This is a genomic window from Nitrosovibrio sp. Nv6, assembly GCF_900110495.1.
In the GTDB taxonomy this organism is placed as follows: Bacteria; Pseudomonadota; Gammaproteobacteria; order Burkholderiales; family Nitrosomonadaceae; genus Nitrosospira.
Genome location: NZ_FODX01000004.1, coordinates 57,672 through 114,806, shown reverse-complemented (window position 1 = coordinate 114,806; position 57,135 = coordinate 57,672). Strand labels below are relative to the sequence as shown.

General features: G+C 52.6%; 57 protein-coding genes, 2 tRNA genes and 1 pseudogene (2 of these 60 running past the window's edge). 27 read left to right on the top strand and 33 right to left on the bottom strand.

Features of this window, described 5'->3' with window-relative positions; all coding sequences use genetic code 11:
* The 9 genes from BMX66_RS10430 to BMX66_RS10390 form a co-directional block, all read right to left on the bottom strand.
* A protein-coding gene (locus BMX66_RS10430; RefSeq protein ID WP_255398905.1) for a pilin crosses the window boundary here: on the bottom strand, positions 1–304 show its 5' portion. Its footprint begins 215 nt before the window's first position; only the first 304 of its 519 coding nucleotides appear in the window; it begins with the start codon at positions 302–304; the stop codon falls past the left edge of the window.
* A 26-nt stretch (positions 305–330) separates the two neighbouring features.
* Positions 331–756 (bottom strand): universal stress protein, encoded by a 426-nt coding sequence (locus BMX66_RS10425; RefSeq protein ID WP_090881892.1) that lies wholly within the window; start codon positions 754–756, stop codon positions 331–333.
* A gap of 37 nt (positions 757–793) precedes the next feature.
* The gene (locus BMX66_RS10420; RefSeq protein WP_090881890.1) at positions 794–1,519 is read right to left on the bottom strand and encodes a TerC family protein; all 726 of its coding nucleotides are present in this window, start codon (positions 1,517–1,519) and stop codon (positions 794–796) included.
* A gap of 219 nt (positions 1,520–1,738) precedes the next feature.
* Positions 1,739–2,983, bottom strand: coding sequence for a patatin-like phospholipase family protein (locus tag BMX66_RS10415; RefSeq protein ID WP_255398904.1), 1,245 nt, complete (start codon positions 2,981–2,983; stop codon positions 1,739–1,741).
* Positions 2,984–3,243: 260 nt separating this feature from the next.
* Positions 3,244–4,632: a class II fumarate hydratase gene (fumC, locus tag BMX66_RS10410; protein ID WP_090881888.1), complete on the bottom strand. Its 1,389-nt coding sequence runs from the start codon at positions 4,630–4,632 to the stop codon at positions 3,244–3,246.
* Between the two features lie 294 nt (positions 4,633–4,926).
* On the bottom strand, positions 4,927–5,205 hold the full coding sequence (locus BMX66_RS10405) for a hypothetical protein (protein WP_090881886.1): 279 nt from the start codon (positions 5,203–5,205) through the stop codon (positions 4,927–4,929).
* Positions 5,206–5,526: 321 nt separating this feature from the next.
* A complete protein-coding gene (locus BMX66_RS10400; RefSeq protein WP_090881884.1) occupies positions 5,527–6,135 on the bottom strand; it encodes a hypothetical protein in 609 nt (202 codons plus the stop codon).
* Between the two features lie 393 nt (positions 6,136–6,528).
* A complete protein-coding gene (locus BMX66_RS10395) occupies positions 6,529–7,695 on the bottom strand; it encodes a ribonucleotide-diphosphate reductase subunit beta (protein ID WP_090881882.1) in 1,167 nt (388 codons plus the stop codon).
* A gap of 34 nt (positions 7,696–7,729) precedes the next feature.
* Positions 7,730–10,591, bottom strand: a complete 2,862-nt coding sequence (locus tag BMX66_RS10390) for a ribonucleoside-diphosphate reductase subunit alpha (RefSeq protein ID WP_090881881.1) — start codon at positions 10,589–10,591, stop codon at positions 7,730–7,732.
* Between the two features lie 479 nt (positions 10,592–11,070).
* Here BMX66_RS10390 and BMX66_RS10385 point away from each other — a divergent pair, with 479 nt between their 5' ends.
* The gene (locus BMX66_RS10385; protein WP_090881878.1) at positions 11,071–11,496 is read left to right on the top strand and encodes a VOC family protein; all 426 of its coding nucleotides are present in this window, start codon (positions 11,071–11,073) and stop codon (positions 11,494–11,496) included.
* A 152-nt stretch (positions 11,497–11,648) separates the two neighbouring features.
* Here the strand turns inward: BMX66_RS10385 and BMX66_RS10380 are convergent, their stop codons facing one another.
* On the bottom strand, positions 11,649–12,803 hold the full coding sequence (locus tag BMX66_RS10380; protein WP_090881876.1) for a rhomboid family protein: 1,155 nt from the start codon (positions 12,801–12,803) through the stop codon (positions 11,649–11,651).
* 145 nt (positions 12,804–12,948) lie between these two features.
* Between BMX66_RS10380 and BMX66_RS10375 the strand changes: the two genes are divergently transcribed.
* Together BMX66_RS10375 and BMX66_RS10370 are read left to right on the top strand one after the other, a co-directional pair.
* Positions 12,949–14,244 carry a TIGR03790 family protein gene (locus BMX66_RS10375; protein WP_090881874.1) on the top strand — a complete coding sequence of 432 codons (1,296 nt, stop codon included), beginning with the start codon at positions 12,949–12,951 and terminating at the stop codon, positions 14,242–14,244.
* A 151-nt stretch (positions 14,245–14,395) separates the two neighbouring features.
* The gene (locus BMX66_RS10370) at positions 14,396–15,433 is read left to right on the top strand and encodes a DUF2278 family protein (protein WP_090881873.1); all 1,038 of its coding nucleotides are present in this window, start codon (positions 14,396–14,398) and stop codon (positions 15,431–15,433) included.
* 164 nt (positions 15,434–15,597) lie between these two features.
* Here the strand turns inward: BMX66_RS10370 and BMX66_RS10365 are convergent, their stop codons facing one another.
* Positions 15,598–15,873, bottom strand: coding sequence for a hypothetical protein (locus tag BMX66_RS10365; RefSeq protein WP_090881871.1), 276 nt, complete (start codon positions 15,871–15,873; stop codon positions 15,598–15,600).
* A gap of 584 nt (positions 15,874–16,457) precedes the next feature.
* Here BMX66_RS10365 and BMX66_RS10360 point away from each other — a divergent pair.
* Positions 16,458–16,913 carry a transporter gene (locus BMX66_RS10360; RefSeq protein ID WP_199679311.1) on the top strand — a complete coding sequence of 152 codons (456 nt, stop codon included), beginning with the start codon at positions 16,458–16,460 and terminating at the stop codon, positions 16,911–16,913.
* 70 nt (positions 16,914–16,983) lie between these two features.
* On the opposite strand, the gene BMX66_RS10355 is transcribed toward BMX66_RS10360, so the two are convergent.
* Positions 16,984–17,871, bottom strand: a complete 888-nt coding sequence (locus BMX66_RS10355) for a LysR family transcriptional regulator (RefSeq protein WP_090881867.1) — start codon at positions 17,869–17,871, stop codon at positions 16,984–16,986.
* A gap of 50 nt (positions 17,872–17,921) precedes the next feature.
* On the bottom strand, positions 17,922–18,158 hold the full coding sequence (locus tag BMX66_RS15680; RefSeq protein ID WP_177168776.1) for a hypothetical protein: 237 nt from the start codon (positions 18,156–18,158) through the stop codon (positions 17,922–17,924).
* Between BMX66_RS15680 and BMX66_RS10350 the strand changes: the two are divergent.
* Positions 18,159–18,643, top strand: a pseudogene (locus BMX66_RS10350) (transposase); the annotation flags it as partial.
* Between the two features lie 210 nt (positions 18,644–18,853).
* Positions 18,854–19,753 (top strand): sulfotransferase domain-containing protein, encoded by a 900-nt coding sequence (locus BMX66_RS10345; RefSeq protein ID WP_090881865.1) that lies wholly within the window; start codon positions 18,854–18,856, stop codon positions 19,751–19,753.
* Positions 19,754–19,764: 11 nt separating this feature from the next.
* On the opposite strand, the gene BMX66_RS16025 is transcribed toward BMX66_RS10345, so the two are convergent.
* From BMX66_RS16025 to BMX66_RS16020, 3 genes are all read right to left on the bottom strand, one after another.
* Complete coding sequence (locus BMX66_RS16025; RefSeq protein WP_255398903.1) at positions 19,765–19,890, bottom strand: hypothetical protein; 126 nt, start codon at positions 19,888–19,890, stop codon at positions 19,765–19,767.
* Positions 19,891–19,993: 103 nt separating this feature from the next.
* Positions 19,994–20,194: a hypothetical protein gene (locus BMX66_RS15820; RefSeq protein WP_199679312.1), complete on the bottom strand. Its 201-nt coding sequence runs from the start codon at positions 20,192–20,194 to the stop codon at positions 19,994–19,996.
* Positions 20,195–20,214: 20 nt separating this feature from the next.
* Entirely contained in the window at positions 20,215–20,439 is a 225-nt protein-coding gene (locus BMX66_RS16020) for a hypothetical protein (RefSeq protein WP_255398902.1), read from the bottom strand.
* 118 nt (positions 20,440–20,557) lie between these two features.
* On the opposite strand from BMX66_RS16020, the gene BMX66_RS10335 reads away from it, so the two are divergent.
* On the top strand, positions 20,558–20,758 hold the full coding sequence (locus BMX66_RS10335; RefSeq protein WP_090881863.1) for a hypothetical protein: 201 nt from the start codon (positions 20,558–20,560) through the stop codon (positions 20,756–20,758).
* Positions 20,759–21,310: 552 nt separating this feature from the next.
* On the opposite strand, the gene BMX66_RS10325 is transcribed toward BMX66_RS10335, so the two are convergent.
* From BMX66_RS10325 to BMX66_RS10300, 5 genes are all read right to left on the bottom strand, one after another.
* Complete coding sequence (locus BMX66_RS10325; RefSeq protein WP_090881859.1) at positions 21,311–21,550, bottom strand: hypothetical protein; 240 nt, start codon at positions 21,548–21,550, stop codon at positions 21,311–21,313.
* A gap of 128 nt (positions 21,551–21,678) precedes the next feature.
* On the bottom strand, positions 21,679–22,092 hold the full coding sequence (locus BMX66_RS10320; protein WP_090881857.1) for a response regulator: 414 nt from the start codon (positions 22,090–22,092) through the stop codon (positions 21,679–21,681).
* A 732-nt stretch (positions 22,093–22,824) separates the two neighbouring features.
* Positions 22,825–23,109 carry a hypothetical protein gene (locus BMX66_RS10315; RefSeq protein ID WP_090881855.1) on the bottom strand — a complete coding sequence of 95 codons (285 nt, stop codon included), beginning with the start codon at positions 23,107–23,109 and terminating at the stop codon, positions 22,825–22,827.
* 139 nt (positions 23,110–23,248) lie between these two features.
* Positions 23,249–23,440 (bottom strand): type II toxin-antitoxin system RelE/ParE family toxin, encoded by a 192-nt coding sequence (locus BMX66_RS16150; RefSeq protein ID WP_369826981.1) that lies wholly within the window; start codon positions 23,438–23,440, stop codon positions 23,249–23,251.
* A gap of 653 nt (positions 23,441–24,093) precedes the next feature.
* Entirely contained in the window at positions 24,094–24,273 is a 180-nt protein-coding gene (locus BMX66_RS10300; RefSeq protein WP_143058223.1) for a hypothetical protein, read from the bottom strand.
* Positions 24,274–24,318: 45 nt separating this feature from the next.
* Between BMX66_RS10300 and argS the strand changes: the two genes are divergently transcribed.
* From argS to msrA, 5 genes are all read left to right on the top strand, one after another.
* Positions 24,319–26,073: an arginine--tRNA ligase gene (gene argS, locus BMX66_RS10295; RefSeq protein WP_090882071.1), complete on the top strand. Its 1,755-nt coding sequence runs from the start codon at positions 24,319–24,321 to the stop codon at positions 26,071–26,073.
* A gap of 22 nt (positions 26,074–26,095) precedes the next feature.
* Positions 26,096–26,698, top strand: a complete 603-nt coding sequence (locus BMX66_RS10290) for an SPOR domain-containing protein (protein ID WP_090881848.1) — start codon at positions 26,096–26,098, stop codon at positions 26,696–26,698.
* 49 nt (positions 26,699–26,747) lie between these two features.
* A complete protein-coding gene (locus BMX66_RS10285; protein WP_090882069.1) occupies positions 26,748–27,398 on the top strand; it encodes a thiol:disulfide interchange protein DsbA/DsbL in 651 nt (216 codons plus the stop codon).
* A 14-nt stretch (positions 27,399–27,412) separates the two neighbouring features.
* On the top strand, positions 27,413–28,168 hold the full coding sequence (locus BMX66_RS10280) for an SDR family oxidoreductase (protein ID WP_090881846.1): 756 nt from the start codon (positions 27,413–27,415) through the stop codon (positions 28,166–28,168).
* Between the two features lie 125 nt (positions 28,169–28,293).
* Entirely contained in the window at positions 28,294–28,770 is a 477-nt protein-coding gene (gene msrA / locus BMX66_RS10275; RefSeq protein WP_090881844.1) for a peptide-methionine (S)-S-oxide reductase MsrA, read from the top strand.
* Positions 28,771–28,784: 14 nt separating this feature from the next.
* On the opposite strand, the gene BMX66_RS10270 is transcribed toward msrA, so the two are convergent.
* Genes BMX66_RS10270 through BMX66_RS10260 form a run of 3 tightly spaced genes read right to left on the bottom strand, consistent with a single transcriptional unit; the run spans position 28,785 to position 32,939 of the window.
* On the bottom strand, positions 28,785–30,017 hold the full coding sequence (locus BMX66_RS10270; protein WP_090881842.1) for a multifunctional CCA addition/repair protein: 1,233 nt from the start codon (positions 30,015–30,017) through the stop codon (positions 28,785–28,787).
* 29 nt (positions 30,018–30,046) lie between these two features.
* Complete coding sequence (locus tag BMX66_RS10265; RefSeq protein ID WP_090881840.1) at positions 30,047–30,988, bottom strand: complex I NDUFA9 subunit family protein; 942 nt, start codon at positions 30,986–30,988, stop codon at positions 30,047–30,049.
* A gap of 4 nt (positions 30,989–30,992) precedes the next feature.
* The gene (locus tag BMX66_RS10260) at positions 30,993–32,939 is read right to left on the bottom strand and encodes a lytic transglycosylase domain-containing protein (protein ID WP_090881838.1); all 1,947 of its coding nucleotides are present in this window, start codon (positions 32,937–32,939) and stop codon (positions 30,993–30,995) included.
* A gap of 114 nt (positions 32,940–33,053) precedes the next feature.
* On the opposite strand from BMX66_RS10260, the gene BMX66_RS10255 reads away from it, so the two are divergent.
* Entirely contained in the window at positions 33,054–34,418 is a 1,365-nt protein-coding gene (locus BMX66_RS10255; protein ID WP_090881836.1) for an NAD-dependent succinate-semialdehyde dehydrogenase, read from the top strand.
* A gap of 34 nt (positions 34,419–34,452) precedes the next feature.
* Here the strand turns inward: BMX66_RS10255 and gdhA are convergent, their stop codons facing one another.
* On the bottom strand, positions 34,453–35,796 hold the full coding sequence (gene gdhA / locus BMX66_RS10250) for an NADP-specific glutamate dehydrogenase (protein WP_090881834.1): 1,344 nt from the start codon (positions 35,794–35,796) through the stop codon (positions 34,453–34,455).
* Positions 35,797–36,020: 224 nt separating this feature from the next.
* Positions 36,021–36,191 (bottom strand): hypothetical protein, encoded by a 171-nt coding sequence (locus BMX66_RS15675; RefSeq protein ID WP_158593411.1) that lies wholly within the window; start codon positions 36,189–36,191, stop codon positions 36,021–36,023.
* A 39-nt stretch (positions 36,192–36,230) separates the two neighbouring features.
* Between BMX66_RS15675 and BMX66_RS10245 the strand changes: the two genes are divergently transcribed.
* Positions 36,231–37,424 carry a murein transglycosylase A gene (locus tag BMX66_RS10245; RefSeq protein WP_090881832.1) on the top strand — a complete coding sequence of 398 codons (1,194 nt, stop codon included), beginning with the start codon at positions 36,231–36,233 and terminating at the stop codon, positions 37,422–37,424.
* A 63-nt stretch (positions 37,425–37,487) separates the two neighbouring features.
* On the opposite strand, the gene BMX66_RS10240 is transcribed toward BMX66_RS10245, so the two are convergent.
* The gene (locus BMX66_RS10240; protein WP_090881830.1) at positions 37,488–38,201 is read right to left on the bottom strand and encodes a DsbC family protein; all 714 of its coding nucleotides are present in this window, start codon (positions 38,199–38,201) and stop codon (positions 37,488–37,490) included.
* A gap of 98 nt (positions 38,202–38,299) precedes the next feature.
* The gene (locus tag BMX66_RS10235; protein WP_090881828.1) at positions 38,300–39,469 is read right to left on the bottom strand and encodes a UbiH/UbiF family hydroxylase; all 1,170 of its coding nucleotides are present in this window, start codon (positions 39,467–39,469) and stop codon (positions 38,300–38,302) included.
* A 198-nt stretch (positions 39,470–39,667) separates the two neighbouring features.
* Between BMX66_RS10235 and BMX66_RS10230 the strand changes: the two genes are divergently transcribed.
* From BMX66_RS10230 to chaB, 3 genes are all read left to right on the top strand, one after another.
* Positions 39,668–39,743 (top strand) — tRNA-Met (locus BMX66_RS10230).
* Positions 39,744–39,926: 183 nt separating this feature from the next.
* Positions 39,927–40,817 carry a hypothetical protein gene (locus tag BMX66_RS10225; protein WP_090881826.1) on the top strand — a complete coding sequence of 297 codons (891 nt, stop codon included), beginning with the start codon at positions 39,927–39,929 and terminating at the stop codon, positions 40,815–40,817.
* 449 nt (positions 40,818–41,266) lie between these two features.
* On the top strand, positions 41,267–41,494 hold the full coding sequence (gene chaB / locus BMX66_RS10220; RefSeq protein ID WP_090881825.1) for a putative cation transport regulator ChaB: 228 nt from the start codon (positions 41,267–41,269) through the stop codon (positions 41,492–41,494).
* A 50-nt stretch (positions 41,495–41,544) separates the two neighbouring features.
* Here chaB and BMX66_RS10215 read toward each other — a convergent pair whose 3' ends face one another.
* Positions 41,545–42,732, bottom strand: a complete 1,188-nt coding sequence (locus BMX66_RS10215) for a geranylgeranyl reductase family protein (protein WP_158593412.1) — start codon at positions 42,730–42,732, stop codon at positions 41,545–41,547.
* 864 nt (positions 42,733–43,596) lie between these two features.
* Entirely contained in the window at positions 43,597–44,367 is a 771-nt protein-coding gene (locus BMX66_RS10205; RefSeq protein WP_090881818.1) for a Kazal-type serine protease inhibitor domain protein, read from the bottom strand.
* 1,269 nt (positions 44,368–45,636) lie between these two features.
* On the opposite strand from BMX66_RS10205, the gene BMX66_RS15815 reads away from it, so the two are divergent.
* Entirely contained in the window at positions 45,637–45,987 is a 351-nt protein-coding gene (locus BMX66_RS15815; protein ID WP_199679313.1) for a winged helix-turn-helix domain-containing protein, read from the top strand.
* Entirely contained in the window at positions 45,944–46,558 is a 615-nt protein-coding gene (locus tag BMX66_RS10200; protein ID WP_199679314.1) for a restriction endonuclease, read from the top strand. Before BMX66_RS15815 ends, BMX66_RS10200 begins: the two co-directional genes overlap by 44 nt.
* A 73-nt stretch (positions 46,559–46,631) precedes the next feature.
* Here the strand turns inward: BMX66_RS10200 and BMX66_RS10195 are convergent.
* Positions 46,632–46,718, bottom strand: a tRNA-Leu gene (locus tag BMX66_RS10195).
* A gap of 100 nt (positions 46,719–46,818) precedes the next feature.
* Here BMX66_RS10195 and queA point away from each other — a divergent pair.
* The 6 genes from queA (at position 46,819) to BMX66_RS10165 (ending at position 53,287) form a co-directional block, all read left to right on the top strand.
* Entirely contained in the window at positions 46,819–47,871 is a 1,053-nt protein-coding gene (gene queA, locus BMX66_RS10190) for a tRNA preQ1(34) S-adenosylmethionine ribosyltransferase-isomerase QueA (protein WP_090881816.1), read from the top strand.
* A 226-nt stretch (positions 47,872–48,097) separates the two neighbouring features.
* Positions 48,098–49,204 carry a tRNA guanosine(34) transglycosylase Tgt gene (tgt, locus tag BMX66_RS10185; RefSeq protein WP_090881814.1) on the top strand — a complete coding sequence of 369 codons (1,107 nt, stop codon included), beginning with the start codon at positions 48,098–48,100 and terminating at the stop codon, positions 49,202–49,204.
* Positions 49,205–49,241: 37 nt separating this feature from the next.
* Positions 49,242–49,577: a preprotein translocase subunit YajC gene (yajC, locus tag BMX66_RS10180; RefSeq protein WP_090881812.1), complete on the top strand. Its 336-nt coding sequence runs from the start codon at positions 49,242–49,244 to the stop codon at positions 49,575–49,577.
* A 106-nt stretch (positions 49,578–49,683) separates the two neighbouring features.
* Positions 49,684–51,528: a protein translocase subunit SecD gene (secD, locus tag BMX66_RS10175; RefSeq protein WP_090881810.1), complete on the top strand. Its 1,845-nt coding sequence runs from the start codon at positions 49,684–49,686 to the stop codon at positions 51,526–51,528.
* A 97-nt stretch (positions 51,529–51,625) separates the two neighbouring features.
* Positions 51,626–52,558 (top strand): protein translocase subunit SecF, encoded by a 933-nt coding sequence (secF, locus tag BMX66_RS10170; protein ID WP_090881808.1) that lies wholly within the window; start codon positions 51,626–51,628, stop codon positions 52,556–52,558.
* A gap of 57 nt (positions 52,559–52,615) precedes the next feature.
* Complete coding sequence (locus BMX66_RS10165) at positions 52,616–53,287, top strand: DedA family protein (protein WP_090881806.1); 672 nt, start codon at positions 52,616–52,618, stop codon at positions 53,285–53,287.
* Positions 53,288–53,350: 63 nt separating this feature from the next.
* Here BMX66_RS10165 and hemH read toward each other — a convergent pair whose 3' ends face one another.
* Both hemH and hrcA read right to left on the bottom strand, forming a co-directional pair.
* On the bottom strand, positions 53,351–54,439 hold the full coding sequence (gene hemH, locus BMX66_RS10160; protein ID WP_090882068.1) for a ferrochelatase: 1,089 nt from the start codon (positions 54,437–54,439) through the stop codon (positions 53,351–53,353).
* Positions 54,440–54,654: 215 nt separating this feature from the next.
* The gene (hrcA, locus tag BMX66_RS10155) at positions 54,655–55,674 is read right to left on the bottom strand and encodes a heat-inducible transcriptional repressor HrcA (RefSeq protein WP_090881804.1); all 1,020 of its coding nucleotides are present in this window, start codon (positions 55,672–55,674) and stop codon (positions 54,655–54,657) included.
* Between the two features lie 314 nt (positions 55,675–55,988).
* On the opposite strand from hrcA, the gene BMX66_RS10150 reads away from it, so the two are divergent.
* Positions 55,989–56,873 (top strand): NAD kinase, encoded by an 885-nt coding sequence (locus BMX66_RS10150; protein WP_090882066.1) that lies wholly within the window; start codon positions 55,989–55,991, stop codon positions 56,871–56,873.
* Between the two features lie 10 nt (positions 56,874–56,883).
* A protein-coding gene (gene recN, locus BMX66_RS10145) for a DNA repair protein RecN (RefSeq protein WP_090881802.1) crosses the window boundary here: on the top strand, positions 56,884–57,135 show its 5' portion. 1,440 nt of this gene lie beyond the right edge of the window; only the first 252 of its 1,692 coding nucleotides appear in the window; it begins with the start codon at positions 56,884–56,886; its stop codon lies off the right edge, out of view.

Here is a 57,135-nt window from a genome sequence, read left to right as displayed (position 1 = left end):
TCGGGGTAAGGCTCGCAACATACTTCCCTGTCTTTGTCGTTACAAGACTGTCGAACTCTGTCTCTGTTGGCCATCTTCCCTTATCCGAATAAAATCCGGCGACGGGCGCCTTGACGCTATCCAGAAGATTCATTGCTTCAGTGACTTGTTCCCGCGCTTGAGAATCCTCGTAAAGCTGATATGCAGGTGGGATAGCGATCGTGACCAGAATGCCGATAATGGCAAATATCATCATCATCTCGATCAAGGTCAAGCCCCATTGATCCCGCACCATTCCGATAAAAGTTTTTTGGTTAAAGCTCATACTGTCCATTATTCTCCGTTAAATTATTATTTGATAAGCAGCACAGGAACTGTCGATAGCTGCATGATCCTGTTGGCTACCGAACCCAGCAAGATGCCCCTGACGGCTCCGAGCCCGCGCGGTCCAATGATTATTTGATCAAAACTCATTTCTTCCGCATACCGTATGATCATATCCGCTGGAGTGCCGGCAACGATGTGAAACCGGTAGGCAATACCTGCATGATCCAGCAATTCGCCCGCTGCTCGAAGTTCCTTCCTGCCTTCTTCCTGGTAATACAGGTCGATACTTTCCTTGTCGATAAACATCGGCACATTTCCACGCAGCGGAAATTGGACGTTCAGCAAGTGAATTTCCGGTGTTTCCTTGTACCAGTTGATGAGGTTGATGAACGCGGCAACCGCTCTGTTGGAAGTATCCGAGCCATCCACGGGCAACAGGAATTTCAGCATGTGTTCTCCGGCATATAACGGTTATTTATGGAAGAGGTTATAACGGTTTGTTTATATCATCTGCCAGGTCGACAATAGCGGCCCTTTTTGCCTGAGCCTTCTGTGCAAGCCACTTGCCGGTGATCACAACCACCAGTGCGCCACAGGCGGGGGCGGCCCAATGGAGATAAGCCGCATTGGCATTTACCCATTCTTTGCTGACTGCGTCGGTAATGCTCATATCACCCGCGATCCAGCCGAGCAAGCCTGCGCCTATGAAGATGGTGACGGGAAAATGATCCATGAGCCTCATTACGAGTTTGCTCCCCAGCACAATGACGGGCACGCTCACCACCAGACCGAAAACAACGAGGCCAAGACTGTCCCTGGCGGCACCGGCAATGGCAATGACATTATCGAGGCTCATCACGGCATCGGCAATAATGATAGTCTTGATTGCGCCAACCAATGTTGTGCTTGCGTCAACATTGTGCCCGTTACTTTCCGGCTCGGGCTGAAGCAGCCTGGTGCCGATCCACAACAGTAACAATGCAGCCAGAATTTTCAGGAATGGAATCGCCAGCAGATTGAGAGCAAAGAAAATCAGCACCACCCTCAGGCCAATCGCGCCCAGTACTCCCCAGAAAATCCCGAGATTTCGTTGCTTCTCGGGTAGCCGCCTGCATGCAAGGGCAATAACAACCGCATTGTCACCGCCCAGAACGATATCGATAGCGATGATCTGGAGTACCGCGACCCAGAATTGCGGACTGGAAATGTCCATAAATAATCTCTGCAAGTGAGGTGGCTACGTGTAACGCAGTCAAGAGGTTCAGCCTTGTGCGGCTTCCCTTGGGTGACTGCCTGGCGCTGGATCGCTCTCGGGATTATACCAGCGTCCGCCTCACTCCCTTGCCTTAGCAGCCTGTCGGACTTAAAGGAAATCGGCTGCAAAAGCGTCTGGCTGGTCCATATTTCGCCGCTTTTTCGTCCAATAGAATAACTATTGGCCTTCAAAATCCTCAAAATCTGTCCTCACCCAGTCACTTTTTCGCTTTGATTCTTCAAGTCCGACAGGCTGCTTAGCGCAAATGAACTGCAGAATCTCGGATCTGCGCGGCATTGTATCCTGATATCCCAGTTCGATTAATGCCCGACAGAAGGGTTCTTCAAACAGAACATAGCTCAAAAGCGCCGAGCCATCCCGCCTCATCGCTCCAATGGCGCGATAAAAGAGCCTGATGGTACGCGGTAGCGTGTGAGCATGCTGTGCAGCGATTTTGTTGATTTCGACGCTGGGAGAAATTACCATCGATTCGATCTGGCGTAGCGTCATGTCATTATTTTTTTTCCTCTCGTCCGGGATCATCTGGATGGTCTTGTTGATGCGTTGCAAACGTTCCAGATCGACGTCAAGACTATCGAGAAAAATACTGCCCATAACATGGCCTCCTATCTGAGCCAGTGTGGGATAACTGTCGACCTTCACGCGGTCGGGCTGCGTTTCGGCGGTCCTGCGTACTCCAATCACCAGTACCCGGTCGGCGCCCAAATGCAGTGCGGGGCTGATAGGTGCAAGCTGGCGCATGGAACCGTCACCAAAATATTCGCGATTGATTCTTACCGCGGGAAAAAGAAGAGGGATAGCGGAGGACGCGAGCAGGTGCTCGATCCCGATCGGCGCCGCGATGCCGATACGGCGCTCCCGTTTCCATGGCGCGATATCGTCCACACCCTGATAGAACGTAACCGACTGCCCGGAGGTGTAGCCCCAGGCGGTGATGCCAAGAGCATGCAAAGCGCCTGCCTCGATACTTCTCTGGACGCCATGAAGCGGCAAACTGTCTTCCAGTAGTTGAGCAAGCGGGGAATTGTCCAGGAGGGAAACGACAGTACGCTTTCCCAGGCCTCCCAACAATAGCGACGCTAACCACCGCGCCGCATTTCCGTACGCGCCAACAGGATCGGAGCGATAGGCCTGATTGACGTGCGCATTTTCCCATACTGCCGACAGCTTCCGAACACCTTCCTGAAAATTACGCGCCGAAAGTGCGAGGCTGACGGCATTAAGTGCTCCGGCAGAGGTGCCGCAAATGACTGGAAAGGGATTACGCGCCCTTCTTGGGAGCATGTCGGCGATAGCCTGCAACACGCCCACCTGATAGGCTGCGCGTGCACCGCCGCCGGTCAATATGAGACCAACCTTGGGCGGGGGGGGTGACTGTTTAAACGCATTCAACAGGGTCAATTCCACTCCCGCTTAACCCACGAAAAGTTGAAGGTCGAGTGGGGCAAGAAGTCATTGTGGATCACGGCCCCTGGTTGACACATGAGCTGACAAAAGGAAAGAGGATCTAAAAATGAGCCGTCGACCGCCGGATCAGCTTCAAGCATTCGATAGCACCAGGGCGCTCCTGCAATTTCCCGGCAACATTTCTTTGCAGATTTGTAGCCGACGCCGACCATGCGAATGAGAGTGAAATCCAGAAAACGATAGTCTGGTTCCGTTTACTGGTTTCCTGTCATATTCTCCGGCCTTACCCACTCTTCGAATTGCTCGGCCGTAACGTAACGCGACGCAACGGCTGCGTCTTTCAGTGTTGCACCTTCGCGGTGCGCTTTCTTGGCAATTTCCGCTGCCTTGTCATAGCCGATATAGGGAGCGAGGGCGGTCACCAGCATCAACGAATTACGCATCAGTTCATCAATGTGTTCGACATTTGCGGTTATCCCGGTGGCGCAATTATCGTTGAAGCTCATTATTCCATCCGAAAGCAGGCGAACGCTTTGCAGAAAATTGTGGATGATAAGCGGCTTCATGACGTTGAGCTCAAAATTGCCCATCGACCCGCCAAAGTTGATAGCGACGTCATTACCCATCACCTGGCAGCACAGCATGGCCATCGCCTCCGATTGGGTCGGATTGACTTTTCCGGGCATAATGGAACTACCCGGTTCATTTTCCGGGATTTTCAATTCACCGATGCCGCAGCGGGGTCCGGAGGCCAGCCAGCGGATATCATTTGTAATTTTTATCAAAGAAGCCGCCAGCGTCTTCAGCGCGCCATGGGCATGAACCAGCGCGTCGTTTGCAGCCAGCGCCTCGAATTTATTTGCTGCCGTGACAAACGGCAGACCTGTCGACCTCGACAATTCCGCTGCTGCACGCGCGCCAAATTCAGGATGGGTATTCAGACCTGTACCAACGGCTGTGCCGCCCAGTGCCAGTTCATACAGATGCGGGAGCGATGCCTTGATATGCTCCAGTCCATGGTCCAGTTGGGAAACATAACCGGAGAATTCCTGCCCCAACGTCAGCGGTGTTGCATCCTGCAAATGGGTACGGCCGATTTTGACGATGCCGGAAAACTCATCTGCTTTGGTGGACAACGTCCCTCGCAGCGTCACAATGGCGGGTATTAATTGATGATGAATGGACCGTACCGCTGCGACATGCATCGCTGAAGGAAAAACGTCGTTGGACGATTGCCCTCGGTTCACGTCGTCGTTGGGATGAATTCTGCATTCCACTCCCCGTTTGCCGCCGAGCAGTTCGGAAGCACGGTTCGCCAGCACCTCATTCATATTCATATTGGTCTGGGTCCCCGAACCTGTCTGCCACACCACCAGGGGAAATTCCCCATCATGAGAGCCGGAGATTACCTCATCGGCAGCCTGAATGATGGCAGTGGCGCTATCGGCATGGAGCAGATCCAGATCGCAATTCACCCTCGCCGCCGCACGCTTCACCAGCGCAAGGGCGTGGAGCAATGCGACTGGCATTCGCTCCCCGGAAATTCTGAAATTCCGCAGGGAACGTTGTGTCTGCGCTCCCCACAGGGCGGTAGCAGGTACCTGCACCATACCCATGGTATCCCGTTCTTCCCGGTAGTTCATAGGGACTTTCGGCTAGAAAGACAGATGAGGCAACGCTGGCAAGAAGCGTCAACGCGGAGGCAAAGTTTTACCAATAGAGCAGTACCGGGAACGGAAGACGATTCCATAAGCCGCTGATTGAAGTCTTGGCCGGCTTGTCTACGGTCCCCCAAGACGGGCTTTCGCCATCGGAGGCAATTCGAGCTTGCAGCAGAACTGAGGTTAGCTGTCGCGAGGATTATTACGGGTCTTCCGTAGCGCACGCCAAATGACCAGCATAGCGCGATCAAGTACGCGAGAGAAAAAGCGCGCTGATCAGTTCTCAAGCCGGAAAGAGTCTTCACCCGGCTGGCCGGTCTCGGGGTCAATCCAGCCGGATATACCGATTTCTTCCTCCGCCTGCTCCAGGGTTTCCCCCGGTTCATAGTCTGATTCAGGGGTGTATTCCATATCCTGGATGGCTTCGAGTAAGGTGGGAAAGGGGCCGAAAACCTTGTCGCTCTCCTTTTCATCATGCCAATAAAAACCATCGGGACGTTCGACAATACGCGTGGTGTCGTAATCGCCTGACGTTGGTGGAATCGTATGAGCCATGACTACCTCCACTAGGATTCACAGATACAGATTGAATTAACGTTAATGTTAATCTCGTCCGTAAAATTTTACCAGCGTAAATAATTCGTGTACAGGTAGGTCGCCGGCTATTCATGGATTGATGGTATAGCTCTACGTGCGCGAAGGACCGCAATCACGCTCTGCCCAAATGGATAAACAATTCGCGGGGACGCCAGAGTACTAATGGGAAAAAAACATCTCCGGTTTCCTGACAGAGACCGATTTTTTATATATGCTACTTGCGGACCAGCTTGTTAGCTTCTCAGGTAATAGGCTGTTCCGCAATGTCAACCGCCAAGCTCAAGAGCCCGATCCTGAAAGCGGAAACGGCCAACTGGCAGCCGGGCTGCTGGCTGAAGCGGGTTTAGCTGCGGTTTTTTTTTCTGCTGCTTTCTTCGTCTTTTTCTCAGCTGTAGTTTTAGGCGCGGCCTTTTTCCCTCCAGACTTTGTGGCGCCCGCTTTTTTGGCCGGAGCGGTTTTCTTGGCTGCCGTATCTTTCTTAGATGCTGATTTTTTATCCGAAGCGGCAGATTTCTTCGCAGCTTTTTTCTCTGTTTTTTTCTCTACCTTTTTATCAGCCTTCTTCCCCGCTTTCTTATCACCTTTTTTCTCGGCAGGCTCCTTGGCTACCTTTTTTTTGACGGGAGCTTCTTCCTTGGCCGAGGTTTTTTTCGAGGTCTTTGCCGAAGTTGTTGCAGAAGTTGCCGCCGAAGTTTTTGCCTTGGTTACCGGTTTTTTAGTTGAAGCCGCGATTTTGCTCGCGGCCTTTTTCTCCGTTTCTTTCTCAGTAGGACCCTTGTCCGCCGCCACTTCTTTCGCTGAAACTTCTTTTCTGGCCGCGGGCTTTTTTACAGCTGCGGATTTCTTCACGTCAGGTTTCGTTGCCGCGGATTTCTTGGTAGTTGCCATTTCAACCTCCAGATTAAAGTTACACGGGATATACAACTGCTACGTTTACTACACTTACCGCTACATAAAAGCAATATGGGCAGTGGATAAATAGCGAGCTGTTAGCCCCTGATCAGGCGGTAGCTCGTTTCATGCAGTACAGCTCTCCAGGGCTGCTGCAATATACTCATGAGGGCATAATAATTCCGTGCCGGGAAATTCATGACACAGTACCGCTTCCTGTTATCCATAAGGCTCTTTATTGCCCGTCAACAGAACTCCCGATCATGCGCCATTTTGGCACGTTCTGCACAGAAACAGCACGCGGCAAAACAATCGGACATACTTTTTTTCAAGGGCCCGCGCCGCTTTCCGCACTATCGACCCCGTTGAAGTTCAGTACACGGATTTGTTTTAATCCCAGCTTAGCACACCGCCAGTCTGATACTCGGTAACCCGGGTTTCAAAAAAGTTTTTTTCTTTTTTCAGGTCAACCATTTCAGACATCCATGGAAAAGGGTTGGTGGCTCCAGGATAGAGGATGTCCAGGCCTATCTGCTGGCAGCGGCGATTTGCGATATAACGCAGGTATTCCTTGAACATCGGTGCATTCAATCCAAGAACACCGCGCGGCAACGTATCCTCCGCATAGCGATATTCCAGTTCCACGGCTTTCTGTATCAGCGCACTGATTTCATCGCGGAACGCCTTGGTCCATAAATGCGGATTTTCCATCTTGATCTGATTAACGACATCTATGCCGAAATTGCAGTGCATGGACTCGTCCCGCAGAATGTACTGATACTGCTCCGCTGCGCCCATCATTTTATTCTGCCTTCCGAGCGCCAGGATTTGTATAAAGCCCACATAAAAGAACATGCCTTCCATGATGCAGGCGAACACGATCAGGCTCTTCAGCAGCTTCTGATCGGCCTCAGGCGTACCTGTCTTGAATGCCGGATCGGTAAGTGTATCAATGAACGGAATCAGGAACTCGTCCTTTTCCCGGATTGACGCCACTTCATGATAGGCGTTGAAAATCTCTCCTTCGTCCAATCCAAGCGACTCGACGATATACTGATAAGCATGCGTATGAATCGCTTCTTCGAATGCCTGGCGCAACAGATACTGCCGGCATTCCGGATTGGTGATATGGCGGTAGGTGCCGAGCACGATATTATTGGCCGCCAGCGAGTCAGCGGTGACAAAAAAGCCCAGATTACGTTTGACCAGGCGGCGCTCATCCTCTGTAAGCCCATTGGGGTCTCTCCACAAGGCGATGTCGCGGCTCATGTTGATTTCCTGCGGCATCCAATGGTTTGCACAGGCAGAGAGATATTTTTCCCATGCCCACTTGTACTTGAATGGCACCAGCTGGTTGACATCGGCCTTGCAATTTATGATGCGCTTGTCTTCCACCGATATGCGCCGATTCCTGTCGGCGGTATCATGCTCGTCGCCGTTCTCCGCTTCAGCTCTAGTCATGGTCGCCGGACCAGCGGCTTCCGGACTCAGCCTGGACGCAGCGCCATTCATCCGTGGCGTTTCCGATTGCACTGTTTCGTCCTCAAATGTCAACATGTCCTTCTCCTTTTACTTTTCGATCTTTTGCAAATTATTGGCACGACTCGCACTCGGGATCATCGATGGAACAATATTTCACGTCGGTTGCTGGCGTCGCCCCGATAGAAACTATGTTGCCCTCTGCGGACACGGCGTTCAATGCGCCAGCTTCGACCGTGGATTTTTCCGCCGAAGTTGCACCCAGCGAGCGCAGGTAATAAGTAGTTTTCAAGCCACGCAGCCAAGCCAGTTTATAGGCCTCATCCAGCTTTTTCCCTGAGACGCCCGACATATAGATGTTCAGTGACTGCGCCTGATCGATCCACTTCTGCCGTCGCGACGCCGCTTCGATCAACCACTGCGGTTCCACCTCGAAGGCGGTGGCGTAAAGTCTGCGAATGTCGACCGGCACCCGATCTATCTTCCCCAGGGCGCCGTCGAAATACTTGAGATCAGAAATCATTACCTCGTCCCAGAGTCCCAGTTTTTTCAGGTCGTTTACCAGGTATTCGCCCGCCATGGTGAACTCTCCGGATAAATTGGATTTGACGTAAAGATTCTGAAAGGTGGGTTCGATGCTGGCCGATACCCCGATAATGTTGGAAATGGTCGCGGTCGGCGCAATCGCCAGACAGTTGGAATTACGCATGCCGTGCGTTCCGATGCGCTCGCGCAAGGCATCCCAATCCAGCGTCGCCGACATATCTACCTCGACGTATCCCCCACGCTCTTCACGCAACAGATCGAGCGTATCCTGAGGCAGAATCCCGCGATCCCACAGGCTGCCGCGATAGGAAGCGTAACGGCCGCGCTCCTCGGCCATTTCGGTGGAAGCCCAATACGCCTGGTATGCGACTGCTTCCATGGAGCGATCGGCAAATTCCACGGCCTCTTTCGAAGCGTAGGGGATACGCAGCATATGCAGACAGTCCTGGAAGCCCATAATGCCGAGCCCCACGGGACGATGCTTGAGGTTGGAATTTCGTGCCTTGGGGACGGCATAGAAATTGATATCGATTACATTATCCAGCATGCGCATGGCGATGCTGACAGTGCGTTTCAGTTTGCCTGCGTCAAGCTCTCCCTCGCGGATGTGGGCTGCAAGATTCACCGAACCCAGATTGCACACGGCGATTTCGTGGTCATTGGTATTCAGGGTTATCTCGGTACAGAGATTGGAGCTATGCACTATGCCAATATGGTTTTGCGGCGAACGGACATTGCAGGCGTCCTTGAAAGTGATCCATGGATGTCCGGTTTCAAAAAGCATGCTGAGCATTTTCCGCCATAACTGTTGCGCCGGAATTTTCTTGTGCAGGCTCAGTTCGCCGCGCCTTGTTTTTTCCTCATAGGCAAGATAGGCCTCCTCAAACTGTTTGCCAAACTTGTCATGCAGGTCAGGCACGTCGGAGGGTGAAAAAAGCGTCCATTCACTCCCGTCCATTACGCGTTTCATGAACAGATCGGGAATCCATGTGGCCGTATTCATGTCATGGGTGCGGCGGCGGTCATCGCCAGTGTTTTTACGCAGTTCCAGAAATTCCTCGATATCCAGATGCCATGATTCCAGGTAGGCGCAAACCGCACCTTTGCGCTTGCCGCCCTGATTGACCGCCACCGCGGTATCGGACACTACCTTGAGAAAGGGAACCACACCTTGCGACTTGCCGTTGGTGCCCTTGATGCGCGAGCCCATCGCTCGAACCGGCGTCCAGTCATTGCCGAGTCCCCCCGCATACTTGGCGAGCAGCGCATTTTCCTTGATGGCCTCGTAAATGCCATCCAGGTTATCCGGAACGGTGGTGAGATAACAGGAAGACAGCTGCGAGCGGCGTGTGCCGGAATTAAACAACGTTGGAGTCGAACTCATGAAATCGAAATTTGACAGTACGTGGTAGAACTCGATGGCGCGCGCTTCCCGGTCAATTTCGTTGAGTGCAAGCCCCATTGCCACGCGCATGAAGAATGCCTGCGGCAACTCGATACGGCGATCCTCCACATGCAGGAAATACCGGTCATACAAGGTTTGCAAACCCAGGTAGCCAAATTTGAGGTCGCGGCTGGCATCCAGTGTTTTGGCCAAACGCGGCAGATCGAACTGTGCCAGGCGTTCATCCAGCAACTCGGCATCGATCCCGCGCTTGATGAAATCGGGAAAATACTCTGCGTAGCGTTCCGCCATTTCCTGTTGCAGGATTTCTTCGCCCAACACCTCGAAACGAATGGTATGCAGCAGCAATCGTGCCGTGACATAGCTGTAGGCGGGCTCTTTTTCAATCAATGCACGCGCCGATAAAATAGCCGATTTTCTTACCTCCTCCATCGGCACCCCATCGTACAGGTCCTTCAGCGTGGCCTTGAGTATCAGCGCAGCGTTCACCGCTTCGCCCAAACCCTCGCAGGAAGATTCGATCAGCGTCAGCAGACGCGCCGTATCCAGCGGGGCCTTCCGGCCATTTTCGAGCACATTCAGAATGCTGGCCGGCGCTTCCACCACCCCCATTTCTTTCTGCTTTGCCCGCTTCCGCGCCCGATCCTCGCGGTAAAGCACGTATGCGCGCGCCACGTCATGCTCTCCGGAACGCATCAATGCGAGTTCCACCTGATCCTGGATATCCTCGATATGAAAAGTCCCGCCGGAAGGCTGGCGCCGGATCAATGCGTTCACCACGTCATCGGTCAGTCGTGCCACCACCTCGCGCACCCTTGCTGAAGCCACGCCCTGGCCGCCATTGACCGCAATGAATGCTTTCGTCATGGCAATGGAAATCTTGGCTGGCTCAAACGCGGCCACGGAACCGTTACGGCGAATGATCTTGTATTGGGAATAGCGCGAATCCGGAGTGGAAGGGGCTGAAGAAAACTCGTGACCGGATACTGCCGAGCGATTAGTCTGATCTGTTGCAAGCTGCATGTCGGATTCTCCTCATCTATATCGGAAATCTGCTTTCCCTAGGGTAGAAGCTGGATGTCGTGGATATCGTGTAGACATTGTAAAACCACTATATATAGTATTAAACTTCGGTCTATTTTACTACTACTAGTGCGCTGAGTCCATAGTGCTATATTTTAAGATATGTGTCAAAATTTTTTCTGTCCGATTATCTTTGAGTCATGGAATCGATGAATAAATCCCGAAGAATGCCGCCACTGGTTGATATTAAATAAGCGCCACGGCTTCCATAATGTATCCATAGGCATCCAAATCCCGTTCATCTGTACTACCATGACGAAATTGACAGGCCTATGTTGACCCATCAATGGGTGAAATACTTGTCGTGGACTGGATCAGGCTGCATTCTTCAATAGTCATAGGCTGGCGGGTTGTTGGATAACTGTCAGCACCGGTTTGCTGACGCTTTGCCGTTCAATCGACTTTCACATGGAGGGAAAATGACTACCAAAATTTTCGTGAATCTCCCCGTTAAAAATCTCAATCAGTCTGTGGAGTTTTTTACTAAACTCGGTTTCACGTTCAATCCCCAATTTACGGACGAGACCGCCGCGTGCATGATTGTTGCCGAAGATATATTTGTCATGCTATTGACCGAGGACAAGTTCAAGACTTTTACTCCCAAGGAAATTTGTGACGCAACAAAAAGCACAGAAGTGCTTGTATGCTTATCTTCCGAGAGCCGGGAGAAAGTTGATGAGATGGTTCGCAAGGCGGTCGCCGCCGGTGGAACAACCTATAACCAGCCACAGGATCACGGTTTCATGTATGGGCATGGATTTCAGGACCTGGATGGTCATATATGGGAAATCCTCTTCATGGAGCCCAACGCAATAGACCAGGTAAACCACGGCAAAAAGCAGTGACGCAACAAAAATGGTCCACTCTTCAAGGTGGAGTCAGCGCCAAGCCATATCCGAAGGGTGGGAAACCGAGGAAAAATGATAATCGTGTCTGACCCCTCATATTTTTCTTGTATTGCGGTTGCCTGATTGCTATGGTGAATGCCCAAGGCCCTTTATCGGGTGGGCTCGCGCCCGTCAGCGGGCGCTTCTTGACTCGGCTTGTCAAGTTCCGTCCTGCCAGGCTGATTCATCTGTCTCGACTGCCGCGCCATTTCGAGCGCGTCACGAATCTGCTCGGGCTTCCGGGCGCGTAGCCCTTCCGCCAAAGCGCGGGAGGCATCCATGCGGCGTTCGGCATAATCACGCAGCATTTCCACAGTGGGAGCGGAAGGCAGGGCCGGATTGGGCGGGAGTTGGGAAAGCTGTTCAAAGCTTTCTTCATAACGATCCACAACGGCTGAATCGATGCGTCCTGCCAGTTCATTGAATGAGATTCCACCTCGCTTGCCTTCGTCAAGTATGTTCTGCCAGGTCCGGGTAATCGCGGCATCGTCGCGCAAGAATTCTCCAATCTCCTTGCGTGCCAACACCTCTTCACTCCACCTGTAAGGGCGGTGGGGAACCTGATTGATCAGGACGACTATCGCGAGCGCAAATATGCCGCCCGCGAACAGGCGGGAACGAAAGAATCGACGGGATAAAGGTTCCGTTACATTGGTAGGCGACGCAAATATTATTCCACCCAGTACTCCGGCCGCAAAACCCCCGATATGTGCGGCGTTGTCGATACCGGTAATCAGAAGCCCGAGGACGAGACTGGCAGCCGCAAAGCCTGCTGCTCCCCAGAAAAACCAGCGGAAATCACGTGGATGAAGATTACCGCGTTCGCGCCACATGAATGCCAGCAGCGCGCCATATATGCCGAAAACGGCGCCTGACGCGCCGCCGGAAATGGCTAATCCTTCATGCGCAACGAGCGATAGCAGATTGCCCGCGAGACCGCTTGCGAAATAGATGCAGCCAAAGCGCGTGTGCCCATACATTCGTTCAACCAGTTGGCCGGCATCCCATAGCGCCCAAAGATTCAACGTCAGATGGACAGCGCCGAAGTGGAGGAACATCGCGCTGCCCAGGCGCCACCATTCTCCGTCTTGCGTGGCCGGTCCGAAATTGGCGCCCCAGGCTAGTTGCACACTATTGGATGAGTGCCACAGGCCGGCGCCGCCGGCGAGCATGGCTGCGAAGACCAGCAGATTGACGGCTACCAGCAGTTTAGTAACCGGCACTCCAGGAATGCGCTGATGAAGAAGATCGTGGAGGGACAGCATGGGATGGTGGACTCGGTCTCCTGGAATCATTATCATGCATGAGGATGAAATCTGCTTATGCGATAAGGGATAAGAAAACCTCTCTAATCCGGATTTACAGGCATCGGTTTCGTGGATGCTTTCAACCTGGCATGGAGTCAAGCGCATGAGGCTTGTAAATGATCAGACGGCGCCATGCGGCGTTGGTTGCAAAAGGCCCTGCCCCCAGATAAAACTTCTCGTCTCGCCAGTCATCGCATTACTGATCATTCTGGTGTTTGTGCCGTTGGAGGCCGATGCTCAAGCGCGCATCCAGTTGCCGCGCACAGGACTGACGCCCGACGATATTGCCGTCATTGTCAACGACAACGATCCGCTGTCGCAGCAAATCGGCAGTTATTACCAGAAGGTGCGTCATATTCCCGCCGGCAATATGATACACCTGCAGTTCCCCCCCTCCCGCAACACGCTGCCCAGGGATAAGTTTAAACAGCTTAAGGCCGAGATTGACCGGAAGACGCCTGCTCATGTTCAAGCGTACGCTGTGGCCTGGACGCTTCCTTACCGGGTGGATTGCATGTCACTAACCTCCGCGTTGGCTTTTGGTTTTGATGAGAACTATTGCTCCGCCAGCTGCGGCCCGACGCAATCCAGCCGATATTTCAACTCTCCCAGCCTTGATCCTGTCAGCGACCATAACCTACGGCCCGCAATGATGCTGGCCGGAACCGACTTCGAACAGGTCAAAGCGCTTATTGATCGAGGTGTCGCTGCTGACCACAGTTTTCCGGACGGACGTGCCTATCTGATGATCACGCCCGATACGGCGCGTAATGTGCGGGCAAACTATTTCGAGCTGACCGCAAAAGAGCTGGCCGGCGTTTTTCCCATCGAAATTCTCGAAACTGAAGCAATTTCGGATCGCGATGATGTCCTTTTTTATTTCACTGGGCTATCGCGCGTTCCGCAGCTCGATACACTGAATTTTCTACCTGGAGCACTGGCTGATCATTTAACCTCGGCGGGCGGCCAGCTCACCGATTCCAGTCAGATGAGCAGTCTTCGCTGGCTGGAGGCAGGCGCTACGGCAAGTTACGGCACGGTAGTGGAGCCTTGCAATCATATGCAGAAGTTCCCGTTTCCCGCAATTGCCATGTTTCACTACGCGCTTGGCGCAAGCGCGATCGAGGCTTACTGGAAGAGCGTAGCATGGCCGGGGGAGGGCGTATTCGTGGGTGAACCACTGGCCCAGCCATTCGCTCCGGAATTGAAGAGAATTCGTGCCGGCCAATTCGAACTGCACGTCTTCTCTCCACGCGACGGACCGCTCCGTTTTGAGCAATCCCCTTCAGCTGCTGGGCCGTACAAGCCTCTTGCTCAGCAATCCCGGCTGCGCCGCGGCCCCAATACTGTGCGTTTCAAGTTCGCAGAAACACAAGGCTACCTCAGATTGCGGTGGTGACAGGCAAAATGGTGCATTACGCGAACGCGCTTTTTGGTGCATCTTTCAGTTGACAGGGTATGCCGCGAAAGAATAATTTCGTGCGAAATATCGTATTCGACGCTATTCTTAATTTGAGCATCGTCGGGAGCAATCGTCTTGGGAGGCCAGCATGGCGCTGAATAGTTATGGTGTTTTGAAAGGCAGGGCCATTGCCCGCCGCCTGGGTTCGGGATCTTCACCCCACTACCAGATCCATATCGTGGATGAGGTTGGCACGCAGTATCGAATAGCGATCAACGTGAAATCTCAGCTAGCGCCATCCGAGTTGATGTACCACATCAAATCCCACTTTATCCATCCGCTTACCGACGTGGTATCCGTTCTGCCCAGCGGTTTTAACCGGCTTGCGCCCAACCCCGTTTCGGGCGCACTCGACCTGATTCGTGGCAATCTGGTGCAGCCCGGACTGATGACTCCTCTTCCGCATGATCTGCCCGGACCTGATAACGACCTGAACGAAAAACTCGATCAGATCGTCCAGCGGGCGATGGCCGATGAAGAGGCGCTGGTGTATGCCTTCGGTGAACGGTGGGGACCGGAGAACAATAAAGCGGATAAGTACTTCGGTTTTTTACCCGGTAACGGCATTCACGACATCCATATGAATCAAGGCAATGTGGGCAGATTTATTGCGGATGATGGAGTATGGCAGGATGGCGGCGTGCTCTTCCATTTTCCCCTTCAGCAACAGTGGACGGCCGTTTTTCTGAAATTCCAGTCACAAAGCTGGCACACCCATGATGCGACCGGTCACACACTGAGCATGGGCGAGGAGCGCGGACCACTGAACCCCGACCCGATTGTGCCGCAGCCGACGGAATCGCTGCCTGATGGACTGGTTCGCATTGTTGCGGCTTTGGTCAATTCGAAGGAATCCCCCGAAAAGGAGTGGGTTCAAATACTGAACGCCAGTGATCGGGTCATTTCGCTGTCGGACTGGCATTTGGCCGACAAGCAGAAAGCGAAAATGCCCTTGAGCGGCACACTCGATCCTGGCGCTACGCTTCGTATTGACGTGCGACCCCCCACCGCGTTATCCAATAAGGGGGGCATCATCACGCTGCTGAATCAGAATGGATTGAAGGTGCATGGGGTGTCTTACACCAAGCAGCAGGCGAACCAGCCCGGCTGGCCCATCGTTTTTTAGCAATTTCTGCCCCCTCGCGCATGGGGGAAAGCGTGGACGCGGCAGCTGAATTTCCTTCCGCCGGGAGCACTGAGGAAGTGGGATTCCGCAGAACATCCCTGATCGACCGTCAGAAAATCTGTAGATTACCTATGCAATAAATATGATCGAGGAAAAGGTAATATTTAATGAATAACTTTCTCCTCCGGCTCGACGCTTAACATCCCTTTTTTCCTTATCCGCACGGAAGTGGATTTGATGGTCCTGGCTTTGGCAGTCTTCTTGTTATGGTCGCTAGCCAGCTTTTTTACAGCAAGATTATAATTCGCCCATAGGGTATCAAGCTCCTGTGCATGGCGTTCAAGCATCAGCGCATAGTCATCCTGATGCTTGTCGCGAAGAGCATTCTTGGTGCGAAGATAAATTTTGTGACGTCGTTGTGCTTCGGTATCTTTTTTCATGGCTCACAATAACCGGCAATTACACATAGAGAGATACGGGCAGACACTTGCATCAAGCACCGTACGCGATTGCTTACCTTTTCCTAATATTACGGCATCTTGGGATGGCGACATATTGGACTGAAGTACACCTGCCGCGGCTTCCTCTGCTACCTGGCTAACCATTCACGTCAGGCCGCCTGCTGCTCGCGCTTCCTCTCTACCAAGTCCATGATGTAACGGTGTGCCTTCTCCTCGCTTCGCCCCAGGACGAAGGGAGTGGGGAATGTCCTTGCCTCACGGGCAAGGGTTGGGAATGGGTGGGTTGGATGACGGGCTAAACGCAGGGCCGATGTACCTGTCCCCGCATGAGATGTTTATCCCCCGACAATATAGTTACTCCGTCTCGTTTTCCTTGATACTGAAATGGCCGACAGGTGGCTCGGTGAAGGCGGGATATGCATTCGAGGATTACGAATACCCCCACTAAACATTCGATGTTTTTGGACTTGGCTTCGAATCTACGGATGCGCTTGCGTTCGTCAACGAATACTCAGGGCATGCCGATCGATCGACTCACTACATTGCCTTCGCAGAACTCAAGCATGCACGTCTCCTCCATTAATTTTTCGCTTCGGGAAAATGGGATGAATTGTTTGGCAAGCACATCATTCACAGCCTTCATCAGCATTGATTGGGCAGACGCCAACCATGATGTCTGCTTGCAGGCTTCGAACAACGACAAAGGGAATTTGCTGTTCCCTCATCAGGTTTTATCGAGCAATGGGCGCACGCGGTGCATGACCGCCTTGGGCCTTTCAGGTTATTACCTGAAGCAGACGACAAACGATAAACTCGATGGGGAAGCAATCTCGCCGACGCTTGGCCCTTGGTCCCCGGGGCGCAAAGGTGAAGTGTTTGCGATTGGGCCTGGCGTGAGTTATAACAGCCCGACCGGAACGATGTTTATTGCACAGTGGCAGCATGAAATGCACGTCGAGAATCGTTTCCTGGGTTATATATCATGCCCTTCTGACGAGCACAAACTATCCTCACCTTGATTACCTACTACAATCCGGGGTGAATGGATACAATCTCTGGGTGACGGCCAGCCGAAAGCATCAGGGAAATTCAGCATCTTTTTAAACCTCGTGGCAGGCGCTCCCGTAAGAACTCGATGAAGTACTGTGTCTTTGCAGGCAGCAATCGGGTCTCAGTGACGGCATAGACGGGTACTGGAGTGCCATGCCATTGAGGCAGTACGCGACGCAACCGCCCGCCGGCAAGATCATCGGTGACAATTTCCTCCAGCATCATAATAACGCCCATATCGAGTATTCCCAAGCGGCGAATCATGGCGACGCTGTTGAGCGTAAACCGGCCACTGATAGAAACTTTGATGGTGTGCGTCCCATCGTGCAGTGTCCACGTACCGGTCTTCAGAATGCCCAGGCATTCATGGCGCTCCAGATCGGCAGGCTCGACAGGTTCTCCCGAGCGGTCGAGATAACGGGGTGAAGCGTAAAGGTACGTAGGGAGCACGGCCAGTGGACGCGCTATCAGCTGCGAATTCTCTAGTTCTCCCAGGCGGATCGCCACATCGAAAGGCTCGCTCACCAGATCGACCCGCCGTGATGTGAGATCGAAATCGAATGTGATACCGGGATAGAGGTTTGCAAATTCAGCGACCAAAGGCGCCAAGTAGGCCACGGCAAAATCCACAGGTAGTGAAGCGCGTAGCACCCCGCTAGGCTGTGCGAGCATTTTGCCGAGTTGTTCATGTGCAAGCCTGGCTTCATCGACGATGCGCTTACAGCGCTCGTAATAAATCTGACCAGCCTCGGTTAGCTCAATCTTGCGTGTTGTGCGATGCAAAAGGCGCAGCCCAATTGCCTTCTCCAACGCGCTGATCCGTCGGGACAGAGTTGAGTTCGGCATTCCGATAGTATCGGCAGCACGGCGGAAGCCCTTAGCCTTGACAACTTCCACGAACAGGGCCATGTCATTCAAAAATTCCATTCTACTTGCTCCACTGATAGAGCAATGTTATCCAAAAAACAGCCTTTATTCTATATAAAAAGCAGTAGATGATTCCACTCTGGAAATTTAGAGGAAATCATTTGACGAAGGACGAGGGCTGGAACGACGAACAGTTGCTGGCCAATATTTGCAAGCTCTGGAAGTGGGCGCTGATCCTGAATCGTCTCGGCCCACGCGACCAGATCCGCCGACATTGGTCCGGGGCTGGCTGTGTAGTAGCCCTCAATTGAACCGACATGAATGCACTGATAATAAGAGATAGGCATATACCTAGTCCTAGTCCTAGTCCTAGTCCTAGTCCTAGTCCTAGTCCTAGTCCTAGTCCTAGGCATAGTGCCTCTGGTTTTGATCGCATTGAAGCGATTCCAAGGGTTGAGCGCCGCAGGCGCTGGAGCCTGGGTGAGAAATTGAAAGTTGTTGAAGAATCCCGGCTGCCGGGAATGAGTGTCTCGTATGTAGCGCGAAAATATGGTGTTGCTCCCAATTTATTATCTCGCTGGAGAAAGCTCATGGCTGAAGAGGGACAGGAAGCAGCGCGCAGCGATGATGCCGTAGTGTCCGTGGCCGAGGTCCCGGATCTGAAGAAGCGCATCCGCGAATTGGAGCGGGTGCTGGGCTACCCAGTAGAATGAGATTCTTACCGAAGCGATGAAGCCTGCTCATGAAAAAAACTGATCTCGTGCATGCCCTTGCAGCCACAGGACGATATCCCATGAAAGCTATTGGCGAAACGCTGGGCGTGGCAATTTCTGTTGGTGGTGATCGCTCTTGCAGGACTCGTTGGCGGCGTCATTTATAGCTGGAACCCAAAGAAACCGACAGATAGGACAGGGTAGCCGCGTAATCACCCCTTGGTAAAAGGGTTGAAAGTCTTGATCGATCATCAAAAATACGCCACCTCTTCAGGTTATGTCATACACAACTTTCAGTATGACTCCTCATTACATAAAGGAATATTAATATGCCTACTCTGATCACATGGCCGGTAAAATCCAGGGAGCTGCATAGCAATCATTTTGATTCAACGATTTGGAATGAATTTCAGTTTCGATCCGACGATATCATTATTGCAACGTATGCCAAATCAGGCACCACTTGGACGCAGCAAATCGTAGCGCAGATGTTATTCAATGGCGATCCCGATCTGGCGGTGGCGGAAATGTCGCCGTGGCTTGATCTGCGCGTACCGCCCAAGGCAGTGAAATTACCGCTGGTGGAAGCGCAGACACATCGTAGATTTTTGAAAACGCACTTGCCGGTCGATGCGCTGGTGTATTCGCCGAAAGCAAAATACATCTACATCGGCCGCGATGGTAGGGATGTTCTGTGGAGCCTGTATAACCATTACGCCAACGGTAATCAAGCGATGTATGCGGCATTAAACGATACGCCAGGGCGGGTGGGTCCGCCTTTCACGCCGTTGCCAGTAGATATTCGGACGTGCTGGCGTGATTGGATGGAGAAGGACGGCTATCCTTTCTGGCCATTCTGGGAAAATATTCGCTCCTGGTGGCGGATCCGTGAATTGCCCAATCTTCTGCTCATTCACTTCAACGATCTCAAGCGCGACATGTCGGGTGAAATGCGCCGGATTGCACGCTTTCTTGATATTCCCATTAATGAGGCCAGGTTGCCTGATATCATCAAATACTGTTCATTCGATTGGATGAAAAATAATGCCACGAAAAGCGTGCCGATGGGTGGCGCGTTCTGGGATGAGGGTGCTAAGGTATTTATCAACAAGGGCGTGAACGGCCGCTGGATGGACACGCTGACTGCCGACGACTCAGCTCAATATGAAGCACGCGCAGTCAATGAATTGGGACTCGAGTGCGCACGCTGGCTTGCTGACAAAGCCTGAAAACATACATGTCAAGTTGTAGCGATTGCGACACTCATGCCGCGTTCGTACATGCTGATCACATGATCGTCGAAGCCGGGCAAACGTCGCTGGTATTTTAGCCACCAGTTGCGGCTCGAATGTGTCCAGCCGGCCACGTGGAATATCCCACCGCAATTCGCCGCCGGGGGTGATGACCTTCTTGGGACTGGTGCCATTGTGACGGCTGCTGCCTGCACAGCCTCGGCGGTGAGTGATGGTTCAGTTCCGCGCCCAGCATGCGCTCGGCCAATTGTTTTTTGAGCTGACCGCCAGCCCGGATTCCCCCAGAATCGATTCGGCATCCTTGCCCTGGACCTGCGCCAGCAATTGGTCAATCAGTTCATCTGGAAATAGCCTGTGGGACTTCGCCTTAGTCTTTCTGCCCTTGGCGGTCATCGCATCGGTCATGGTGTATCCCATTTCAATATCATCTCATGACCTTATACACAAAATAACTGACAAGCTCCCGAGATCTGTCCCCCCAATACTGTTCCGGTTAGCTCAACCTTGCGTGTGTGCAATGCAGACGCAGCCCAATTGTCTTCTCCACGCACTGATCCGTCGAGACAGGGTTGAGTTCGGCATTCCGATAGTATCGGCAGCACGCGAAAGCCCTTGGCCTTGACAACCTCCACGAACAAGGCCATGTCATTCAAAAATTCCATGTTAATTGCTCTAATAATGGAGCAATGTTATCCAAAAAATAGCCTTTATTCTATATAAAAAGCAGTGGAAAATCATACCCACGGTAAGGTTATTATAAAGTTTGTAGGGAGTTATTTTATGAAGCGTATTATTAATGCAGTTACTATTGCTCTGTCAGTTATGCTGATAGTCGCGTGTGGTCGTCCTTCGGTGCCGATTAATGAAAGAGAAAGGGAAAATTATGAAAGAATTATTGCTGGTGAAATAATAGACTGTGCATACGGACTGGATGCTAATGGATCATGCCTGAAAGAAGGTGAAGATGGCATCTGGAGATAGCGGCCAGTTCTGGCTCCGGACGTGGTGTAGCTTTGCGCACATGCAAAGATGATATGGGATCGGGCTATTTCGCGAAATGCATTTGGCCGCGTAATCACATTGAACTGGATTAAATCCTTCAGGGCGTTTTCATAAGCGTGCCGGGTCTGCGGATTGTCAATGTTGGCGAACCGCTCAGCTTCGGCCGGGACTTCGGCCAAGCGGGCGGAAGTCGGCAGCGCTCAGGTGCCGGGAGGAGGGGGCAGGGGGGCCGGAAGATCGGAAGTGTTCATGGCCTGATTTTCTTGTCCGTATTGCTTAAGCAGGGTCTGGGCTTTTGGCTGGGCCTCAGCCTATCCGCTGCAGTTACCAAAGCGTGTTATCTTATTTTCTTTTTTATACTGCGGCGGATTGAGGTAGGACTATAAGCGCCGCCTTGGCCAAGAAAGAAGTGTTCAGGTGCTAGCCTTTATTTCCCGGAAAATTTGCGGTCTGGAATCGAAATATTCTTCGTTATGAGCTCCCGCAAAGAGAGACATGCCAGCCAATGGGACTCCATTCTTCTCAATTACTCTAATTCATTCGCCCCTCATTAGGATTGCGGGCCCTATCTATCATATTCTGAGTTGCTGCGTTCAATACTTGGGAGCAAGTCGGATGATTTTCTTTCCTGATACAATATTTGTCGAGGAAAGCAGCCTGGCTCATCTCTTCGCCGTTGACTACGATGTTGTGTGGATCGTCAACCTGCGGCACTTCCCGCTCGCAGGCCAGCACAAATATTCCTGGCAAAAGCCAGCTTGCTCTAATCATTGGTATATCCTTAGGTCGGTTATACTTCACCTTGTATTTATTTTACCGGATTTCTGTCGCCCTAAGCACCCGGCTCGTTTACTGTCCTGCTGCTGAGGCCAACGAGGTTCAAGTCGAATCGCTCCTGATTACGGCATCGCGCTTATAGTCCAATAGGTGTCAATAGAACGTATGACTTCCACCAATTGGCGATAGTTGACCGGCTTCGCCACATATCCGGCAACACCGAGGTCGAAACTGTTTAGCTTGTCCTGCTGATCATCGGAGGCGGTCAGCATTACTACCGGAATACCTCTGCGCCTCTCGTCTTTTTTCACTGCCCGCAGGAATTCGATGCCGTTCATGATGGGCATGTTCAAATCCAGCAAAATGAGACAGGGCTTGTCGCTGTTTTCATCCCGCAGGTAATTTAGCGCCTCCTCGCCGTTTTCCCGGTGCACGATTTGATTTGTCACGTGAATTTCCTTGAGGGCACGGGTAACCCTCATCATGTCCACTTGGTCGTCTTCGACAAGGAGAATTGGTTTGTTAGTGATCCTCACGGTAGTTTTCCCATGCTACTTAGTTAAGAGGGCAGCTTTAGCGCCAGGAAAAGGAAATGAGGAAAGAAGAGAAAAAAGGGGAGGAAATTGTGTCTCTACTAATCAGGCAAGTCCACAAGAAAGTTTATCATACCCGCAATGGTCTCAACTAGCACCTCCAACGAGACGGGCTCGGAAAGATGCGCTTGGAACGGCATCGAAGGATCTAGCCCGATATTCAGGAGCGTTTAACGCGGTAAAGGCCAAAGCTGGTGTGTGTTTGCCTTTATCGTGTCGCTTATGATGACATCGAGTCTTTGCATCCGCACCTGCTCCAGCCCGTCAGCAGCAATAGAAGAGGCAGTTACTTCGGTACCACATAAATCCAGCATAAGCTTGGTGAGGGCTAGTGTGTCTTCGTTATCATCAACGACCAGTACCTTGGTCCCGGAGAGGGATGGGTTTTGTTATCCATCGCAAGGGTGCGAAAATTTATATTGTTATTATTTTATCACCAATTCCTCAACCTCTTTCTGTTCGATACATTAAGCTTTAAACAGGTCAAAGAGAGGGGAAAGATCGTTCGGGCTCTGCATAAACGAGTCGGCCTTGACTCAGTGGGCTTTACGAGAACCGAGACAAACTGCAAGACTTGCTGGACGCGGCGAAGAAACAGCACAGAACATAAAGATAAGGTGTAGTAGCCGCGACTACTACAGGTAAAGCGCCCGTCGCTCCGGGTCTTCGATTGGACTATTCACGGTAGGCCTTCTCACGCTCTCGATAGAATTCTGCCTGTCGCTTGGCATCTTCTCGTTCCATTTCCTCGAAATGCTTGCGCTTCTCCCGACCCATCTCTTCATGGAACTTCCTGTGTTCCCTGCCCGCCTCCAGCTCTGCCTTGTCCATTTCACGTTGGTGTTCCCAGTAGCGCTTACCTGCCTCCCAGATCTCCTTGTCAGGGTCATCAGCGTAAACGTTCCCAGTGATGACGCAGAGAAAGGCGAGAGCAAGAGCGGAAGCGGAAGCTTTGTTCATAGTGATCGTATCTCCAATGGGTGTAGTCGTAGGTTGCGACTTTCGCACCTTTCGCGGCTTTCAATAGACAGCTATTACCGTGAAAGGTGCTGGCTCGGGCGCCTGCCGATCAAGATCAAGCATTGCAATTGCCACGACATCACGCGGCTCCATGCAGGACACGAACGATAACTGCCTTCAGGGGAAGGTAATAGATAGCGTACAGACTATGAAATATGACACGCTGTCCTGCTCCCAGATGTTGCAGAGCAGGCCTAATCTGGGGCGTTTGCAATAATGGCTGAAATGCCTGTTCGAGGGACGAGAGAAAGCGCGTTGCCACGGTGACGATCCATCTGTTGCGGTATATGCCTATGTCTCTTCGAGGTCGGCCTCGGCCTTGTCTGTCAGGTCGATGGTTTGCGTGCGGCTAATAGCCTTCTCCCGCGTTCGACGATCCGGTATTGAATCAGTCAATGGCCTGCCGCAACATTGGCCAGGCCTCTGTCGATATCCGCCTTGAGCACCGCGATTTCCTCGTGTTGGATTGCGCGCTTGATCTTTCAGTCGCGCAGCGCTTCTCACACACACTCACTTGTCGATGCGTAATTACCTTCCGCGACCGCAGCTTTGACGATCGCGACCATTTCGCTTTGGCATGGTGATGGCGAAGCGCTGGAGTTCTGCGATTTTTATTTCCGATAGAGATTTTATCAAATCACACTTTATCTACCCAAGCACCGAGAAAACCCCTGCGACAATATGCCGCATTCCCGAATTGGTAAAAATCGCTTATCCTGCTGACAACTTCTCCTTGAAGTTGTGATGGTGTAATAAGAGTAGCTGTAACTTGTTTTTATCTGTTGTCGTAAGCTGTAGTCGTGCGGTTGTTTTAACATATTACCTTTCCTTTAGTTTTTGGGTTCGTCGCACCTTCCCTGTGTTACGAACCCCTTTTCTTTCTTGGGGGACCTTGCCCTTGCCCTGACGGAATATCGAGTGATTTTACCCCTGAAATATGTTATCAAGGGTAAAAAGCAAAAGGAAGGCACCCGAGACATAATCCATTTTTTTGTCTATAAGCGCGGGATCAAGCAACAGGGTGCCAGCAAACATTGACGCCCAGGTCCCTTCCACTATCGCAATAGTCAATTCCAGTAAGTCAAACGGGCAAGCGTAAATCATGCCAACCCCGCTATAATAGCGGCTGCATCCCACCACCACATGGCCATGATTCCGCCAGTACAGCCTAACTTCAAATCCCACTTTACCGAGCTTCTGCGCCAGACCCTGAGTGAAATGGGGCCACTGGATGCGGGCATAAATATAGAGTTCGCCCGCCCCAGGCAGGCAAGCCACGGCGATTATGCCTGTAACCTGGCGATGCAATTGGCCAAGCCACTGCGGCGGAATCCGCGCGATATCGCTGCTTTGCTCGCCAATGTACTATCCACTTCACCTTATCTGGAAAAAATCGAGATTGCGGGTGCAGGTTTTATCAACTTGTTTCTCACGACTTCCATCAAACAGCAATTCCCGCGCTACGTGCTGGAGAATGGTGAGAAATTCGGCCATGGCAATACCGGCGCGGGCAAAAAGATTCAGGTCGAATTCGTTTCGGCCAACCCGACCGGGCCGCTGCACGTCGGACACGGTCGAGGCGCTGCGTTTGGCGCAAGCCTTGCCAACGTGTTGGCCGCCAACGGGTATGACGTTACACGCGAGTATTATGTTAACGATGCTGGTCGGCAGATGGATATTCTGGCACTGTCCACTTGGCTGCGTTATCTGGAGCTGAATGGGGTAACGTCGCGCTTTCCCGATAATGCCTACCAGGGCGAATATGTGCGTGATATGGCGAGGCTGATATACAAAGCCCATGCGGGGCTTTACGTGCATAAGCCCGATTTGCTGTTCGAGGATATGCCCCCGGAAGCGGATGCCAATATAGCCACGGAGGCGCAGCTCGACGCATTGATTGCGAATGCCAAGAAATTGCTGGGGCAGGATTACGCGTACATTCATAATCTTGTTCTGACCGAGCAACTGGGTGATTGCCGCAATGATTTAATGGAATTCGGCGTCGTTTTCGATACATGGTTTTCCGAGCAATCGCTATTCGACAGCGGCGGCGTGGCACATGCCGTTCAATTGCTTGAACAAGGGAATTATCTCTATCAACAGGACGGGGCCAAGTGGTTTCGTTCCACCGATTTCGGTGACGAAAAAGACCGCGTGGTACAGCGCGAAAACGCGCAGTTCACCTATTTTGCTTCCGACATTGCCTATCATCTCAACAAGTTCGAGCGCGGCTTTGAGCGGGTTATCGACGTATGGGGGGCCGATCACCATGGATATATTCCGCGGGTAAAGGGTGCGCTGCAGGCACTGGCGCTTGATCCCGCGAAACTGGAAATCGCATTGGTGCAGTTCGCGGTACTTTACCGCAATGGTAAAAAAGCGCCCATGTCCACCCGTTCCGGAGAATTTGTCACGTTGCGGGAATTACGCCAGGAGGTCGGCAACGATGCCGCGCGTTTTTTTTACGTACTGCGCAAAAGTGATCAGCATCTCGATTTTGATCTGGATCTGGCCAAGTCGCAGAGTAACGAAAACCCGGTCTATTACGTACAATATGCCCACGCAAGAGTGTGCAGCGTGCTGGAGCAATGGGGCGAAGACCCTGCCGCCCTGGTCACAGTGGATATGTCTTCGCTTACAAACCCGATGGAATTATCCCTTTTGCAGAAGCTGATTGATTATCCTGAAATGGTGGAAGCGGCGGCAAAGGAACTTTCCCCTCATCTGATAGCCTTCTATCTCAGGGAACTGGCGGCTGAATTTCATAGTTACTATAATGCTACCCGTTTCCTCGTGCCGGAGATTCCATTGAGGCTCGCCCGACTGGGGTTGGTCGCCGCGATACGTCAAGTGCTGAGCAACGGATTGAGTCTGCTGGGTGTGAGCGCACCGGTTAAAATGTAAATATGATATCGATAGATTTCCAATGAGCCGAGATTATAAAACACACCCCAACTCTTCATTTCCCGGTAAAAACGGGAACACGCTCCTCCTGGGATTGTTTATCGGCTATGCGCTGGGGCTTCTTACCGCCATCGGAACGTGGATGTATATCAACCAGGCGCCAAGCCCATTTATTTCCCAGGACAAACTCGCGGACAGCCCTGCGGCAAATGGCGCCATAAAACAGACTGAAAAAGGAATCCAGGTCTCTGGTGCCGATGCCAAGCCGGCCAAAGCCGACGGCAAACCGCGCTTCGAGTTCTATAAAATATTGCCGGGCACCGAGGAACCGGTAACGGACCAGCAGCTTAAACAGGCAGCACAGCAGCCTTCCACCCAGGATAAGTATTTTCTTCAGGCAGGATCGTTCCAGAATGCCGACGACGCGGATAATCTGAAAGCCAGACTTGCCATGTTGGGGGTGGAAGCGTCCGTTCAGGCTGCCGATTTGCCGGAAAAAGGTATTTGGCACAGAGTACGTGTGGGCCCTTTTACCAGCATTGACGATATCGACCGGATCCGCGCATCCTTACGGCAAAATGGCGTCCAGAGCAGCCTCATAAAGACGCATGAAGGGGTGCGGTAAAAAACGCAGCCAGCGCGAACAAATGTACATCTATCTCCAGGAGAAAAAAATGAATTCATTCCGTTTGCTTGCGGCAGTAGTCCTTTTACTTGCCGGCATAAGTGTGGCGGGTATTTCTGCTGCTCGCGCCGAAATTGTGGAAGGAAGCGATTACATCGTCCTGCCCCGCCCTCAGCCGACGGATAGCGGGAAAAATATAGAGGTCATAGAATTCTTCTGGTACGGATGCCCGCACTGCTATGAACTGCATCCGCGAATCAAGGCCTGGCTGAAACAGATGCCCAAGGACGTGAGCTTTCGTTATGTCCCCGCTATCTTTCGCGCCAACTGGGCTACCGGCGCAAAAACCTTTTACGCGCTGGAAGCGCTTGGAGAAACAGACAGGCTGCATGACAAGGTTTATAACGCCATCCATCGCGACAAGATTGATTTAAGCAAGGAGGAGGTATTGTTCGACTGGATGGCGAAGCAGGGAATAGACCGTCAGAAATTTATCGATGCCTACAATTCTTTCTCCGTCCAGAACCAGGTAACCCGGTCGACACGCATGTCCAAGGATTACAGCCTTACCGGTGTTCCGGCTGTGGTGGTCGACGGCAGATACATGACCAGCGGAAGAATGGGGAGCACACCGGAAGATACCATTAAAACACTGGATGAACTGATCGAGAAAGTGCGCAAGGAGCGCACGAAGAAATAGCGCCAGTAAAAACACTGCCGTTGAAAGTCATCATTAGTGGCGCCTCCAGTGGGCTGGGCAGGGCATTGGCGCAACACTACGCGGCGACGGGCGCAACGCTTGGTCTGATCGCAAGGCGCGGAGATTTGCTGGAAACGCTTGCGGCGGAATTACCTTCCGATGCTTCGGTTTATGTGGCTGATGTCTGCGACGCCCCCGCCATCCGCGCGGCTGCACAGGATTTCTTGGATCGCCACGGCTGTCCCGATATCGTCATTGCCAATGCCGGCATCAGTCGGGGCACGCTTACGGAATATGCCGAGGATACTGAAATTTTCGAGGATATCCTCGCGACGAACGTCATTGGCATGATCAACCTCTTCCAGCCATTCACTGCCGCAATGCGGGCAGCTGGACAGGGCAGCCTGGTTGGTATCGCCAGTGTCGCCGGCTATCGTGGTCTTCCCGGCAGCGGCGCCTACTCAGCTTCGAAGGCCGCTGCGATCAGCTATCTGGAAAGCCTGCGTGTCGAAATGCATGGTAAAGGTATATCCGTCATTACCATTTGTCCCGGCTATATCGTTACACCAATGACAGCGAATAATCCCTTTCGCATGCCCTTTCTTCTGACAGCGGAAGACGTTGCCAAAAAAATCGTTCGCATTGTAGAGAACAGGACATTATTCGCCGTGATTCCCTGGCAAATGGCAATCGTCGCGCCGGTCTTGAAATTACTCCCGAACTTTCTTTATGATCGGCTGTTTGCGAACGCGCCGCGCAAGCCGCGATAGCCGGCACGCGAATAACAATTAATGCGTTGATTTTCCGCTGCGCGGCTCAATCCATGTACCAACTTATGTGCTCATAGGTATACATTATAATTTTTAAACCGGACTACCTCAAAAGGGTGACGACAATGACGGAAAAGGCAATCTTCGGAGCAGGTTGTTTCTGGGGCGTGGAAGCGGCCTTTCGCGCGGTCAAAGGCGTGAGCAAGGTAATATCCGGATATTCCGGCGGACACCTCAAAAACCCAACTTATCAAGACGTATGCACTGGCGAAACCGGTCATGCGGAAGTGGTACAAGTGGAATACGATCCGTCGCAGGTTGACTATGAGACGCTACTTGATGTTTTCTGGGATTGTCACAATCCCACCACCCGCAACCGACAAGGGCCCGACGTAGGTACGCAGTACCGCTCGGCAATATTCTTCTACACGCCTGAGCAGGAAGCTGCAGCGAAGGCGTCCAAAGAAAAATTAGAGCAAAGCGGGCGCTGGCGTGAACCCATTGTGACGGAAATCGCGCCAGCCTCCGAGTTTTATCCTGCCGAGGAATATCACCAACGTTATCTGGAAAAACGCGGCATTGCCGGGCATTGCCATACCTGACGGGATGGACGGGGTCAGGAAAGACGGCTCCTGATTTCAGCGATACGCGCCTCGCTCACCCTGGCGTTGATTGCGACTGGCAAGCGTGCAGGGTCGGAAACAGCGCTGGCCAACCCAGCGGCAATTGCGCCTGCATCCACGCTTCTGGCCGCACCGAACGCCTTCCGTAACCGATCCGCCTGAGGATAAGGCCTTTCGGCGTAGCCGGGCCGGCCGTGGAAATCGCAGGAGCAGGCTTGCAGAAACTCTTCGAAGCGTTCCGGCTTGCGATAGGCATCCACCCCTTGCAGCATGTTGGCGATGGTCGCCGGGCGCAGTTCGGCCGCGCGATGCACATCGCCATGATAGCGTGCGACCAGTAACGCCAGATCGCGCGCGTCGTTAGGAACCCTGATTCGCTCGCATAAATCCTGGACCAGTTTCACGCTGCGTGCTTCGTGGCCAATATGGCGCGGCCATTCCTCCGGGGGCGTCGTTCCTTTGCCCAGATCGTGGGTAAGCGCGGCAAACCGTACCGGTAGAGAATAATCTTTAGACGCGGCATAGTCGATGACCATCATGACGTGCACGCCGGTATCAACTTCGGGATGATGCTGTGGCGGCTGGGGTACACCGAACAAAGCATCCACCTCCGGCATGACCCGGGTGAGCGCACTGCACTCGCGCAGTGCATAAAACATGCGGGAAGGCCGCCGCTCCATCAATCCACGGGCAAACTCCTGCCAAACGCGCTCCGGTACCAGTGCGTCCACTTCACCGTTGTGTACCATTTCGCTCATCAGTGCAAGGGTTTCGGGTGCGATGTGAAAACCGAAGCGCGCGGCAAAACGGGCTGTTCTCAGCACACGCACCGGGTCTTCAGTAAATGCCGGACTGATATGACGCAACAGACCTGCTTCGAGATCGGCCACGCCGTCGAACGGATCGATAATGTTGCCATCCTGATCCTTCGCGATGGAATTAATCGTGAGGTCGCGCCGCGCCAGGTCTTCCCGCAAGGTAACGTCAGGCGAGGCATAAACCTCAAAGCCTTTATACCCGCGCGAGACCTTGCGCTCGGTACGCGCCAGAGCGTATTGTTCCTGGCTTTTGGGGTGGAGGAACACAGGAAAATCCTTTCCCACCGGACGATAGCCGAGCCGTACCATTTCATCCGGCGTGGATCCCACCACTACATAATCATGGTCAGTCACCGGCAGACCCAGAATCTCGTCGCGTACGGAGCCGCCAACAAGGTAGGTTTTCATAATGAACACATCCTTGAATCCTCGAATCTTTAACGTCCTGTTCGATTGCGAAGATGCTCATACCTCTCACGCGGCATCTGATGCGCAAGATACAGGGGCGCCACTTCTTCCAGCGCAGTGGGCCGAATACCCCAGACTTCCGGGAGATTGTTGGGCTGCGCTTCGCAACCGCACACGCTGTCTACTTTCATTGACTGATAGTTATCCCGGCTCATGAGGTTGCCTGGCAGAAACTCCATCATAAACGCTTCCAGATGGGATAAGCCATCGCCGAGCCCGATGATGGCAGGGTCATGTCCTGTGACATGCGCGGCGTATTCGACCAGTTGCCGCAGACTGTAGCATTTGGGGCCGCACAAGTCGTAACGCTGGCCAAAAGTCCTGGTTGCATCCAGGCTTGCGGCAAATGCCCGGACCACGTCTTCGACAAATACCGGCTGGAATTTTGCATCGGGCGACGCCAGCGGCAATACCGGCAGCCGCCCCAGTTTCGCAAAGAGACTCAGAGACGCATCCCCTGGGCCAAATATTACCGACGGCCTGAAAACTGTCGCGGTCAAGCCGGATGTCATCACGATATCCTCTCCTTCTCCCTTGGAGCGCAAATAGGCGCTGGGCTGGCCGGGGCCGGCATTCAACGCGCTCATGTGCAATATGCGCGTTATTCCATTGCGCTTACATGCTGCCACAATTTTGCGCGGTAATTCAACATGGGCCGCCGCGAAATCATCATGCAGAACACCAACCAGGTTGATGACTGCATCCATGCCCATCAGCAGCCGGTCAAGTTCCGCATCGTCATATATATTGGCTTCCACCAGATCCACGGTAGGAATAACCAGAAGCCCCTTGGAGCGCTCGTAATTGCGGGTAGGAACGCGCAGGAAGATTTCCTGGTTGGTCAGGAGATTCAGGAGATGTCCGCCAACAAATCCGCTGCCGCCAAAAACGCATACATTATCGATTTTCATGGCTTTATTTCTCCTCTGAAAATTTTTCGCCCCCCGACCTTGATGCCACTATGCCAAGGCGGCTTTTCAGGGCCGTTACTTGATGCCCGAAGCTCCTGGCGTAATACATTGAGTTACTCAGCACTTTTTTTACATAATCCCGCGTCTCGTTGAAAGGAATGGTCTCTGCGTAAATTGCCCCTTCCAGCGGCTGCTTCTCGTCGCGCCATTGCGACATGCGGCCGGGGCCGGCGTTATAGCCGGCAGAAGCCAGCAGCGGCTGATTATCCGACAACGTCAGAACATGCTTGAGATAATAGGTGCCCAGCTTTAGATTGGTGTTGACCTCGGTTACAAGGGCGGGGCGATATTTGCGAACCCCCATCTTTTTCGAAACCCATTTTGCCGTGCCCGGCATCAGTTGCATCAGGCCCATTGCACCGGCGCTGGATCTGGCATCGCTAATAAAGCGGCTCTCCTGGCGGATCAGGCCGTATACCCATGCTTCGTCGAGCTCCTGCTGTTTCAGGATATCGCGCATCGCATCGCGGTGAGGTGCGAGGAAACGCAGGCTGAAATCGTGATCTTTTATCGTTTTTTCCGCCGTATTGATGGCGCGGTCGTAGATTCCGTGGCGCCGCGCGACTTCAGCGGCGGCCAGCAGCCGGTGGTCGTCGAAATCGCGTATTGCCCACACCCATTCGCGTGTGGCTTCCGTTCTCAGATTCAGGCGATACAAGGCCAGCGCCCGCTTGATTCCAGGCAACCGCTCGGTTGCTGCAATCTCCTTTTTCGAGGGCTTATACGATTCGGCCGGCGTGCCGATGGTTACGCCCAGTTCCTCTTCCGCCAGTTGGCCGTAAAAATTATGCTCTGTGCTAAGAGGAGCAAGGATAACGTTCGCTTCCGTTGTCTTGCCTCTTGATTTCAAGGCTCTCGCTTTCCAGTAACGCCAGACTCCCGTTTGCTGTTCGGGGGTAGACATCGCTTCGATGCTTTCCAGCACCAGATTCCAGTCTCCTGCGCGTAGCGCAGCGCGGGTTTTCCACCCAAGCTGCGCATCCGATAGCGCAACGGGCGCACTGGTGCTGGCCGCTTCCATAAACCAGCCCAATGCGCGTGGATTCAGCCGGCGCGCTGCCTGGTCCGCCAGTTGCACGAGGAAATATGAGTGCTCGGCTTCACTGAATTGCTCGCGTATCCGGGGCCAATAGGCATAGGCTTGATCGGGGCTGCTTCGGAGCAGGCGCAGTATCGCGAAAAGGGCGATTTCCCGATCGGCGCGAGTTCCAATCTCGCGCCGGTGTTTTTCCAGATAACGCAGAGGATTCTCCGTAGCGGAGGTCAACCTGCGTTCATTGAGTGCCTGATTTTCAGGCAGATATTCGTTGATGCGTTTCGCTACGCTCACACTGCCCGCTTCAAGCGCCAGACGCAGCCGCGCCCATACATCTTCCACCGTTAACACCCCGGCAGTTACCAGTGCATCGAATAACGGCGTGCAGCTTTCCGGCAGGTCGCGTGCGTTGAACCAGAGTGGACGTACTTCGGCAAACGCACTGTTATCGTTTGCTGCGAGGCGCTGTTGAAGGGAATAGCAAATAAGCTCGGTATCCTTATTAATTACATTCGGATACGCTTCGGCAAATAAATCCCATTGCTGTGTCTCGCCCAGTGTTTTCAGCCATTCGCCTTGCAGGCGGTCACTCAAGGGACTGTCCTGATAACGCTTGAGAAAGGCGTTGACCGTTTCCTCACTTGCATCCGTATTCTCAAGTTGCGGACGCAACTGGTAATAGATTGCATAGGGTTCCAGCACGTACCCCCGCAGCCGTTGTGCATATGCCGCTACGCGGGCGGAGTCCCCCGCCTGGAACGCTTGCCTCATGGCCATGAAATCGTCATCCTGGCTTGCCGCTGCCAGGGTTCCGGCGTAGATCGCGAAAAATAATCCCGCAAAAAAAGTTTTCATAACCTGCTATAAATTAAGTAGTTGAAACGGAAAATCCAGTGGGAACGCATGGTTATAAAATGGCCTTGCGCCTTTCTTTCGGATTTGACACTTCTGTATGAAGAATAGCACATCATGCCGCATATCAGCCTGAACCCCGCGACCAGCAAAACGCTGAAAACCTATACCAGTTGGGATAGCCATCATCTTGCGGCGGCATTGAAACAAGCCCATGAGGCGCAGCAAGTCTGGGAGCAAACGGCATTTGCCCAGCGCGCAGAACACATGCACCGTGCCGCCATGCTGTTGCACGAGCGAGTCAATGACTATGCCGGAATAATGGCCGCCGAAATGGGTAAACCTGTGCGCGAGGGACGTGGGGAGGCGAAAAAGTGCGCGCTTACATGCGATTATTATGCCGTGCACGCTGAGCATTTTCTGCAGCCGGAAATGGTTCAGACCGACGCTGGCAAGAGTTACGTTTCCTATGAACCTATCGGCGTCGTGCTGGGTATCATGCCGTGGAATTTTCCGTTCTTTCAAGTCATCCGTTTTGCTGCTCCCGCGCTGATGGCGGGTAACGCCTGTGTTCTGAAACACGCGTCCAATGTACCGCAATGCGCGCTTGCACTGGAGCAATTGTTCCAGGATGCGGGCTTTCCTCCCCATCTTTTTACCGCACTCATAATTGAAGCGTCCGATGTGGCCGAAGCTATTGCCAGTCATCATGTCCATGCCGTGACGCTGACCGGCTCAGAGCCGGCAGGGCGCGAGGTCGCGTCCCACGCGGGCCGGCATTTGAAGAAATGTGTGCTTGAACTGGGTGGATCGGACGCTTTTATCATATTGAAGGATGCGGACCTTGAACTCGCCGCGGATTTTGCGGTGCGATCGCGGTTTCAGAACTGCGGACAGTCCTGCATCGCCGCCAAGCGCATCATTCCCGTAGAGGAGATTGCTGATGAGTTTGTTTCTCTGTTCATAAAGAAAACGGCGGGGCTGAAAGTGGGGGACCCGACGAACGAAACAACCCAGATCGGCCCAATGGCGCGGCTTGATTTGCGGGAAGATTTGCATCAGCAGATTACCGATTCGATTGCGCAGGGCGCGCAACCAGTTCTTGGTTGCAAGCCCGTGCATGGGGAAGGTGCGTTCTACCCACCATCCGTGCTTGACCGGGTGACGGCGAAAACGAGGGCATATCATGAGGAATTATTCGGTCCTGTGGCTGCCGTCATACGCGCAGCCAACGAGGAAGAGGCCATTCGCATTGCCAACGACACCCGTTTCGGTCTTGGTTCCAGCATCTGGAGCCGTGATTCGGAGCACGCGGAGAAACTCGCAGGGAAAATTCAGGCAGGTTGCAGCTTTATCAATGGTATGGTCAGATCCGATCCGCGTCTACCCTTTGGAGGTACCAAGGCTTCCGGTTTTGGCAGAGAGTTGTCGTACCACGGCATCCGGGAATTCGTTAACATAAAAACGGTCTGGGTGCGATAACCGTACGATAACCCTCCCGAACGGAAGGGTTCTGTCAGACCACCCCCTGACCGATCATTGCGTCCGCGACTTTTACAAAACCGGCCACGTTGGCGCCATTGACATAACTTATGGTGCCATCCTTGCGCTGACCGTACTGCAAGCAGGATTTATGGATAGCCTGCATGATCTCGAGCAATCTGGCATCCACCTCATCCCGCGGCCAGGAGAGACGCATCGCATTCTGGCTCATTTCCAGACCGGAGGTGGCCACTCCTCCCGCATTACTTGCTTTACCCGGTGCAAAAAGAACCCCGCTGCGTTCGAAGCATTTCACCGCCTCGGCTGTGGAAGGCATATTGGCCCCTTCCGCGACGCAGATTACGCCGTTTTTGATCAGCGTTGCGGCATCCTCTTCGTTCAGTTCGTTCTGTGTGGCACACGGCAAAGCGACATCGACCGGTACATGCCATGGCCGCGTGCCAGCGGTAAAAGTCGCTTTTATTCTCTCGGCGTAGCTGCTTATGCGAGCATACTGGCTATTTTTCACGTCCATCAATTCAGCCAGTTTTTCACCGGTAAAGCCGTCTTCATCAATCACTGTCCCGCTGGAGTCTGATACGGTTATGACTTTGGCGCCAAGCGCCATGGCTTTTTCCACGGCATATTGCGCGACATTCCCCGAACCCGAGACGGAAACCCGCAGACCGTCGAGTGAACGGCCGGATTGCTTGAGCATTTCCTCAGCGAAATATACGGTTCCGTAGCCGGTCGCTTCCGGACGGATCAGAGACCCGCCAAAACTCAATCCCTTGCCGGTAAAAACACAATCAGCGCGGTTTGACAGCTTTTTCATCATGCCGGCCATAAAGCCGACTTCGCGGCCCCCAACGCCGATATCGCCCGCCGGCACATCGACATCCGAACCTATATGGCGGAAGAGTTCGCACATATAAGCCTGGCAGAAACGCATTATCTCCCCCGGGCTCCGGTGCTTTGGGTCGAAATCCGACCCGCCTTTGCCTCCGCCCATGGGAAGGGAAGTGAGCGCATTCTTGAAAGTTTGCTCGAACGCGAGAAATTTCAGGATGGAGAGATTTACGGACGGATGAAAGCGTGTGCCCCCCTTATAAGGGCCAATGGAAGAGCTGTGCTGTATCCGGTAACCGCGGTTGACATTCACCTCCCCTTGATCATTCACCCAAGATACCCGGAAAATGATGATCCGCTCCGGCTCTATAAGACGATCCAGAATTCCATGTTCGGCGTAACGAGGGTGTTCCGTGATAAAAGGCCAGAGACTCTCCATGACCTCAGCAGTGGCTTGCAGATACTCGGGCTGACCCGGGTTACGCTCCGCTATGTAAGCGCAGAATTCCTGAAAACTTTGATACTTCATTGTTATTGCCCCTTGTAACAAACCATTCTCCCAAGGCGAGTATTCTGCCAAATAACTTGCGGAATCGCACTGTATTTATATTTCGTGATTGGATGCGGAAGCTGTTACAGGGATATTCGATCTCCTTTGGTAAAATCTCTGCGTGCCCTCAACGTGCCCCTAGCCTGTCTGTACCGGTTTCACAGCTCGCAGCGGGTGATGCCCAGTTGCTTCTGCGAGCATCCTTATTCTTTTTTGTCACCATTTCCGTCATCTTCGCCAGTTACATCCTTTGCGTCATGCACGTCATTTCCGTCATCTTTTTTACGCGGCTTGGCTGTCCACCAGATAACGAGAATAAATAACGATAGAGCTACACCTGCTTCCAGCAGTAATATCCACATAGGATCAACCATGATGTATATTTACCAAATGCAACTTTAACCCATAATCCGATGAAAGACCAATTAGCGCCCCTAGCTGTTGTCGCGTTCATATTGCTGCTATTGCTCAACGCCTGTACGATAGTGCCCACCCCGCGCGTGGCTTCAGAAAAGCCGGCCGCGCCGCCCTCCGCACCCGTACTCAAACCGACCGATTGGGATGCGCTGACGGGCTGGACCGACAACGATTTACCCCCGGCACTGGATACATTCCTTCGAAGCTGCTCGGTTTTGAAAAATCAGCCGCTCTGGCAGGAAACCTGTACTCAGGCCGACTCCATGCGGGGACAAACCGGCGCCACCCTGCGTCAATTCTTCGAGAGCCATTTTGTTCCACACCAGTTGCTGAATTCCGATGGTAGCGGTGATGGTCTGATCACAGGCTATTATGAGCCCCTGCTCAAGGGTAGTCGCACGCAATCCAGGCGATACCGCTATCCGCTATATGCCACACCCGATGAACTCCTCGTGGTCGATTTGAGCGAAGTTTATCCGGAACTCAAAAACATGCGGCTGCGCGGACGGTTGCAGGGACGTAAAGTAGTGCCCTATTATAGCCGGTCTGATATAACGAGTAATCCTTCACGGCTACAGGGAAAGGAACTTCTGTGGGTGGACGATGAGGTTGAGTTGTTTTTTCTGCAAATCCAGGGATCGGGCCGCGTGGAACTCGAGAATGGCGAAATCGTGCGGGTAGGCTACTCCGAACAAAACGGCCATCCCTATAAATCCATAGGAAAATTGCTGGTGGAGCGCGGCGAATTGCCTTTGGAAAAGGCTTCAATGCAGGGAATCAAGGCCTGGGGCCAGAGAAATCCGCACAAATTGGGCGAGCTATTGCGGCAAAATTCAAGCTTCGTTTTTTTCCGTGAGTTGCCTGCCGCCGTGCCGGGACCGTTAGGCTCGCTCGGCGTACCGCTGACAGCGGGCAGAAGCCTGGCGGTTGATCCTCGCGCGGTACCCCAGGGCGCGCCGGTTTTTCTTGCCACCACCTGGCCCAATACCGACAAGCAGCTTTATCGGCTAATGGTGGCTCAGGATACCGGTGGAGCCATCAAGGGCAATGTTCGCGCCGATTTCTTCTGGGGCTTTGGCCGGGAAGCAGCGGACCAGGCGGGGAAGATGAGACAGACAGGCAAAATGTGGGTGTTGATGCCTACTGGCTACGTATCCCAGAGCTACATACGGGAAGCTCAGATTCGTTAGGATATTGGGAAACGGATATTCAGAAACTGGAGCCGCCTGATTCAATCCCGCGTCCAACAGTTGTCATTTTGCCGACGCCGCATTCAGTCTCTTTTCTATGGTTTCAGCCGGAATCATCCCCGGCGCTACCGAGCCATCTGCAAAGATCAAAGTCGGGGTACCGCTTATGCCGTTTTGCTGTCCTGCCTTGAGGAGCGTGTCGATCGGTGTATCGCAGGTTTTTCCAGTTGGGGCAACATCTTTAAGCATGAAACCCTCCCAGGCCTTGAGCCGGTCAGGAGAACACCAAATCGCTGTGGCGGTAGGAACCGAGCCATTAAGCACCGGATAGAGCAGAGTATAGACGGTCACGTTGGTAACGTTAGCCAATTCCTTTTCAAGACGCTTGCAATAGGGGCAATTTGGATCGGAAAAAACCACGAGTTTGCGCTTTCCATTACCCTTGGTCGCCTTAATCGCGTGTTCCAGAGGAAGAGAGTCAATATCTATCCGCCTTGCATCCTTGACCTCCTGCAAGCGCTGGCTGGTCAGGCTTTCCTTCGTTTTCGGGTCAATCACATGCCCGAAGAAAAGATAGGATGCCTTTTCATCGGTATAAAACAATTCTCCACCCACTACTGCTTCGTATAGCCCGAGATAAGGGGTTTTTTTCAGGCTTTCGATTTTCTCCCCCGGAAAACTTGCCTGGAGCGCTTTTTTCAAGGACGCCTCATCAGCAGAAGCCGTTCCGAAAACAAAGCACAGTAATAAAGCGGGGAAAATGAGATTTAAACGCATGATCGTATGGCTCCGGTTTAAGTAAGATTTTTGTCGCGCTTGATTGTTGCTGATCAACTGCCTATCGTTATGTCCTTATCACGGAGTCCTGGTTGGCCTCAGCTTAGCGCATGCTGCATCAAATGGTCTTTTATGAGGGGCAGCCGGTTCGTGAGCCCCAAACCCACATTACGCAAGCGAACAAGCGTTGGATTAGTATTGTCGAACAACTTCTGTAAACCATCAGTAACCAGTTCCAGGGCCAGAATATCTTCCTTGCGTGCCCGCTCATAACGGCGCAGCAACAGGTAATCGCCACAATCCGGCTGCAAGCCGCGCGCAAGGATAGTGGAAGCCAGCTCCTGCGCATCCCGCAAACCCAGGTTGACGCCTTGTCCGGCCAGGGGGTGGATGCCATGGGCAGCATCGCCGATAAGGGCAAGACGCGGTTGTACAAGTTTCTTTACATGTACGAAACTCAGCGGAAAAGCGGCGGGCCGGGTAACCAGTTGCAACTCGCCCAAGGCGCGGTAAGATGCAATCGTGACCTCGTGGCACAATTCCGTTTCAGATAAATCGAGCAGCGCCCGCGCACGCTCTTCCTTTGCCGACCACACCATGGATACCAGCTTGTCCGGCAATGGCAGCAGTGCGAGCACCCCATCCCGACGGAACCATTGGTGGGCGACATTTCTGTGACTCCGCTCGGTATTGAAATTAGCCACCACGCCCGTCTGCTGATAAGAATGACGCACCACCTCAATTTTGGCCTGCTCGCGTACCCAGGAATTCAGGCCATCGGCACCCACAATCAGTGCCGCCTCCAATACGGTTCCATCATCCAGATGTAAATCGACGTGAGATTCAGCCCAGGTTACCGAGGCGCATTGCGCGGGACAGAAAATCTTGACGTACTTTTTCTGACGCTTCAAGGCGTCCCACACAGCGGTTTGGAGCTGGCGGTTCTCAACAATGAACGCCAGTTCGGAGACCCCGATATCATAAGCGCTGAAATCAATCCGTGCGGCGCTGTCGTCGCCAAACACTGCCATGTTGTAAACCGGAGTAATGCGAGCTTCGTCGAGCGCCTTCCACACTCCCAGGTTTTGCAGAAAACCGGCACTGCCTGGGCTAATGGCATAAATTCTGCTGTCCCAGCTATCATCGGCAGGAAGCGGAGCAGGCAAGCGCGACTCGACCAGCGCGATCTTGAGGCCGCTGCCTTTGAGAGCAAGCGCCAGGCTTGCACCCACAAGTCCGCCGCCAATAATACAGACATCGAATTTCATCAAGGCATTATACAGACCGTTTCAATCGATGGGGGAGGTTGCGCCTCGACCTCGAGATGTCACACCGATTTGGTTTCTGAAGGTGGCGCGAGTCATGGATTCTCTTGCAGATCATGAGGATACGCCGCCCAAGCCCTTGTAAATCTTGACAGAGTGACCTTGCAAGGGCACAATTGCAACCCCTCCGATATAACATGTGGCGAATTAGCTCAGTGGTTAGAGCAGCGGAATCATAATCCGTTGGTCCCCAGTTCGAATCTGGGATTCGCTACCAAAGAATAACTTACGGTCACATTCCCTTGAAAACGTACTACTAGGTCGCATTGATAGGAATCCAACTTCCTCGGTGCTTTAGCGCCTTGCCTTCGGCTCGACTTTCCGCCTTGTAAATACCTTCGTTTTAAAACATCTTTCAATGTCGAGCATAAATCAGAAGAAAATGAGATGTGGAATAGTCATGCCTATTTCGGCAATTGACGGATACCCGGCAAGTCATTGGGACGAAGTTTTTCTAATCATAAAGGAGGCGCTTTCAGAAACTAGATTTAACGTGGAACTGGTAAGCAACTCGGATGAAATAGGCGTTATCCAAAAGCGAATCGTACAAAACATTTACGATAATGAAATTGTGATATGCGACGTTAGTGCAAAGAACCCAAACGTGATGTTTGAGTTAGGCATGAGGTTAGCCTTTGATAAACCAGCGATTATCATCAAAGACAACAGGACGAATTATTCATTTGATACTGCTCCTATCGAGCATCTTGAGTATCCCGTAGAACTAAACCATCGAGCAATACAGGACTTTCAAACCAAATTAAGAGACAAAGTAATTGCGACTTTTGAAGCCTCGAAGCATCCAGAATATACGACTTTTTTGAAGCACTTTGGTCAATTTATTGTCGCAAATATCGAGGAAAAAAAGGTAGGGAAAGACGACTATCTTTTAGAGGCGATTTCGGAACTTCGTACAGATATCCGGGCGTTACGAAGAACGGTGGCAGCACCGACAAGTGTCAGTGTTTCTCCCTTTATCGGGTCCGCCCTGCATAGACATATAGCGAATGAAACGCGGACGCAATGGGCAATTAATAACGCGCTCAAAACAGAAAACGAATTGATAGAGTTCATCAAAGGTTACTTAGGTGACGATATCAATCAGGCATCGTTAGCGGATCTTCAAAATCCAGATTCAAAGCTATTTAAAGGGATGTTCAAACACTTATGTAAAAGCACATATGCGCATGACTATTTGGGCGAAACTAAGATGATAGAAGAAGCTTTGGTTTCCGCAGCTAATCGCTTGAATCACGTGTTTAGTTTGAATAACTGGACGGCTCCTGAGTAGCTCATATATCAACATCTGGCGACAACATATCAAATTAAGCTTTTAATTACCTAAGAGCGTATCAAGTGCTAAGCGATTAAATCGGAGCTACTAATAAGTCTTTGATCTTACTGCTATAATGTGTTGTCTCTCTTGTTATGAAATATTGATTGACTCGGAATCATAATCCGTTGGTCTTCACGGTTCGAATCCGGGATTCGCTACCATAACTCAACTGCCTAGCCTAATTGCATAGCTCAATTGTAATGCCGCATACACGGCCGGCTTCAGGGCTGCGCTCCCCGTTCCCCAGCAAAACAAGCTTTCACCGACCCGGAATTGAGGCGCTCAATGGCATCCTGAGGCAAGTCTGCTATATTGAATTTATCGCCCTTTTTGGTTTTGCCTTGCAAAAAACGCTCTGTGCTTGCTTATTCCGTCCCATCCACCTGCGGTCCAGGAGAAACGTCATGCCGTACGACACAATAGAAGAACTTCCTGAAAACGTCAAAAATGTATTGCCGAAGCACGCCAGGGAGATATACCGGGCGGCTTTCAATAATGCCTGGGATGAATATAAGGATCCGGATGATCGCAGAGGCCATGCCTCACGCGAAGAGACGGCGCACAAAGTAGCCTGGGCGGCGGTAAAAAAGGAATATGAGAAAAGTGGTGATGAATGGCGCAAGAAGTCATAACATTCTCAAGTCAAGGAAAACGGGCCATCGGCCCCTTCGTTATCGCTTCGTTAGCGATTAGCGAACAACATTCTCATCCATCCCGACAGCGTTAACAAGAAGCCGGGGTCGGACGTTTCGTTAAACAGCCCTTCCACTTTACCTCGCGTAGATTCGCTTTTGATTGCGTGCGCTACCAGCTTATTGGTCAGGTACGGCCAGTTAAACAAGAACTCTGCTTTTCGGTAGACTTCAAACTTGGGCTGCAGCGCTTTCATGCTATCTGTATACGCTTGCGCCACCGCGGCGCGACCCGGATCGTATTCCGCAATGATTGCCTCTGCCGCAAGAATGCCGGTTTCCATTGCTTTACCAATTCCCTCGCCGGTAAGAGGAAACGTTGCACCGATGCATTCTCCTATGCCGAGTAAACCGCCACGCGCAAAGCGGGTGCCGGACAAACCGGTGCGAAGCGGTGCGCCCTTGAGAGGACTCATGATTTCACCATCGCGCATCAGGTTTTGAGCAAGGGGATGTTTGGCGACAAATTTTTCGTAGCTCCGGCGTGGATTATTGTATTTGTGCGCAGAGCCGAAGAATCCCACGCCGATATTGAAAATTGCATCCGGACCGGGAAAAATCCAGCCGTAGCCGCCTTTTACCGCGGGGTCGAAGGCAAATACCAGTTCGTTAAAATCTTTTGCTAAACGCTCGTTGCGCACATACTGGCGAACCGCAAAGCTTCTACATTCGGCTCGCAGCAATAAGCCCGCCCGCTGGATCGGCTCGACACTGGCACCGGTTGCCAGCAATACCCAACGCGCTCGTGCAGTGACAACACTACCGCCCCTATAGAATTCGGTACGATAAATTTTCTCATCCTCATCAAAAAGTCCGACGAACTCGTGACCGGGTAAAAACTCGATACCGGCTTCAATGGCGCTGTTTAACAATAACTCATCCAATTTCAGCCGCGGCACACACGCGCTATCAGCTCTGACCAAGACGTCACTGCCATCGAAACCAAACAGGCGCATCCCGTGGAGGGGACAAGATATATCGAGGACACGCTCGATCAGACCGAGTTTTTCCAGGGCATGATACGCATCAGGAATCAAGGCATCGCCGCAGGTTTTGTCACGCGGGAAACTGGCTTTATCGAACAAGCCAACAGAAAGACCGGCTTTGGCTAAAGTGCGGGCCGCCGCGCAACCTGCGGGACCCGCACCAATGATAATGGCGTCGTAGACATCCCGCATTGTATGTCCCAAGTTTTTTGACGCGGTGCGTCCAAAGAGGCTCAAGCGGTCAAGATAAATGTTTCTTGATATGGCTCCCAACCGCCGAACAAACATTATGAAACTTCTTCATTCCGGCGCTGAACCGGAAATCCAGGCCAAGAGTAGGGGCATAACGCTACTGCATACCGGCTTCGGCGACCCACCTACGCTATTGCTCATCGGATCAATAGCATCTAACGCTGCCTCATACTGATCAAGTTTAACGCCCTTTGTCTGTGGAGTACCGCACAGAACACGTCATTGGGAAGTGAGAGCATTAACTCAGTGCTGCGATCATTTAGTTGTAAACAAATGCACCCTCACCGATTGGCTCGTCATAACGTTCCAATTGCTGGAGGTTCGTTGGCCGCCTGTTATCGATCTCTATAAATACCTTAACAATAGTAAGAAAGCAGATAATGAAATCAAATTTAATAGACATGTTCGGCTTGAGTTGTGATCCGTCATGTGACGATCAGTTGGATGACTTACTTTCTAGCCTGGAAGCTAGCCTGGAGATGGATAGGCAGGTCCCACTGCCGATAAATTCGAAAGAGATTTTCTTCCCTGCTTTCATCCGCGGCCATCTCAATTCCGAATCCGAGGATGTCTTTTTCAGCGGATGAAAAAGGCCGCAAAGGAACTTCAAAATTATGAAAAGGCTCATGAAGGAGCCCGAAGGGGTCAAAGTGGTTTGGCACCCCCTCGGCAGGAATCGGAACTTAAAAATAAGTATGTAAGCGCCCGGAGAGCGGGCATCAATCCAGCGATCAAAGCACCCTGCTAGACTTTTTACCACTTCCCGCCGCTCCTCAAAAAATTCCTTTTAACATTCGTCGTACGCTATTTCACACAGATACCGCTGCAGTCGGCTCCACCACGGTCAGGATCGCAATTGTCCGACGGGTCATCCACGCACTTCTTGCCCTCGGGGCAGGGAAATCCGGCGATTCCGCCACACATTTGTTTAGGTCCTTTATCGCCATACGCGGAGCTTCCCTTGGGCGGATAATCGACGCGCTTGCCTCCCGGTTTGGAGGGTTCTTCGGCGCCAATCTTGACTGTCTCCTTTAGCTTCCGCGGCTCTATCGCTTCTACATCTATGGATTCCACATCTCCGTCCGTATGCCGAGCGGTATAAACGCCGACAACATCCAGCGGTACCGGGCTTTTCACAACCAGAAATCCCTCAAGAAACGCGAAATCTACGCAAACTCCATCGATCGGGCAAAAGTAGCCAGCAATATCAAAACAATTTACGCCGACCGCCCCATCCGGCTGTATAACCGCTTCCTTGAATGGCGTCACGCCGAACGGTCCGGGCTCGGAGCCAAACTGTGTCGCAAGCGCCACCTTGGCGGCGACGGTGATTTTTTTATCGGTGGGATTATGTATGTTGACCGTTGTGCGGTAAGTGCCGCGCGCCAAAGTGCCGTCCTGATGAGGCAACAGCAGCGAACAAGCGACTTTGGCGGAATATTGGTATTCCGTTTTGATTGTCTTGGAAGGTTTCAACGGCTCTGCCTGGGATGCCGGAATAATACCGGTGGGGCCAAGCAAACCCCATAAACCCACCAGTGCGGAAAAGACCCCGATCGCGCGCAACTGTTTCATGATAACGACCTCCTTTTTGTTTGAATTTGGTACGAATCAATCTCGGCAATTCCGTCAAATGTCGACGCCATGACAGGTCTTATGTGCATCATTCGACCTATCGTCATCCCCGAACGGGAATAGCAACTGGATTCCGAGATTTATTCATAGCAGCGATTACTTTATAGTCAAGTTTATTTCCAGAATTTCAAAACGCTACGTGACTTTATCGCACTGAATGGCGAATAAAAGACGAGAATATTTCGCTGAATTAATGAGGGTGGTAGCAGGAGAAGCAGGTGGGGAAAAGGCAGCAGGGAAGCAGACGGGAAAAACGGCAGCAAGGTATTTCGGGCTGATACGGCGATTCAGCAAGTAACAGATCACAATTCCCGGACAGGCGCTGCTTCTTACGCGGTCACTAGGATGGCGCTAGACCGCGCCTGTGGGCGTGGGGCCTTTCTTGTGTCTCAGCTCGGCAGGATAAGCGCCATGGGGAATTTCTGGTTATTCGGCTATTCGTACGGGCGCGTCAAAGGCGGGCGGTATAACAATACAGCAACACAGGACGTCAGCCTCTGATGGCGGATTACGCCCTGTTATTGCTGAGTATCTATTGCTCAGGATAGACTTCTACCGCTGGGTCCGTTGGCCAATTTTTGGAGGAGAGCATCACAGGAACTTTGAACTGACTCAAGCGCGGTATACAGTTCCAGAAGATTCACACCCACATATTTATCACAGCTTGGGCAGGAAAGCTTCGGCTCGTACTTCAGCCGCGAGATTGTCTCCTCATACATAATTGAGCAGTGAGGACACCTGATCGTGATCGTCTCTGAGTCCAGATCGAGCGACATAGCGACCTTTCTATTAATCCGGTTGGTGTGACTTACAAATCTTAGCACAGTTGAGCCGTTTGTTTTGAAATTGGAAGTCCAGATTCGGGAGATGAAATCGATTTTTATCTGATCGATATCAAGAGATTGGATCGCAGCAATAACCTGGTCGGAGCTGCTGGCGGTTAATCAACATCTCATGTGTCGGTAAGCCGATCGGCGATCTGCCGGGCTAGTCCATGCTGACTCTATTTCTTCAAGCACCAAGAAGTACTATCGTGAAACTTCCTTTTCTCTGACATATCCGCCAGACTCTCAGGATACTTTTGACTATTAAAGCACGGGGAATACAACAGCTTCGTTTGCAAGTAACCCTGCCACCGAATATCATCTGGCGCGACTTGTGCACAAGTATTAAATCGCGTTAAGAAAACTCACTCTTGTCTAGGAAAAAATGATACCGGATTATCAGATGTTGATGCGCCCCATACTTGAATGCGTTTCCAGTGGAGAAGGTGCAATCAATGACGTTGTTGAGAAACTAGCAGACAGGTTTAAGTTAACGGACGAAGAGCGAGCCGAGCTTCTTCCAAGCGGCAAACAGACGAGATTTACTAATCGTGTCAATTGGGCGAAGAGCTATCTGAAGCAGGCAGGGCTGGTCAGCATTACGCGTAGAGGCTACTTTGAAATTACGGACAAAGGCCATGTAGCGCTTTCCGACCCCTCCACAAAGATTAATAATGCATATTTAGAACAATTTGAGAGTTTTTCAAGATTTCAAGAATCGAACAAGGGAAGCTGAGCCCGACTCGACGTCCTCTTTATTAGCGCTAACTGAGCCGACAACGGAACCCTCGACGCCAGATGAAACCCTACGCGATGCACACGGCAAGATTACCGCTACTCTGGCGAGTGAACTGCTGGATCGAGTACGGAATGCACATCCCACTTTTTTTGAAAAACTAATTGTTGCGCTTCTGCTGGCCATGGGATATGGAGGTACTTCTAAAGAAGCTGGCCGAGCATTAGGACGTAGTGGCGATGATGGGATTGATGGCGTAATTGATCAAGACCCGCTGGGTGTGGATCAGGTCTACTTGCAGGCTAAACGCTACGGAGAGGGTAATAATATTGGAGCGGGAACAATACGGGACTTTTACGGAGCTTTGAGCCTCAAGAGAGCCCATAAAGGAATTTTCGTTACGACCTCAGCATTTAGCCGGTCTGCAATCCAGACAGCACGAGACCTGCACTCCCGAATCGTACTTATTGATGGAATCCAGTTAACGCGATTGATGATTCGCTACAACATAGGATGTAGAGATGAAGAAGTGCTGTACCTCAAGAAGATTGATGAGGATTTCTTTGAGTAATAAATCCCAGGTACCGCCACAAAGAGGCTGTTAAATAAATAGTATGACTGGGCGTACAACGTATGATTAAGATTGGTGCCGGGAGGGGGAATCGAACCCCCATGACCTCGCGGTCGCGGGATTTTGAGTCCCGTGCGTCTACCAATTCCGCCATCCCGGCAACGCTTTGCCACTTCCTTTCAGGAGGGGCATTATTACTGAAATCCTGAATCGCGGCAACTCGCACAAGGGATTGCCGGCGCGTCGGTATAATACCCGCGATGAAAATTCAGGATTTCGATTTCCATCTTCCGCCTGAGCTTATCGCGCAGTTTCCACCCGAGCAGCGCGCCAGCAGCCGCATGCTGCATCTGGAAGGTTCGACGGGCGCGCTGCAAGACGCGATGTTCACCGACCTGCCTGGCTATTTACGTGCCGGTGACGTAATGGTATTCAACGACACGCGCGTCATCAAGGCGCGTCTGTACGGGGTGAAGGACAGCGGAGGCAAAGTCGAGGTGATGGTGGAGCGCGTCCTGGATGCGCATCGTGCGATGGCGATTATCCGCGCCAGTCACTCGCCGAAGCCTGGTTCGAAGCTTTTTCTCGCTGATGCGATCGAGGTGACGGTATTGGATAGCGAGGACCATTTCTATACCTTGCGCTTCGATCACGACAGTACGGTAATCGATTTGCTGGAACGTTACGGCAATCTCCCGCTGCCGCCTTACATTTCGCGGACCGCGACACAAGCGGATGAAGCGCGCTACCAGACAGTTTATGCGAAACAGACAGGCGCGGTAGCTGCGCCGACGGCGGGCTTGCATTTCGACGAGCCTATGCTTGAGACGTTGCGCGGAATAGGCGTGGTGATCAGCCACGTAACACTGCATGTAGGATCGGGCACGTTTCAGCCTGTGCGGGTGGAAAACATTGCAGATCATAAAATGCACAGAGAAATTTTCCACGTGCCGGCTGAAACGGTCGAATCAATCAGACATGCAAAAGCGGTCGGGGGGCGAGTACTGGCAGTTGGTACGACGTCGCTGCGAGCGCTGGAAGCCGCAGCAACAGCGATTGAGGGAGTTGATGAAGACGGATACGAATTAATAACCGGTCATGGCGAAACAGATATTTTTATCACGCCAGGTTATCGTTTTCGTGTGGTGGAGCGTTTGCTGACTAATTTTCATTTGCCGCGCTCAACCTTGCTGATGCTGGTGTCGGCGTTTGGCGGACTGGAAAATATCCGCCGGGCTTATCAACATGCAATAGAGGAGCGCTATCGTTTTTTCAGCTATGGCGATGCCATGCTGATCGAAAGGGAATCGTAGATCTGAATCCCTTGGAATGATTCGGCGAGCGAGCAGTATAAGCGTCATACCGGCGGAAGCCGATATGTAGCGGCGCGCAAAGCACGCCACCATCGGTTTAGACTGGATTCCGGGTCAAGCCCGGAACGACGAATTCATAGGATTTTCTCACTGGGTAAAATAGTTCACCGCTAAGTGTGCATCGATATCATTCTATAAAACTATTCCATTCAATGGCTTGAGTAATATGAAATTCCAGCTGCACTGCACCGATGGCCCTGCCCGACGGGGAACCTTGACCTTGGCGCACGGCGGGGTGGAGACACCCGCTTTCATGCCGGTGGGTACTTATGGCGCGGTAAAAACGATGTCGCCCGCGGAGCTGCAGGAGGTTAACGCCCATATCGTGCTTGGCAACACGTTCCATCTATGGCTGCGTCCAGGTCTTGAGGTGATCGAAGCGCACGGCGGCTTGCACCGTTTCATGGGCTGGGATGGGCCTATCCTCACCGATTCCGGTGGATTCCAGGTATTCAGCCTGGGCGTTATGAGAAAGATCGAAGAGGAGGGAGTCAGGTTCAAATCGCCGGTGAACGGCGATGCCTGTTTTCTTACGCCGGAAGAATCAATGCGTATCCAGCGCACGCTCAATTCCGACATCGTAATGATATTCGACGAGTGCACGCCTTACCCGGCGGACGAGGAGGCGACGCGTGAATCCATGGAGTTGAGCGTGCGCTGGGCGGAACGGTCGAGACGTGCGCATAATGATATGGGAAATTCCAACGCATTGTTCGGCATTGTCCAGGGTGGAATGCACGAAAATCTCCGCGACCGCTCACTATCCAGCCTGCTGGATATCGGCTTCGACGGTTATGCCATTGGCGGGTTGTCGGTAGGCGAGCCCAAGGCGGACATGCAGCGCATTCTCAAACACGTAGCACCGCAATTACCCGCGGAGAGGCCGCGCTATCTCATGGGTGTCGGCACCCCTGCGGATATTGTCAATGCCGTGTCCCAGGGTATAGACATGTTCGACTGCGTGCTTCCAACGCGCAATGCGCGCAATGGCTGGCTGTTCACGCGCAATGGAATAATCAAACTGCGCAACAGCCAGTACCGCCTGGATACAGCCCCGCCGGATGAGCAGTGCGGCTGTTATACCTGCCGCCATTTCACGCGGGCTTATCTGCATCATTTGCAGCGGATCGGTGAGATTCTCGGCGCACGTCTCAACACGCTGCATAATCTGTATTATTACCAGCAATTGATGAGTGAAATCCGTTCCGCCATCGAAACCGGGCAGTTCGAGGAATATGCGCAAGCTTTTCAAGCACACGCCGCATCATGCTAAAATCACCTCTTTTTGAGACAGTCACCGGAGAAATGCCATGTTGATAAGTGAAGCGTTCGCTCAGGCCGCCGCTCCTGCCCAAGCAAGTCCGGATTTTTTGAGCCTGCTGCCGCTGGTTGGCATATTCGTCGTGTTCTACCTCCTGCTGATTCGCCCCCAGGCGAAGAAAGCCAAAGAACAGAAAATGATGATAGAGGCGCTGCAAAAGGGTGACGAGGTGGCAACCACAGCCGGCGAACTGGGACGCGTGGTCAAGGTTACCGGCAATTACGTAATACTCCAGATTGCAGAAAATGTGCAAGTCATCATGCAAAAGACAGCCGTTCAGACGCTGCTGCCCAAAGGAACATTGAACAGCATCGAGAAAGAATAATAATTGAACCTCCGATGAAGGCTAAGGCGCGAAGGGCGGGGCAAAATCTCTACTTCCCTCGTAACTTGCTTATACCCCTTTTTTCTCGCCTCCCTACTCCAAAAACATGAACCGCTATCCTTCCTGGAAATACCTGATTATCGCGGTTTCGATACTGCTCGGGCTCATCTACACACTCCCCAATTTTTTTGGCGAATCGCCGGCAGTGCAGATTTCCCCGCTGCGCACAACGGCCAAGGCCGATACAGCTCTCTTGCAACGGGTTGAAGATGTGCTGAAGAAGGCGAATCTCCCAACCAACGGGATGTTTCTTGACGAAGGCGGCATCAAAGTGCGCTTTCCCGATACCGATACACAGATCAATGCCAGGGATACGCTTCAGTCGGCGCTCGGCAACGGCTACATGGTCGCGCTGAATCTCCTTCCCAACTCTCCCCGGTGGTTGACCAGCATCGGCGCGCTGCCGATGTATCTTGGGCTTGATCTGCGCGGCGGCGTGCATTTCATGTTGCAGGTCGACATGAAAGGCGCGATTTCCAAGGCGCTCGACCGCTTCAGCGCCGACATACGCGGCAGCCTGCGGGAGAAAAAGATCCCCTATGCCGGACTCGACAAGCGAGGCTCACAAATCGTCGTCAAGTTTCGTAATGCCGAATCACGCGCCCAGGCCGAAGCCGAAATAAAAAAGACCTACGCTGATTTAAACGTACGCGAAGACAATGTCGGCAGCGAATTTCATTTAACGGCCACCCTCAAGCCGGAAGCGCACAAGCTCATACAAGACTCCGCCGTACAGCAAAACATTACAACGCTGCGCAACCGTGTCAACGAACTCGGGGTGGCCGAACCCATCATTCAGCAGGCGGGCGCCGATCGTGTGGTTGTGCAATTGCCGGGCGTGCAGGACACCGCCAAAGCAAAGGACATTCTGGGGCGTACCGCAACGCTGGAGGTCCGAATGGTGGATGAGGAGCACGACATCAGCGCCGCATTGCGCGGGCAGATTCCCTTCGGCGCGGAGCTTTACACCGAGCGGGGCGGCGGCCCGATATTGGTGAAAAAGCAGGTGGTGCTGACGGGCGATCGCATCAATGACGCTCAGGCCGGTTTTGACAACAACAACCAGCCGGCGGTGCATCTAAATCTCGACAACAACGGTGCGCGCATATTCCGGCAGTTGACCAAGGAAAATGTCGGTAAGCGCATGGCAATTCTACTGATCGAGAAAAATCAGGCCGAGGTCATTACCGCACCGGTGATCCGCGAGGAAATCGGTGGGGGCCGGGTACAGATCAGCGGAAGCATGACCACGGAGGAAGCCCGCGATGTAGCGCTATTACTTCGTGCCGGCGCATTGGCTGCGCCCATGGACATCGTTGAGGAGCGCACAGTGGGCCCCAGTCTTGGCGCCGACAACATTGCCCGCGGATTTAATTCAACGCTATGGGGTTTTGCCGCGATTGCCGTTTTCATGACCATTTACTACACGGTGTTTGGCTTTATTTCCGTGATGGCGCTGGCCGTGAATCTGCTGCTGCTGGTAGGTCTTCTTTCGATTCTGCAGGCTACGTTGACGCTGCCGGGGATGGCGGCAATTGCACTCACCCTCGGCATGGCAATCGATGCGAACGTGCTGATCAATGAACGTATCCGTGATGAATTGCGTATGGGCATGCAGCCGCAGGCGGCAATTAACGCGGGATATGAGCGGGCGTTCGGCACCATATTGGATTCCAATATTACTACCCTCATCGCGGGTATCGCATTATTTGCGTTTGGTAGCGGCCCTGTGAAGGGATTCGCCGTAGTGCTGTGTTTAGGTATTATGACTTCAATATTCAGCGCGGTCATGGTTTCGCGCGGAGTCGTCAATCTGATATATGGCAGCCGCCGCAAGTTGGAGCGTATTCCCATCGGGCAAGTATGGAAGCCGGCGAGCGAAAAGCGGTGACGTCGGGATTAGCGGAGTCGGACCAGTTTGCCTCCATTAGCGGGCAGCAGGAAATAAGCGGCATAAGCAGGAAATAAGTAGAAAATAAAGGGTCAGCATGGAATTTTTCAGAATCAAGCGCGACATCCCCTTCATGAGCTGGGGAAAATATACCACCACCATTTCCCTGCTGACTTTTATCCTCGCGGTATTTTTCCTTGTCACCAAGGGACTGAACCTAGGGGTGGACTTTACCGGCGGCACGGTAATGGAAGTCAGCTATGCCGAGCCGGCGAATATCAACAAGATACGCGACACACTCATCAAACTGGGCATGCCGGATGCAAGCGTGCAGAACTTCGGGACATCGAGGGATGTGATGATACGGCTCCCGGCCAAGCCGGACACATCCAGCGCCAGGTTATCGGAGACGGTGATGGCAGCGCTGAGTCAGGAAGACAAAACGGTGGAGACGCGGAGGGTAGAGTTTGTCGGGCCGCAAGTAGGCAAGGAATTGGTGGAAAACGGCGCGTTGGCGCTACTGATCGTATCGCTTGGCATTGTTGCTTATCTGGCGGTGCGCTTCGAGTGGAAATTCGGCGTCTCCGGTATCATTGCCAACTTGCATGACGTAGTGATCATTCTCGGCTTCTTTGCGTTCTTTCAGTGGGAATTTTCACTTACCGTGCTGGCTGCGATACTCGCAATCCTTGGCTATTCGGTAAACGAATCGGTGGTTGTGTTCGACCGGATACGGGAAAATTTCCGCAAAATGCGCAAGGCCTCGGTCGACCAGGTCATAAACAACGCAATTACCCGCACCATGTCGCGTACCATCATCACCCATGGCAGCACCCAGATGGTCGTGGTTTCCATGCTGCTTTTCGGCGGCGAGGCACTGCATTACTTTGCACTCGCGCTTACTATCGGCATCCTTTTCGGTATTTATTCCTCCGTGCTGGTGGCAAGCCCCCTTCTCATGTTGCTGGGAGTTTCGCGCGAGGATATTGTGAAACCTGAAAAGAAGGAAGCAGCGGAAATAGTGCCCTGATTTTCCCACCCGAATTTAGGTTAAACAGCTTCCCCCTCGCCCTCTTTAAGGTTTGTTTTGGAACTTCTCACCACATTCATCGATATCATTCTGCACCTTGATCAGCATCTCATCTGGCTGGTTCAGAATTACGGCACCTGGGTTTATCTCATTCTGTTTTTGATCATTTTCTGTGAGACCGGGCTAGTGGTGATGCCGTTCCTGCCGGGAGATTCATTGCTGTTCGTGGCGGGTGCGATAGCCGCCACCGGCGCAATGGATGTTCAGTTGCTGGCGGTGTTGCTCATGTTTGCTGCAGTTTGCGGCGACAATACCAATTACTGGATCGGGCGATATTTCGGGCCCAGAATGTTCACTCGGACAGACTCGCCTTTATTGAATCGCGCTCATCTTGAAAAAACCAACCAGTTTTATGCGAGGCATGGCGGAAAAACAATCATCTTTGCCCGCTTTCTCCCCATTATTCGCACCTTTGCGCCCTTCGTTGCCGGTATTGGCCGCATGGTCTACCCTTATTTCCTGGCTTACAGCGCGTTTGGCAGCGTTTTCTGGATCAGCTTTTTTGTATTCGGCGGATTTTTCTTTGGCAACGTGCCGGTGGTGAAAAACAATCTTACCTATTTCATTTTCGGCATAATCATCATTTCCATTCTTCCGGGCATTATTCAATTTGTGCGGAATTGGCTTGGAAATCGCGGGGCATCGCAGGCGCCGATGAAAGGGCCATAGCCGTAGCGAATCGAACAGATCGAACGTAGTTTTTTACCCTGCCTGGTCCTTGGCTAGTCCTGGCTAGTCCCGGGCCCCCAGCCCTAGCGCCCGCTCCCGCGATCCGGCCTTGTTCTCGTCCGAATGCTCCGCTCCCAGCCATCCTTGTAAATTGCTGAGAGCGATATCGGCCAAGGCCTGTATCCAGTCGTCGCGCTCATTGAGGCAGGGGACGTAATGAAACTCCTGACCCCCGGCCTGGATGAAAATAGCTTTGCCTTCCATGGCGATTTCTTCCAGGGTTTCGAGGCAATCGGAAACAAAACCGGGACAGACGACGTCGATCCTCCGGGTATTTGCCTTGCCGAGCTGCTCCAGCGTAACCGCAGTGTACGGATTAAGCCATTCAGCCCGTCCGAACCGGGATTGAAAACAAATCTGGTACTCGCTTGCGTTCAGTTCCAGCGCCTCGGCCAGCAGCCGGCCGGTTTTCTGACATTCGCAATGATAAGGATCGCCTTTATCCAGGTTAACGCGCGGTACGCCGTGAAAACTCATCACCAGCCTGTCGGGGCGACCGTTTTTAGCCCAGTAATCGCGTACATTTTGTGCCAGAGCGGCAATATAGCCGGGATGGTCATGATAGTGCTTCACGGTGCGTATGGCGGGAGTGTTGCGCATCTTGCCCAGTTGCGCAAATACCCCGTCGAATGCCGCCGCAGTGCTGCTGGCGGCGTACTGCGGGTAGAGCGGCAGCACCAGAATGCGCTCGCAACCACGGTTTTTCATTTCCCACAGTACCTCGGCGATGGAAGGATTGCCGATGCTCATGGCGTATTCCACCATCGGGGGCGCAGGTTGAACGCGTTCTGCCAGGACATCTCTCAGTAGCTGGGTCTGACGCGCGGTATGGACTTTCAGCGGGGAACCCTCCGGCGTCCAGATCTGCGCGTACTTTTCCGCAGATTTTTTCGGCCGGGTATTCAGAATGATGCCGTTCAGAATCGGCCACCACACCCACGGCGAAATCTCGATCACTCGCCTATTGCTCAGAAATTCTTTCAGATAAGGCCGCAGCGCCTGGGCCGTTGGCGCATCAGGCGTGCCCAGGTTAACCAGCAAAATGCCTGTCTGGCTTTGCGTACCGTGTCGGTAAGCCGGTTCGGAGGAGATCAAGTTATTTCAGTTCCCTCTGGAAAACGACAAGTACACTGGCTTCGTCTTCTGTGCCGCCGTGCCACATGTGTATTTTCACCTCTCCTGGCCGTATTCCCAATCCCTGATAGTGATTCGAATCAGATAGAGGCTTGATTCGGATAGAGGCTCAGGAGCAAGGCTGCCAAGTCCTGCTAGCCTTTACCCTATTTCCCTGTTACAGAAGGGGATAGCTAATGATGCGACAACGCACTGGAGAGCAACCTGGCTGTCACGTCCACAATCGGAATGATGCGTTCGTAAGCCATGCGTGTAGGGCCGATAACGGCGACGGTACCGACCACTTTTCCGTCGACCTCATAAGGCGCTGTAACAACGCTGAACTCATCCAGCGTCACCATATCGGACTCGCCGCCGATGAATATCTGTACGCCTTCGGCCTTGCCGCTGAATTCCAGCAGCTGCAGCAACGCGGTTTTGCGTTCGAACAGATCAAACAATTTCTTCAGGCTGGCCATATTGCTCGACAAATCATGTACATCCAGCAGTTTGCGCTCGCCGGCCACGACCATGGCTTCACTGTTTTCCCTGATCGCAGCGCCTCCCGCCTCAATGGCTGCTGTCATGAGGTGAGTCATGTCGTGGCGTAATTGTTTCAATTCGCCCTGAAGACGGGAGCGGATCTCATCAATGGCGCAACCCGCATAATTCTTGTTGATGAAGTTGGCCGCTTCTGTCAGCTCTGTCTGGCTGTAAGTCCGGTCGGTAAAAAGCACACGGTTCTGAACATCTCCCTCCGGGGTGACGATGATGAGCAGGACGCGCTTCTCCGACAGCGTCATGAATTCGATATAGCGGAATATGGCGCTGCTGCGTTTGGGAGCTACTACTACACCCGCAAAGCGTGTCAGTTCCGCCAGTAATTGCGAAGCGGAGCTAATCAATCGAGAAGGATTATCCGGGTGCAGCTGGTCTTCAAGCTGGTGGATCTCAATGACATCCAGAGGCTTCACCACCAGCAGCGTATCAACAAAAAACCGGTAGCCTTGATGAGTCGGTATGCGTCCGGCGGAAGTATGAGGGCTGGCAACAAAGCCCATCTCCTCGAGGTCAGCCATCACGTTTCGAATGGTGGCTGGACTCAGATCCAGGCCGGAGAATTTGGAGAGCGAGCGCGAGCCAACCGGCTGACCTTCGGTGATATACCGTTCGACCAGGGTCTTGAGCAGAATTTTAGCGCGCTGATTGAGCATTTTACTATTTTACACCAGGATACGTCGTTACGGCTGAACTGAGTTTCGGCTTTGCAACACGTCCGGCTCGGGCTATCTCGAGAGGAGTCGGCTGCCTCCGCTAGAATTCATTCATCCAAGATTGATGGAAACCTCTCTTTGGCCTTTATTTTTGAAAAAGATTCCGCTCAAACTCGATATAAGCATTCCGTACGCAGTCTATCGTTACCTGGCCGAATTCTTTGTCACCTTTCTACTGATATGGTTTAATCATGGAAGCGAGGGCAGGCCGGTTTCATCAGTATTCGGAACATATTTTTCTATTCAACCCAGCAATGAATTCTCCTTTCAAAACAATAGCCCTCATCGGCAAGCACAGAAATCCAGATATCGTGACCCCTTTGTTAAGCCTGGGGCGGTATCTGGAAGACCGTAATCTGGAAGTGCTACTGGACAGTCTTACCGCAGCTACTGTGGCGGAGACCGGATACCCCGCCATCACCATGGACGAGATCGGCGCCCGGGCTGACCTGACCATAGTCCTGGGCGGCGATGGCACCATGCTCAATATCGCGCGGAAACTCGCACCCTTCGATGTGCCGCTGGTCGGTATCAATCAGGGTCGACTCGGGTTTCTTACCGACCTTTCCATTGATACCATGCTGGAAACCCTAGGCTCCATATTGGACGGCAGGTATATTACCGAGCGGCGCATGCTGTTATGCGTTGAAGTGGCACGCGAAAGTGCCATCACATTCAGCGCCCTGGCGCTAAACGATGTTGCCGTAAACCGAGGTGTCGGCGGCAACATGATAGAATTCGAAGTGCGTATCAATGGCGAATACGTTTATTCGCTGCGCTCCGACGGACTGATCGTCGCGACCCCCACCGGCTCTACCGCATACGCATTGTCGGCGGGTGGTCCCATTCTTCACCCCAGTCTTGATTTGATCGCGCTGGTGCCGGTCAGCCCACACACGCTGAGTAATCGCCCCATCGTGGTCGGACCCGATGCCGCAGTGGAAATTCTGATGCAACGCACCGCGGTCGCGCGTGTTCATTCGGATAGCCACGCCCATTACGATTTGCGGGAACATGACAAAGTTGTCGTGCGGCGAGCGCCGCACATGGTAACGTTATTGCATCCTTTCAACCATAGCTATTACCGCATGCTGCGCGAGAAGCTTGGCTGGAGTGGCCTACCGCGGAATCCTGCATGAGTCTTCGAACATGTTGACATTTCTGAGCATTCGGGATTTCGTGATCGTTGACTGCGTGGAACTGGAATTCGTTCCCGGTTTCACCGTGCTTACCGGGGAAACCGGTGCTGGAAAATCCATCCTGATTGATGCGCTTTCGCTTGTGCTGGGCGAACGCGGCGACGCGACTGTGGTACGCAATGGCTGCGAGCGCGCTGAAATCAGCGCCGAGTTTGATATCAGGGTGCTGCCGGACTTGGCCGACTGGTTGCGGGAAAATGGG

Excerpts from the sequence above, each read along its gene's own strand:
- msrA (WP_090881844.1), top strand. The coding sequence starts at position 28,294 with ATGACGGAAAAGGCAATCTTCGGAGCAGGTTGTTTCTGGGGCGTGGAA.
- hrcA (WP_090881804.1), bottom strand. The coding sequence starts at position 55,674 with ATGCTCAATCAGCGCGCTAAAATTCTGCTCAAGACCCTGGTCGAACGG.
- BMX66_RS10265 (WP_090881840.1), bottom strand. The coding sequence starts at position 30,988 with ATGAAAATCGATAATGTATGCGTTTTTGGCGGCAGCGGATTTGTTGGC.
- BMX66_RS10270 (WP_090881842.1), bottom strand. The coding sequence starts at position 30,017 with ATGAAAACCTACCTTGTTGGCGGCTCCGTACGCGACGAGATTCTGGGT.
- BMX66_RS10375 (WP_090881874.1), top strand. The coding sequence starts at position 12,949 with ATGAGGCTTGTAAATGATCAGACGGCGCCATGCGGCGTTGGTTGCAAA.
- BMX66_RS10215 (WP_158593412.1), bottom strand. The coding sequence starts at position 42,732 with ATGCGGGATGTCTACGACGCCATTATCATTGGTGCGGGTCCCGCAGGT.
- BMX66_RS10315 (WP_090881855.1), bottom strand. The coding sequence starts at position 23,109 with ATGAACAAAGCTTCCGCTTCCGCTCTTGCTCTCGCCTTTCTCTGCGTC.
- secF (WP_090881808.1), top strand. The coding sequence starts at position 51,626 with ATGGAATTTTTCAGAATCAAGCGCGACATCCCCTTCATGAGCTGGGGA.
- BMX66_RS10240 (WP_090881830.1), bottom strand. The coding sequence starts at position 38,201 with ATGCGTTTAAATCTCATTTTCCCCGCTTTATTACTGTGCTTTGTTTTC.
- BMX66_RS10355 (WP_090881867.1), bottom strand. The coding sequence starts at position 17,871 with ATGGAATTTTTGAATGACATGGCCCTGTTCGTGGAAGTTGTCAAGGCT.
- BMX66_RS10285 (WP_090882069.1), top strand. The coding sequence starts at position 26,748 with ATGAATTCATTCCGTTTGCTTGCGGCAGTAGTCCTTTTACTTGCCGGC.
- BMX66_RS10405 (WP_090881886.1), bottom strand. The coding sequence starts at position 5,205 with ATGGCTCATACGATTCCACCAACGTCAGGCGATTACGACACCACGCGT.
- BMX66_RS10205 (WP_090881818.1), bottom strand. The coding sequence starts at position 44,367 with ATGAAACAGTTGCGCGCGATCGGGGTCTTTTCCGCACTGGTGGGTTTA.
- BMX66_RS10325 (WP_090881859.1), bottom strand. The coding sequence starts at position 21,550 with ATGATTAGAGCAAGCTGGCTTTTGCCAGGAATATTTGTGCTGGCCTGC.
- BMX66_RS15815 (WP_199679313.1), top strand. The coding sequence starts at position 45,637 with ATGATACCGGATTATCAGATGTTGATGCGCCCCATACTTGAATGCGTT.
- BMX66_RS10360 (WP_199679311.1), top strand. The coding sequence starts at position 16,458 with ATGCACGTCTCCTCCATTAATTTTTCGCTTCGGGAAAATGGGATGAAT.
- BMX66_RS16020 (WP_255398902.1), bottom strand. The coding sequence starts at position 20,439 with ATGGAATTTTTGAATGACATGGCCTTGTTCGTGGAGGTTGTCAAGGCC.
- BMX66_RS10370 (WP_090881873.1), top strand. The coding sequence starts at position 14,396 with ATGGCGCTGAATAGTTATGGTGTTTTGAAAGGCAGGGCCATTGCCCGC.
- BMX66_RS10395 (WP_090881882.1), bottom strand. The coding sequence starts at position 7,695 with ATGTTGACATTTGAGGACGAAACAGTGCAATCGGAAACGCCACGGATG.
- BMX66_RS10225 (WP_090881826.1), top strand. The coding sequence starts at position 39,927 with ATGCCTATTTCGGCAATTGACGGATACCCGGCAAGTCATTGGGACGAA.
- BMX66_RS10390 (WP_090881881.1), bottom strand. The coding sequence starts at position 10,591 with ATGCAGCTTGCAACAGATCAGACTAATCGCTCGGCAGTATCCGGTCAC.
- BMX66_RS10300 (WP_143058223.1), bottom strand. The coding sequence starts at position 24,273 with ATGATTTACGCTTGCCCGTTTGACTTACTGGAATTGACTATTGCGATA.
- BMX66_RS10150 (WP_090882066.1), top strand. The coding sequence starts at position 55,989 with ATGAATTCTCCTTTCAAAACAATAGCCCTCATCGGCAAGCACAGAAAT.
- queA (WP_090881816.1), top strand. The coding sequence starts at position 46,819 with ATGAAAATTCAGGATTTCGATTTCCATCTTCCGCCTGAGCTTATCGCG.
- BMX66_RS10365 (WP_090881871.1), bottom strand. The coding sequence starts at position 15,873 with ATGAAAAAAGATACCGAAGCACAACGACGTCACAAAATTTATCTTCGC.
- BMX66_RS10380 (WP_090881876.1), bottom strand. The coding sequence starts at position 12,803 with ATGCTGTCCCTCCACGATCTTCTTCATCAGCGCATTCCTGGAGTGCCG.
- BMX66_RS10235 (WP_090881828.1), bottom strand. The coding sequence starts at position 39,469 with ATGAAATTCGATGTCTGTATTATTGGCGGCGGACTTGTGGGTGCAAGC.
- BMX66_RS10245 (WP_090881832.1), top strand. The coding sequence starts at position 36,231 with ATGAAAGACCAATTAGCGCCCCTAGCTGTTGTCGCGTTCATATTGCTG.
- BMX66_RS15680 (WP_177168776.1), bottom strand. The coding sequence starts at position 18,158 with ATGCCTATCTCTTATTATCAGTGCATTCATGTCGGTTCAATTGAGGGC.
- BMX66_RS10425 (WP_090881892.1), bottom strand. The coding sequence starts at position 756 with ATGCTGAAATTCCTGTTGCCCGTGGATGGCTCGGATACTTCCAACAGA.
- gdhA (WP_090881834.1), bottom strand. The coding sequence starts at position 35,796 with ATGAAGTATCAAAGTTTTCAGGAATTCTGCGCTTACATAGCGGAGCGT.
- yajC (WP_090881812.1), top strand. The coding sequence starts at position 49,242 with ATGTTGATAAGTGAAGCGTTCGCTCAGGCCGCCGCTCCTGCCCAAGCA.
- BMX66_RS10400 (WP_090881884.1), bottom strand. The coding sequence starts at position 6,135 with ATGGCAACTACCAAGAAATCCGCGGCAACGAAACCTGACGTGAAGAAA.
- BMX66_RS15820 (WP_199679312.1), bottom strand. The coding sequence starts at position 20,194 with ATGGGATACACCATGACCGATGCGATGACCGCCAAGGGCAGAAAGACT.
- chaB (WP_090881825.1), top strand. The coding sequence starts at position 41,267 with ATGCCGTACGACACAATAGAAGAACTTCCTGAAAACGTCAAAAATGTA.
- fumC (WP_090881888.1), bottom strand. The coding sequence starts at position 4,632 with ATGAACTACCGGGAAGAACGGGATACCATGGGTATGGTGCAGGTACCT.
- BMX66_RS10290 (WP_090881848.1), top strand. The coding sequence starts at position 26,096 with ATGAGCCGAGATTATAAAACACACCCCAACTCTTCATTTCCCGGTAAA.
- BMX66_RS15675 (WP_158593411.1), bottom strand. The coding sequence starts at position 36,191 with ATGGTTGATCCTATGTGGATATTACTGCTGGAAGCAGGTGTAGCTCTA.
- BMX66_RS10255 (WP_090881836.1), top strand. The coding sequence starts at position 33,054 with ATGCCGCATATCAGCCTGAACCCCGCGACCAGCAAAACGCTGAAAACC.
- BMX66_RS10345 (WP_090881865.1), top strand. The coding sequence starts at position 18,854 with ATGCCTACTCTGATCACATGGCCGGTAAAATCCAGGGAGCTGCATAGC.
- BMX66_RS10260 (WP_090881838.1), bottom strand. The coding sequence starts at position 32,939 with ATGAAAACTTTTTTTGCGGGATTATTTTTCGCGATCTACGCCGGAACC.
- secD (WP_090881810.1), top strand. The coding sequence starts at position 49,684 with ATGAACCGCTATCCTTCCTGGAAATACCTGATTATCGCGGTTTCGATA.
- argS (WP_090882071.1), top strand. The coding sequence starts at position 24,319 with ATGATTCCGCCAGTACAGCCTAACTTCAAATCCCACTTTACCGAGCTT.
- tgt (WP_090881814.1), top strand. The coding sequence starts at position 48,098 with ATGAAATTCCAGCTGCACTGCACCGATGGCCCTGCCCGACGGGGAACC.
- BMX66_RS10420 (WP_090881890.1), bottom strand. The coding sequence starts at position 1,519 with ATGGACATTTCCAGTCCGCAATTCTGGGTCGCGGTACTCCAGATCATC.
- BMX66_RS10335 (WP_090881863.1), top strand. The coding sequence starts at position 20,558 with ATGAAGCGTATTATTAATGCAGTTACTATTGCTCTGTCAGTTATGCTG.
- BMX66_RS10385 (WP_090881878.1), top strand. The coding sequence starts at position 11,071 with ATGACTACCAAAATTTTCGTGAATCTCCCCGTTAAAAATCTCAATCAG.